General features: G+C 72.4%; 56 protein-coding genes, 1 tRNA gene and 1 other RNA gene. 32 read left to right on the top strand and 26 right to left on the bottom strand.

The annotated features are described in order from the left end of the window. Positions 1–80: 80 nt before the first annotated feature. A complete protein-coding gene (locus Aru02nite_RS24075) occupies positions 81–1,157 on the bottom strand; it encodes a Glu/Leu/Phe/Val family dehydrogenase (protein WP_203661490.1) in 1,077 nt (358 codons plus the stop codon). A gap of 192 nt (positions 1,158–1,349) precedes the next feature. On the opposite strand from Aru02nite_RS24075, the gene Aru02nite_RS24070 reads away from it, so the two are divergent. Beyond that, entirely contained in the window at positions 1,350–2,231 is an 882-nt protein-coding gene (locus Aru02nite_RS24070) for a DUF8083 family protein (protein ID WP_203661488.1), read from the top strand. Positions 2,232–2,397: 166 nt separating this feature from the next. Beyond that, on the top strand, positions 2,398–2,607 hold the full coding sequence (locus tag Aru02nite_RS24065; RefSeq protein WP_203661486.1) for a BldC family transcriptional regulator: 210 nt from the start codon (positions 2,398–2,400) through the stop codon (positions 2,605–2,607). Between the two features lie 202 nt (positions 2,608–2,809). Here the strand turns inward: Aru02nite_RS24065 and Aru02nite_RS24060 are convergent, their stop codons facing one another. Beyond that, complete coding sequence (locus Aru02nite_RS24060) at positions 2,810–3,187, bottom strand: PPOX class F420-dependent oxidoreductase (protein WP_203661484.1); 378 nt, start codon at positions 3,185–3,187, stop codon at positions 2,810–2,812. A 141-nt stretch (positions 3,188–3,328) separates the two neighbouring features. After that, positions 3,329–3,922 carry a nitroreductase family protein gene (locus tag Aru02nite_RS24055; protein WP_203661482.1) on the bottom strand — a complete coding sequence of 198 codons (594 nt, stop codon included), beginning with the start codon at positions 3,920–3,922 and terminating at the stop codon, positions 3,329–3,331. 486 nt (positions 3,923–4,408) lie between these two features. On the opposite strand from Aru02nite_RS24055, the gene Aru02nite_RS24050 reads away from it, so the two are divergent. The 6 genes from Aru02nite_RS24050 (at position 4,409) to Aru02nite_RS24025 (ending at position 10,142) form a co-directional block, all read left to right on the top strand. After that, entirely contained in the window at positions 4,409–4,945 is a 537-nt protein-coding gene (locus Aru02nite_RS24050; RefSeq protein WP_203661480.1) for a hypothetical protein, read from the top strand. 19 nt (positions 4,946–4,964) lie between these two features. Further along, a complete protein-coding gene (locus tag Aru02nite_RS24045; protein WP_203661478.1) occupies positions 4,965–6,521 on the top strand; it encodes a PrsW family intramembrane metalloprotease in 1,557 nt (518 codons plus the stop codon). Between the two features lie 117 nt (positions 6,522–6,638). Beyond that, entirely contained in the window at positions 6,639–7,466 is an 828-nt protein-coding gene (locus tag Aru02nite_RS24040; protein WP_203661660.1) for a 3-hydroxyacyl-CoA dehydrogenase family protein, read from the top strand. Between the two features lie 13 nt (positions 7,467–7,479). Next, positions 7,480–8,217, top strand: coding sequence for an enoyl-CoA hydratase/isomerase family protein (locus Aru02nite_RS24035; RefSeq protein ID WP_203661476.1), 738 nt, complete (start codon positions 7,480–7,482; stop codon positions 8,215–8,217). 406 nt (positions 8,218–8,623) lie between these two features. Beyond that, positions 8,624–9,049 (top strand): hotdog fold thioesterase, encoded by a 426-nt coding sequence (locus Aru02nite_RS24030; protein ID WP_203661475.1) that lies wholly within the window; start codon positions 8,624–8,626, stop codon positions 9,047–9,049. A gap of 403 nt (positions 9,050–9,452) precedes the next feature. Beyond that, positions 9,453–10,142, top strand: a complete 690-nt coding sequence (locus Aru02nite_RS24025) for a FadR/GntR family transcriptional regulator (protein WP_203661473.1) — start codon at positions 9,453–9,455, stop codon at positions 10,140–10,142. A gap of 123 nt (positions 10,143–10,265) precedes the next feature. On the opposite strand, the gene Aru02nite_RS24020 is transcribed toward Aru02nite_RS24025, so the two are convergent. After that, positions 10,266–10,733: a Dps family protein gene (locus tag Aru02nite_RS24020; RefSeq protein WP_203661471.1), complete on the bottom strand. Its 468-nt coding sequence runs from the start codon at positions 10,731–10,733 to the stop codon at positions 10,266–10,268. 104 nt (positions 10,734–10,837) lie between these two features. On the opposite strand from Aru02nite_RS24020, the gene Aru02nite_RS24015 reads away from it, so the two are divergent. After that, entirely contained in the window at positions 10,838–12,406 is a 1,569-nt protein-coding gene (locus Aru02nite_RS24015) for a PucR family transcriptional regulator (protein WP_203661469.1), read from the top strand. Between the two features lie 172 nt (positions 12,407–12,578). Beyond that, positions 12,579–13,694, top strand: a complete 1,116-nt coding sequence (gene ald / locus Aru02nite_RS24010) for an alanine dehydrogenase (RefSeq protein ID WP_203661467.1) — start codon at positions 12,579–12,581, stop codon at positions 13,692–13,694. A 212-nt stretch (positions 13,695–13,906) separates the two neighbouring features. Here the strand turns inward: ald and Aru02nite_RS24005 are convergent, their stop codons facing one another. Further along, positions 13,907–14,503, bottom strand: coding sequence for a TetR/AcrR family transcriptional regulator (locus tag Aru02nite_RS24005; RefSeq protein WP_203661464.1), 597 nt, complete (start codon positions 14,501–14,503; stop codon positions 13,907–13,909). A gap of 111 nt (positions 14,504–14,614) precedes the next feature. Here Aru02nite_RS24005 and Aru02nite_RS24000 point away from each other — a divergent pair, with 111 nt between their 5' ends. Both Aru02nite_RS24000 and Aru02nite_RS23995 read left to right on the top strand, forming a co-directional pair. After that, positions 14,615–16,168, top strand: a complete 1,554-nt coding sequence (locus Aru02nite_RS24000) for a carboxylesterase/lipase family protein (protein WP_203661462.1) — start codon at positions 14,615–14,617, stop codon at positions 16,166–16,168. Positions 16,169–16,254: 86 nt separating this feature from the next. Continuing rightward, entirely contained in the window at positions 16,255–16,986 is a 732-nt protein-coding gene (locus tag Aru02nite_RS23995; protein WP_203661460.1) for a ZIP family metal transporter, read from the top strand. An 82-nt stretch (positions 16,987–17,068) separates the two neighbouring features. Here the strand turns inward: Aru02nite_RS23995 and Aru02nite_RS23990 are convergent, their stop codons facing one another. Next, positions 17,069–17,896 (bottom strand): maleylpyruvate isomerase family mycothiol-dependent enzyme, encoded by an 828-nt coding sequence (locus tag Aru02nite_RS23990; protein ID WP_203661458.1) that lies wholly within the window; start codon positions 17,894–17,896, stop codon positions 17,069–17,071. Between the two features lie 248 nt (positions 17,897–18,144). Between Aru02nite_RS23990 and Aru02nite_RS23985 the strand changes: the two genes are divergently transcribed. The 4 genes from Aru02nite_RS23985 (at position 18,145) to Aru02nite_RS23970 (ending at position 20,940) form a co-directional block, all read left to right on the top strand. Then, positions 18,145–18,354, top strand: a complete 210-nt coding sequence (locus Aru02nite_RS23985; RefSeq protein ID WP_203661457.1) for a hypothetical protein — start codon at positions 18,145–18,147, stop codon at positions 18,352–18,354. A 129-nt stretch (positions 18,355–18,483) separates the two neighbouring features. Then, entirely contained in the window at positions 18,484–18,840 is a 357-nt protein-coding gene (locus Aru02nite_RS23980) for a VOC family protein (protein WP_203661455.1), read from the top strand. A 261-nt stretch (positions 18,841–19,101) separates the two neighbouring features. Next, positions 19,102–19,872 carry a PIG-L deacetylase family protein gene (locus tag Aru02nite_RS23975; RefSeq protein WP_203661453.1) on the top strand — a complete coding sequence of 257 codons (771 nt, stop codon included), beginning with the start codon at positions 19,102–19,104 and terminating at the stop codon, positions 19,870–19,872. A gap of 60 nt (positions 19,873–19,932) precedes the next feature. Beyond that, positions 19,933–20,940 (top strand): LLM class flavin-dependent oxidoreductase, encoded by a 1,008-nt coding sequence (locus Aru02nite_RS23970; protein ID WP_308446275.1) that lies wholly within the window; start codon positions 19,933–19,935, stop codon positions 20,938–20,940. Between the two features lie 277 nt (positions 20,941–21,217). On the opposite strand, the gene Aru02nite_RS23965 is transcribed toward Aru02nite_RS23970, so the two are convergent. Then, positions 21,218–21,538 (bottom strand): nuclear transport factor 2 family protein, encoded by a 321-nt coding sequence (locus Aru02nite_RS23965; protein ID WP_203661451.1) that lies wholly within the window; start codon positions 21,536–21,538, stop codon positions 21,218–21,220. A 540-nt stretch (positions 21,539–22,078) separates the two neighbouring features. Continuing rightward, positions 22,079–23,101 (bottom strand): DNA polymerase IV, encoded by a 1,023-nt coding sequence (locus Aru02nite_RS23960; protein ID WP_203661449.1) that lies wholly within the window; start codon positions 23,099–23,101, stop codon positions 22,079–22,081. A 50-nt stretch (positions 23,102–23,151) separates the two neighbouring features. On the opposite strand from Aru02nite_RS23960, the gene Aru02nite_RS23955 reads away from it, so the two are divergent. Beyond that, entirely contained in the window at positions 23,152–23,511 is a 360-nt protein-coding gene (locus Aru02nite_RS23955; protein ID WP_203661447.1) for an MmcQ/YjbR family DNA-binding protein, read from the top strand. A gap of 160 nt (positions 23,512–23,671) precedes the next feature. Here the strand turns inward: Aru02nite_RS23955 and Aru02nite_RS23950 are convergent. Next, a tRNA-Ser gene (locus Aru02nite_RS23950) sits at positions 23,672–23,756 on the bottom strand. 100 nt (positions 23,757–23,856) lie between these two features. On the opposite strand from Aru02nite_RS23950, the gene ffs reads away from it, so the two are divergent. The 5 genes from ffs to Aru02nite_RS23925 all read left to right on the top strand — a co-directional run bounded on the left by ffs (position 23,857) and on the right by Aru02nite_RS23925 (position 28,403). Continuing rightward, an RNA gene (ffs, locus tag Aru02nite_RS23945) (signal recognition particle sRNA small type) lies at positions 23,857–23,951 on the top strand. Between the two features lie 131 nt (positions 23,952–24,082). After that, positions 24,083–26,272 carry a DNA polymerase III subunit gamma and tau gene (locus Aru02nite_RS23940; RefSeq protein ID WP_203661445.1) on the top strand — a complete coding sequence of 730 codons (2,190 nt, stop codon included), beginning with the start codon at positions 24,083–24,085 and terminating at the stop codon, positions 26,270–26,272. 113 nt (positions 26,273–26,385) lie between these two features. Further along, positions 26,386–26,730 carry a YbaB/EbfC family nucleoid-associated protein gene (locus Aru02nite_RS23935; protein ID WP_203661443.1) on the top strand — a complete coding sequence of 115 codons (345 nt, stop codon included), beginning with the start codon at positions 26,386–26,388 and terminating at the stop codon, positions 26,728–26,730. A gap of 10 nt (positions 26,731–26,740) precedes the next feature. Next, entirely contained in the window at positions 26,741–27,340 is a 600-nt protein-coding gene (gene recR, locus Aru02nite_RS23930; protein ID WP_203661440.1) for a recombination mediator RecR, read from the top strand. Positions 27,341–27,398: 58 nt separating this feature from the next. Then, positions 27,399–28,403: an NADP-dependent oxidoreductase gene (locus Aru02nite_RS23925; RefSeq protein ID WP_203661438.1), complete on the top strand. Its 1,005-nt coding sequence runs from the start codon at positions 27,399–27,401 to the stop codon at positions 28,401–28,403. 151 nt (positions 28,404–28,554) lie between these two features. On the opposite strand, the gene Aru02nite_RS23920 is transcribed toward Aru02nite_RS23925, so the two are convergent. From Aru02nite_RS23920 to Aru02nite_RS23905, 4 genes are all read right to left on the bottom strand, one after another. Then, complete coding sequence (locus Aru02nite_RS23920; RefSeq protein WP_239076910.1) at positions 28,555–29,226, bottom strand: flavin reductase family protein; 672 nt, start codon at positions 29,224–29,226, stop codon at positions 28,555–28,557. Between the two features lie 67 nt (positions 29,227–29,293). Further along, positions 29,294–30,178, bottom strand: coding sequence for a sugar phosphate isomerase/epimerase family protein (locus tag Aru02nite_RS23915; RefSeq protein ID WP_239076909.1), 885 nt, complete (start codon positions 30,176–30,178; stop codon positions 29,294–29,296). 5 nt (positions 30,179–30,183) lie between these two features. Beyond that, complete coding sequence (locus Aru02nite_RS23910) at positions 30,184–31,332, bottom strand: dihydrodipicolinate synthase family protein (RefSeq protein ID WP_373324967.1); 1,149 nt, start codon at positions 31,330–31,332, stop codon at positions 30,184–30,186. An 8-nt stretch (positions 31,333–31,340) separates the two neighbouring features. Next, positions 31,341–32,465 carry a Gfo/Idh/MocA family protein gene (locus tag Aru02nite_RS23905; RefSeq protein WP_373324969.1) on the bottom strand — a complete coding sequence of 375 codons (1,125 nt, stop codon included), beginning with the start codon at positions 32,463–32,465 and terminating at the stop codon, positions 31,341–31,343. Positions 32,466–32,754: 289 nt separating this feature from the next. Between Aru02nite_RS23905 and Aru02nite_RS23900 the strand changes: the two genes are divergently transcribed. Both Aru02nite_RS23900 and Aru02nite_RS23895 read left to right on the top strand, forming a co-directional pair. After that, positions 32,755–33,783 (top strand): LacI family DNA-binding transcriptional regulator, encoded by a 1,029-nt coding sequence (locus Aru02nite_RS23900; RefSeq protein WP_203661433.1) that lies wholly within the window; start codon positions 32,755–32,757, stop codon positions 33,781–33,783. Then, positions 33,780–34,580 (top strand): sugar phosphate isomerase/epimerase family protein, encoded by an 801-nt coding sequence (locus tag Aru02nite_RS23895; RefSeq protein WP_203661431.1) that lies wholly within the window; start codon positions 33,780–33,782, stop codon positions 34,578–34,580. Before Aru02nite_RS23900 ends, Aru02nite_RS23895 begins: the two co-directional genes overlap by 4 nt. Positions 34,581–34,628: 48 nt before the next feature. On the opposite strand, the gene Aru02nite_RS23890 is transcribed toward Aru02nite_RS23895, so the two are convergent. Further along, complete coding sequence (locus tag Aru02nite_RS23890) at positions 34,629–35,087, bottom strand: hypothetical protein (protein WP_203661429.1); 459 nt, start codon at positions 35,085–35,087, stop codon at positions 34,629–34,631. Between the two features lie 86 nt (positions 35,088–35,173). Here Aru02nite_RS23890 and Aru02nite_RS23885 point away from each other — a divergent pair, with 86 nt between their 5' ends. After that, a complete protein-coding gene (locus Aru02nite_RS23885) occupies positions 35,174–35,749 on the top strand; it encodes an ArsR/SmtB family transcription factor (RefSeq protein WP_203661427.1) in 576 nt (191 codons plus the stop codon). On the opposite strand, the gene Aru02nite_RS23880 is transcribed toward Aru02nite_RS23885, so the two are convergent. From Aru02nite_RS23880 to Aru02nite_RS23870, 3 genes are read right to left on the bottom strand one after another with little or no spacing between them, the layout of a single operon-like run. Beyond that, positions 35,750–36,604, bottom strand: a complete 855-nt coding sequence (locus tag Aru02nite_RS23880; protein WP_203661425.1) for an amino acid ABC transporter permease — start codon at positions 36,602–36,604, stop codon at positions 35,750–35,752. A 7-nt stretch (positions 36,605–36,611) separates the two neighbouring features. Next, positions 36,612–37,253, bottom strand: a complete 642-nt coding sequence (locus Aru02nite_RS23875; RefSeq protein WP_203661422.1) for an amino acid ABC transporter permease — start codon at positions 37,251–37,253, stop codon at positions 36,612–36,614. 1 nt (position 37,254) lies between these two features. Continuing rightward, positions 37,255–38,199, bottom strand: coding sequence for a glutamate ABC transporter substrate-binding protein (locus tag Aru02nite_RS23870; protein ID WP_203661420.1), 945 nt, complete (start codon positions 38,197–38,199; stop codon positions 37,255–37,257). Between the two features lie 216 nt (positions 38,200–38,415). Between Aru02nite_RS23870 and Aru02nite_RS23865 the strand changes: the two genes are divergently transcribed. Both Aru02nite_RS23865 and Aru02nite_RS23860 read left to right on the top strand, forming a co-directional pair. Then, positions 38,416–39,930 (top strand): DHA2 family efflux MFS transporter permease subunit, encoded by a 1,515-nt coding sequence (locus tag Aru02nite_RS23865; protein ID WP_239076908.1) that lies wholly within the window; start codon positions 38,416–38,418, stop codon positions 39,928–39,930. A 41-nt stretch (positions 39,931–39,971) separates the two neighbouring features. Continuing rightward, positions 39,972–40,607, top strand: coding sequence for a class II aldolase/adducin family protein (locus Aru02nite_RS23860; protein WP_203661418.1), 636 nt, complete (start codon positions 39,972–39,974; stop codon positions 40,605–40,607). A 402-nt stretch (positions 40,608–41,009) separates the two neighbouring features. On the opposite strand, the gene Aru02nite_RS23855 is transcribed toward Aru02nite_RS23860, so the two are convergent. Both Aru02nite_RS23855 and Aru02nite_RS23850 read right to left on the bottom strand, forming a co-directional pair. Then, entirely contained in the window at positions 41,010–41,273 is a 264-nt protein-coding gene (locus Aru02nite_RS23855) for a hypothetical protein (RefSeq protein WP_239076907.1), read from the bottom strand. A 205-nt stretch (positions 41,274–41,478) separates the two neighbouring features. After that, positions 41,479–42,114, bottom strand: a complete 636-nt coding sequence (locus tag Aru02nite_RS23850) for an HNH endonuclease family protein (RefSeq protein WP_203661414.1) — start codon at positions 42,112–42,114, stop codon at positions 41,479–41,481. A gap of 126 nt (positions 42,115–42,240) precedes the next feature. Between Aru02nite_RS23850 and Aru02nite_RS23845 the strand changes: the two genes are divergently transcribed. Next, a complete protein-coding gene (locus tag Aru02nite_RS23845) occupies positions 42,241–42,441 on the top strand; it encodes a hypothetical protein (RefSeq protein ID WP_203661412.1) in 201 nt (66 codons plus the stop codon). Positions 42,442–42,484: 43 nt separating this feature from the next. Here the strand turns inward: Aru02nite_RS23845 and Aru02nite_RS23840 are convergent, their stop codons facing one another. Beyond that, positions 42,485–43,141 carry an HNH endonuclease family protein gene (locus Aru02nite_RS23840; protein WP_203661410.1) on the bottom strand — a complete coding sequence of 219 codons (657 nt, stop codon included), beginning with the start codon at positions 43,139–43,141 and terminating at the stop codon, positions 42,485–42,487. A 143-nt stretch (positions 43,142–43,284) separates the two neighbouring features. On the opposite strand from Aru02nite_RS23840, the gene Aru02nite_RS23835 reads away from it, so the two are divergent. Further along, a complete protein-coding gene (locus tag Aru02nite_RS23835) occupies positions 43,285–43,980 on the top strand; it encodes an alpha/beta fold hydrolase (RefSeq protein WP_203661408.1) in 696 nt (231 codons plus the stop codon). 15 nt (positions 43,981–43,995) lie between these two features. Here Aru02nite_RS23835 and Aru02nite_RS23830 read toward each other — a convergent pair whose 3' ends face one another. The 4 genes from Aru02nite_RS23830 to leuA form a co-directional block, all read right to left on the bottom strand. Further along, positions 43,996–44,616, bottom strand: coding sequence for a response regulator (locus Aru02nite_RS23830; protein ID WP_203661406.1), 621 nt, complete (start codon positions 44,614–44,616; stop codon positions 43,996–43,998). Further along, positions 44,613–45,722 (bottom strand): sensor histidine kinase, encoded by a 1,110-nt coding sequence (locus Aru02nite_RS23825; RefSeq protein ID WP_203661404.1) that lies wholly within the window; start codon positions 45,720–45,722, stop codon positions 44,613–44,615. Before Aru02nite_RS23825 ends, Aru02nite_RS23830 begins: the two co-directional genes overlap by 4 nt. Positions 45,723–45,802: 80 nt before the next feature. Next, positions 45,803–46,276: a hypothetical protein gene (locus Aru02nite_RS23820; RefSeq protein ID WP_203661402.1), complete on the bottom strand. Its 474-nt coding sequence runs from the start codon at positions 46,274–46,276 to the stop codon at positions 45,803–45,805. Positions 46,277–47,117: 841 nt separating this feature from the next. Then, positions 47,118–48,857 carry a 2-isopropylmalate synthase gene (gene leuA, locus Aru02nite_RS23815; protein WP_203661400.1) on the bottom strand — a complete coding sequence of 580 codons (1,740 nt, stop codon included), beginning with the start codon at positions 48,855–48,857 and terminating at the stop codon, positions 47,118–47,120. Positions 48,858–49,326: 469 nt separating this feature from the next. Here leuA and Aru02nite_RS23810 point away from each other — a divergent pair, with 469 nt between their 5' ends. After that, on the top strand, positions 49,327–50,103 hold the full coding sequence (locus tag Aru02nite_RS23810) for an alpha/beta fold hydrolase (RefSeq protein ID WP_203661398.1): 777 nt from the start codon (positions 49,327–49,329) through the stop codon (positions 50,101–50,103). Between the two features lie 9 nt (positions 50,104–50,112). Here the strand turns inward: Aru02nite_RS23810 and Aru02nite_RS23805 are convergent, their stop codons facing one another. Further along, positions 50,113–51,063, bottom strand: coding sequence for a DUF6528 family protein (locus tag Aru02nite_RS23805; protein WP_203661396.1), 951 nt, complete (start codon positions 51,061–51,063; stop codon positions 50,113–50,115). A 102-nt stretch (positions 51,064–51,165) separates the two neighbouring features. After that, positions 51,166–51,978, bottom strand: a complete 813-nt coding sequence (locus tag Aru02nite_RS23800; protein ID WP_203661394.1) for a helix-turn-helix domain-containing protein — start codon at positions 51,976–51,978, stop codon at positions 51,166–51,168. A gap of 105 nt (positions 51,979–52,083) precedes the next feature. On the opposite strand from Aru02nite_RS23800, the gene Aru02nite_RS23795 reads away from it, so the two are divergent. Further along, on the top strand, positions 52,084–53,037 hold the full coding sequence (locus tag Aru02nite_RS23795) for an aldo/keto reductase (protein WP_239076906.1): 954 nt from the start codon (positions 52,084–52,086) through the stop codon (positions 53,035–53,037). 670 nt (positions 53,038–53,707) lie between these two features. Then, positions 53,708–54,346 (top strand): hypothetical protein, encoded by a 639-nt coding sequence (locus Aru02nite_RS23790; RefSeq protein ID WP_203661392.1) that lies wholly within the window; start codon positions 53,708–53,710, stop codon positions 54,344–54,346. The last annotated feature ends 239 nt before the right edge of the window (positions 54,347–54,585 follow it).

The following is a 54,585-nucleotide window of genomic DNA, read 5'->3' as shown; positions in this document are numbered from 1 at the left end:
ATCGTGCGGCGGCCGTGGCCGAGCACACAGCGGCCCCGGCACGGGCCGGGGCCGTAACGGGTGCGGAGCGTTACCGGGAGCTACCGGCGGCCCGGCACCAGGATGCTGCGCAGCCGGCCGCACTCGGCCATCCGCCGCTCGGCGAGCCGGTCCGCCGCCACCGCCGGCGGTACGCCCTCGGTGTCGGACAGCGCGAGGATCTGCTTCGTCGTGTCGTAGATCCGGCTGGCGCGCGACTTGGCCCGGTCGAAGCTGAAGCCGTCGATCTCGTCGGCCACCTGGATCACGCCGCCGGAGTTCACCACGTAGTCCGGCGCGTACAGCACGCCGCGGTCGGCGAGCAGCTTCTCCACACCCGGGTGGGCGAGCTGGTTGTTCGCCGCACCACAGACGATCTTGGCCCGGAGTACGTCGACGGTGGCGTCGTCGAGGGCGCCGCCCAGCGCGCACGGCGCGTACACGTCGATGTCGCTGGCGACCAGGGCCGGCGTGTCGCCCACGAGGTCGACCTGCGGGTACGTGGCGCGGACCCAGGTCAGCGCGGCGTCGTTGACGTCCGTCACGACGACGTGCGCGCCGTCCGCGGTGAGGTGCTCGATGAGGTGCCGGCCGACCTTGCCGATGCCCGCCACGCCGACGCGCCTGCCGCGCAGCGTCGGCTCGCCCCACATGTGCTCGGCCGCGGCGCGCATGCCTTGGAACACGCCGTACGCGGTGAGGATGGAGGAGTCGCCGGCGCCGCCGTGTTCGACCGACCGGCCGACCACGTGCGTCGTCTCCTTGGCGATGACGTCCATGTCCGCCACGTACGTGCCGACGTCGCAGGCGGTGATGTAGCGGCCGCCGAGCGACTCGACGAACCGCCCGTACGCCCGGAGCAGGGCCTCACCCTTGTCGACGGCCGGGTCGCCCCAGATCACCGCCTTGCCGCCGCCGAGGTCCAGCCCGGCCAGCGCGTTCTTGTACGCCATGCCGCGGGACAGGTCGAGCGCGTCGTGGATCGCGTCGGCCTCCGTGGCGTACGGGTAGAAGCGGGTGCCGCCGAGGGACGGACCGAGCGCGGTCGAGTAGATCGCGACGATCGCCTTCAGCCCGGACTGCTTGTCCTGGCAGAAGACCACCTGTTCGTGTCCGGTGTCGGCGGTGAATACGCCCATGGTCGCTCCTGAGGTTGTGGCCCCGCCCTTGTGGGGCGGCGGCACTCCGCCGGCTGGTCTGCCGGTAAGCCCGAGCGTAGTGCGCATGCCCGCCCGTGAAGGGGCATCGGGTGTCGATCTTCTCAGCCCGCGGAAGCCGCCACGCGGGCACCGGCCGGGACCGGGTCCGGCGCGGCGTGGGACGATCGCCGCGTGCCGCCCTTCGCCTCGTACCTCCGGGTGTACGAACCGCTCGTCGCGTTCGAGCGCGCCCGTCAACAGCACTGGCGCCGCTACCTCACTGCCGGCCGCGCGGTGCCACAGGCGGTCGGCCCGTTCCGCCAGCGCCGGACCGTACTGGAGGCGTTGGGTGCCGGCTGGACGCGGCTGCCCGAACTGCCCGACGAGGCGTACGCGCTGGCCGACGGCGACATGACCCTCGTCTGCCCCTGGGACCTGCGGGTACAGGTGGCGCAGGCGGCGCTGTCCGCGCGCGAGGGCGTACCGGAGGCGATCGCGGACGCGTTCGTCCCGCCGGCGTTGACGGCGACGGCGGAGCGCGTGGTGTCCGACTGGCGCACCGCGGCCGACCCGCTCGGCGACCAGGTACGCCCGGGCCGGCACGCGAGCGGCTCCGCGCTCGGGCACGACCAGTTGCTGCACGAGCTGGTGTCCGGCTGGTCGGTGCCGGCCCGCTGGTTCGCCTTCGTCGAGTACGACGAGCGCCGGGTCGCGCTGTCCGCCGGTGAGCGGCACCTGCGGTACCGGACGTCGATGGCGCGGGCGCGCAGGCGGGCGCACCGGGCGCTGGCCGTACTGAAGCGGGTGATGGGTGCGACGGCGCCGATCACGGTCTCCATGGAGACGGACGCGCGGTGGCTGGAGGAGTTCCATCCACGGTCCGTGGTCGAGCTGGACTACGGCGGCCTGGTGTACCTGCTGGGCGACCGGGAGCTGCTCGACGATGACTCTCCGCAGGTGGTCGCCGATACGCTCGCAGCACTCGCGCGCGATGATGCGCAGGCAGCCGGTGAGTTGTACTCGGGCCTGCTCGAACGGTGGCGGAAAGTACAGTTGCGCGAGCGACGCAATTAGCCGCACGCCAGTAAACCCGGATAAATCAGACTTACATCGTCCTGTCGGTGAGCCGAGTTCATCCGTTCGGCCCATGTCGGACATCGTGGACAGGACGGACCATGGGAAGTGCATCGGCCGGCGGGACCCCGGTCGATGGCTGTGAGTAACCATGGAGGAGTAACCGATGGCATCGCGTACGCACGAATCCGAGCCGCTGCTCACCCCGGCCGAGGTCGCCTCGATGTTCCGGGTCGACCCGAAGACCGTCACCCGGTGGGCGAAGGCCGGCAAGCTGAGCGCCATCCGGACGCTCGGTGGCCACCGTCGCTACCGCGAGTCTGAGGTACGCGCCCTGCTTCAGGGCCAGATTCCGCAGCAGCGTCAGGGCGAGTGATGATGCGTCCGCGTTCGGCGCGGACCTCATGACTCCCGGGAGCGTGGCGCCGACGGCGTCCCGCCTCGGTGCGGTATGTCCGGACCACGGGTGACGCGGACCTGGCGGGGAACGCGTACCGGAGTTGCGGTCCGGGGGAGACAAGTTGCGGGGACGTGCCCTCCACCCTGGGGCACGTCCCTTTGCTGTGCCCGTACGCGCGTCAGGCGGCCGTGAAGCGGATGCCGACCGTACCCCTGGTCCCGCGGCGCAACCGGCTGCCCAGCATCGTCAGCCGCCCCACCATCCCGTACTCCCGGGCGATCAGCGTGCGCGCCCGGTCGGAGCCCGCCGCGTCCATGATCTCGGCACGGGCGGCGACGGCCGGGCCGGTCGGCGTACCGCGGAGGGTGCAGGGGGCGAGGTCGGCGCGCGGGTCGTTGCGCAGCCGCTTCACCTTGCCGGCGTCGGCCGGCGTCCAGATCACCAGCCCGTCACCGTCCGGCGCGCACCACACGGGTGTCGGCACCGCCCGCCCGTCCCGGCGGTACGTCGTGACCAGTACGTACTGGCCGCGGGCCAGTTCACCGAGGGATGTCATGCGGGAACGGTAGAGCCTCCGGCCCGCCCGTGCGGTCGACGGCGCGGGACGTGAACGGCAACGGCGCGGACGGCTCGGCCAGTGCGGTCGACAGCGCGGGACCTCGACGGCAACGGCGCCGAGCGGCGTGCGCCGCCGACGTCACCACTGTCCGAAGTGGACGACGTCGGTCATCGGGCGGTGGCCCCGGGCCAGCGACGGCGAGACCGCGTCGTCCGCCCGGTACCCCACCGTGACCGCACCGATCGGCGTGTACGCCGCCGGCACGCCGAACTCCTCGCGGAACCGGTCCGTACGTGTGGGCGGGATGCCGAAGAAGCACGCGCCGAGGCGCTCGTCGACCGCGGTGAGCAGCATCAACAGCGCCGCGAACCCGGTGTCGATGTGCCAGTACGGCACCGGCCACCGCGCCTCGTCGCGGTCCGTCCACCCCTTGTCTGGCTCGGCGTACCGGTCCAGGTAGGCGTCCCGGTGCGACAGCGGCACGATGATCAGCGGCGCGGTCGACATCCGGTCCAGCCAGGACGTCGTCGTGGTCGGCGCGGTCGCCGCCCAGAACCGCGCCCGGTCCACCGGACTCTCCAGTACGAGAAACGCCCAGCCCTGGGAGAAACCGGCCGACGGGGCGCGGAGGGCGTGTCGCAGGATCCGGTCCCGCACCTCCGCCGGTACCGGACGGTCGGGGTCGTACGCGCGCACCATGCGGCGGCGCCGGAGGACTTCGGCGAACTCCATGCGCCGACGCTAGATCATCACGCGGTACCCGCGGTACCCGTGCGTGCGGCGCCCGGTCACCGATGCGGCACCGGGTTGCGGATCGTGGTGGTGGTGGTCCGTGCGGGCGGCACGCCGGGATCGTGGGGTGCGCGGGCAGGATCGTGGGGCGGCGGGATCGTGGGGTGCGCGGGCAGGATCGTGGGGCGGCGGGATCGCGGGGCGCGCGGGCGGGGTGGCGGGATCGCGGGGGCCGGTGATTGTTCAACAGTTGGACAATCGGCGGGCGCCGGGGACGCACGATGGTGGAGTTGCTTCGCCGTACTCCTTGATCAACAGTGCTCGGGGACGCAGGATGTGGGTGCTGCCGTACGCAACATGCGGTGGCCGAGGTGGGACTGTCGGCAGCCAGACGGTCACTCAGCGCGGCTTCATATCGCGCGAATAGGCGCGATGAGCTACATTTTGGCTGGTCACCACCGACTCAGAGTGAAGGTGGGGATCGCGGTGTTCCGACCCAACCTGTACGCCAGTCTTGCCGTGCTGGGCGTCGTCGGCGCCATCGCGATCGGGTTGCCCGCGATCAACAACGCGCTGCCCGCCGGCCGGTCCGTCGCCGCCGGTCAGCGGCTCACCGTCGGCCGTGGCGTCACCGTCGCCGCGCCGCCCGACGCGGTACTCGACGTGACGAAGACGCAGCCCAACCTGAACCGCCTGGTCATGTCCGTGCACAGCGTCCGCGTGGTGATCGAGGCCGACAAGTACGACGGGAAGCTGCCGGGGTTGAGCGCCAAGCTGCGCCGCAAGATCCAGAGCAATCCCGGGTACCAGGCGTCGCAGCGTGACCATCCGACGAGTACGAGCGCGGGCGTGCCGGGGTTGCAGGGGAGCTACTCGACACCGGGCCGGATCGGCACGTACGCGGTGTTCACGCGCGGCGGGGTGGGCGTCGAGGTGAGCATGGCCGGCGCCGGCACGGACGTACGGCGGGACAACGACACGCTGCTCGACCTGGTGCGCAGCGTACGGTTCGGTGCGCAGTGAGCGCCCCAGAGGTCGCGGCATGACGAGTGGGGCGCTGCCCGACGACGGTGCGCCGGGCAAGCAGCACCGGCGGCTCGGTGGCAGGTCGACACCGTCGCCGCGGGACGGGAGGCACCGCGCGGCGTACGCCGAACGCCCGCCGGTCGCGCCTCCCCCCGCCGCGGCCGGCCGTACGCTCTCCGTCCGGACGCCGGCGTTCTGGATGGTGCTGGTCCTGCTCGGGTTGGGCGCGTGGCGGATCGGCCTGATCTTCGCCGACGCCGCCCGCCTGTACCCGCAGGCGTCGGTGACCGCGTTCATCCTCTTCGCGCTGTACGCGGTGCCGTTCATCCTGCTCGTCCGCGAGGTCGACTACCTCGAACGGGAACCGTTCGTCCTGCTGGCGACGGCGTTCGCGTGGGGCGGGGTGGTCGCGACCGCGATGGCGAACGTGGGCAACACCGCCGCGGTGGAGATCCTGGCGAAGGAGTTCTCGCCGGACTTCGCGGCGCGGTGGGGGCCGGCGCTGGTCGGCCCGACGATTGAGGAGACGCTGAAGGCGCTCGGCGTGGTGGCGATCGTGCTGCTCGCCCGGCGCCACGTGAACAGCGTCGTCGACGGCTTCGTGTACGGCGGGCTCGTCGGCCTCGGCTTCCAGGTCGTCGAGGACTTCATCTACTCCATCAACGCCGTCGTACTCGCCGGGGACGGTGACTCGATCCCGCCGGTCGTGGCGACCTTCCTGGTACGGGGGTTCTTGGGCGGGTTGTGGAGCCACACCCTGTTCACCGCGCTCGTCGGCGCCGGAGTCGGGTACGCGGTGGTGCGCGAGGAACGGCCGCTGCGGGTCCGCGTCGGCGTCGCCGTGCTGGCGTACCTGGGGGCGTGGACGCTGCACTTCGTGTGGAACTCGCCGCTGCTCGGCGACGGGTTCGGGATCGGCGTGGCGGGGCTGATCGGCGCGCTGCTGCTCAAGGGCATCCCCGGCTTCGTCGCGGTACTCCTGCTGCTGCACGTGGCGCGCCGGCACGAGGCCGGGTACTACCTGGGCCGGCTCAACGGCATCGAACCGGTACTGGTCGCGCCGGAGGAGATGGACGCGCTGGTCACCGCGCGCGGGCGTACGGCGGCGCGCAAGCAGGCGGCGGCGCAGGCCGGGCTGCGCGCCGACCGCGCCGTACGGAAGCTGCAACGGGCGCAGTCCCGGCTGGCGGTGGAGATCAGCCGGTGCGGCGAGTCGTCGTACTACGAGGCGGTGCGCAACCCGAACCCGCGATCGGCCGCCCTCGAACGGTGCGTCCGGGACATCCTGTCCGCGCGGGCGAAGCTCGTGTCGCTCGGCGTGCCCGTCGCCGCCCGGTACGGCCGGGAGCAGCACACCCCGCTCGGCATGTGGTCGGTGGTGCTCGCCGTCCTGGGCCTCGTCGTACCGGGGTTGTCGGTGGTGGCGCTGGCGCTCGCCGGCCTCGGTACGCTGCACGCCCGCCGGCAGCGGCTCAGCCCGGACAACCGGCTCGGCATCGCCGGTTCCGTCGGCGTACTCGCCACCGCGCTGTGGATCGTCGTGTACCTGCTGCACGGCTTCAACGGCGGCTGACCGCCGGCTGGTGCTCCGCGCGTCGCCGGCGGCTAGGCTCGGCGCCGGCACCGACAACGACGTCGTGGAGGTACGGCTGTGGCCGCGGAACGGTTGGTCGTGGTGGGTGGCGGCACGATGGGCGCGGGCATCGCGTACGTCGCGGCCGGCGCCGGCTACGCCGTCGAACTGGTCGAGGTCGACCCGGCGCGCGCCGGGGCGGCCGTGGAGACGCTGCGCGCCCGCTGGGACAAGGCGGTCGGCCAGGGGCGTACCACCGCCGACGACGCGGCCGCCGCACTGGGCCGGCTGCGTACCGTCGGGTCGTTGGGTGAGGTGGCTGCGGCGCCCGCGGTCGTCGTCGAGGCCGTACCGGAACGGCTGGAGCTGAAGCGTTCCGTCCTGCGCGAGGCCGAGTCGCTGCGACCCGGCCTGCTCGCGAGCAACACGTCCAGCATCTCGATCGGCGCGCTCGGCGCGGTGCTGACCGCGCCCGACCGGTTCTGCGGGCTGCACTTCTTCAACCCGGTGTGGGCGATGGCGCTGCTGGAGATCGTGCTCGGCCCGGACACGTCCGAGTCCACCCGCGCCACCGCCCTCGACCTCGCCGTACGCCTGGGCAAGGACCCGGTGGTCGTCAACGACGCGCCCGGCTTCGCCTCGTCCCGGCTCGGCGTGACGCTCGGCCTGGAGGCGATCCGGATGGTCGAGGACGGGGTCGCCGCGCCGGCCGACATCGACAAGGCGATGACCCTCGGGTACCGGCACCCGATGGGTCCGCTGGAACTCACCGACGTGGTCGGCCTGGACGTCCGGCTGGCGGTGGCGGAGACGCTGCGCGAGGCGTACGGCGACCGGTTCGCGCCGCCGGACCTGCTGGTACGGATGGTCGCGGAGGGCCGGCTCGGCCGGAAGACCGGCCAGGGCTTCTACCGGTGGGTCGACGGCCGCCGGGCCGACGCATGAGGACGGTGACCGCATGAGCACGTACCGGACGCTGCGGGTCGAGGAGCGCGCCGACCGCGTCGTCGTCACCCTCGACCGGCCCGACAAGCGCAACGCGATCGGCGCCGAGACGGTCGACGAGCTGCACCAGGTGTGCGACCGGCTCGAACGGGAGCCCAGGCTGCTGCTCGTCACCGGCGGCGCGGACGGCATCTTCGCGGCCGGCGCGGACATCGCCGAACTCCGCGACCGCGACCGGTACGACGCGCTCGCCGGCATCAACCACACCGTCTTCGCCCGGATCCGGGCACTGCCGATGCCGAGCGTCGCGGCGGTCGACGGGCCGGCGCTGGGCGGCGGCGCCGAGCTGGCGTACGCCTGCGACATCCGGATCTGCACCGACCGCGCCTTCTTCGGCCAGCCCGAGGTACGCCTCGGCATCGTCGCCGGCGCCGGCGCGCTCCACCGGCTGCCGCAACTCGTCGGCGAGTCCCTGGCCAAGGAGCTGCTGTACACCGGGCGCCGGCTCACCGCGACCGACGCCCTCGCCGTACGGCTGGTGTCGGCGGTGGTGCCGCCCGCCGACCTGCTCGCCACGGCGCACGACACCCTCGACCGCATCGCCCGTAACTCCCCCCTCGCGGTACGCCTGACCAAGCTCGCGGTGGACTCGCCCGCCGACGCCCATCCCCAGCTGGAACGCCTGGCCCAGGCCGTGCTCTTCGAGGACGCCGAGAAGTACCGCCGGATGGACGACTTCCTCGCCCGCTGACGTCTCAACGTCCATTGTGGACGGTGCGGGTCGGGGTTCGACCCGACCCGCACCGCTGCGCGCGTCGGGATGGCATCCGCATCAGCGATCCACCCACAGGCCACAGTGGACAGTGGCACCTCCGCAGCGCCCCCGAGTACGAGTGGCCACAGTGGACAGTCGTACCCGTGGGCGACGTCGCGCCACTGTGGACGGTTCCGCGCGCCGCCGGACCGACCACTGTGGACAGTGTCGGGATTCCTTTCCGCGTACCGCGATGTGACCGTTGCGGGTCGGTGGACACGGGCGCTCGGAGGGCCGGATTGCTTGTGCCGCAAGGATATGCAGGAGTACGCGGATCGGTTATGATGCCTCGGGTGGGGCGGCGGTGGTCGCTCGACGGGGCTGCGGCGGTAGTCTCGACCGCATGACGGACGCGGTGGACGACGCGGCGCTCGCGGCGCTGCGGGAGCGGTTCGGCGGGGCGGGCGCGCTCGCCGAGCGGATGGGCATCGAGCTGGTCGAGGCGAGCGCCGAGCGGGTGGTCGCCAGGATGCCGGTCGAGGGCAACACCCAGCCGTTCGGGCTGCTGCACGGCGGCGCCTCGTGCGTACTGGCGGAGACGGTCGGGTCGATCGGCGCGGGCCTGCACGCCGGGGCCGCGGGGCGGGCGGTCGGCATCGAGATCAACGCGACGCACCACCGGGCCGCGACGGCCGGCACCGTGACGGGGACGGCCACTCCGCTGCGGCTCGGGCGGACGGTCGCGACGTACCAGATCGAGGTGGTGGACGACGCGGGGCGCCGGGTGTGTACGGCCCGGCTGACGTGTCTGATCCAGGCGGCCGGCTAACTCAAGATCCACAAACTGGGACGTTCCACCAGTTGGTTGACCCGAAAAACTACTGCCGGTAATTTCACCGCAACTCTTGACAACCGCCAGCGGTGATACCAACCTTGTAGGTGGTCGTACCGATCGACGGGAATGAATCGGATGACCGGAGTGCCTTGCGGTCGGCGCAACTGGGGGGTGGCTCCGACCAGGGGGGCAAGGCACGCAGCCGGGCGGGTTGCACGATGGCGGAGACGTCAGGGTTTCCGGGGTCGTGGGCTCGCCCGGGTTTGCGTCACGGGTCCGCCGCGCACGTCGCGGCGGACCCGTCGTCGCCCCAGTCCACAGGTCTTACGTCACATTTGGGACGTCAGGTGCCATGCGGGTCACCATTGCAGAACCACAACCGGAACAATGCGAACGCATGAGCTACGGGTACACACGTGACGAGCCGCTGATGGACCCGCCGGACGCGTTGGCCGACCCGCTGGCGATGCGGCTCGCCGAGATCATCCAGGGGGTACGGCCGGGCGGGCGGCTGCCGTCCGAGCGCACCCTGGCCACCGACCTCGGCGTGAGCCGTACGGCGCTGCGGGACCGGTTGCGGTTCCTCGAATCGGCCGGCATCCTGCGCCGCCGCAGCGGCTCCGGCACGTACGTCGAGGCGCTCAACCCGCACGCCCTCACCCGTACGCTCGGGGTCGCCGTCACGTTCTCCGGGCTGCCGGCCGACTCGCTGTTCGCGGCGCTCGACGCGCTCGACCGGCAGATCACCCGGGAGGCCGCCGGCAACGCCGACCGCGGCCAGCTCGCCCACCTGCTCCAGGCGCTGAACGGGATGCGCGAGATCGGCCAGCCGGGGCGGGCGCTCGCCGCGCACCAGCGGTTCCACGACGCGATGGCCGACGCCGCGGCGAACCCCGCGCTCAGCTTCCTGCGCGCCGGCGTACTCGGGGCGCTGCGCAACGCGCGCCTGGTGTGGCCGGACCGCCCCGACTCCGCCGACGTCGACGTACCGCCGGGCATGTACGAGCGGCACCGCCGGATCTACCAGGCGATCGCGGGGCACGACCCGATCGGCGCCACGGCCGCGTTCGACGCCGAACACGCCTGAGAGGTCCTGACAGAAAGGACTGTCGGCGCCTGGCGGGCTCAGGACGACGCTGCCGACAACGTTGGCGGCCCCGCCCTGAGCCTCGCCAGCCATCCGACGCCTTTCTGTCAGGACCTCTGAGGTTCACCGCTGTGCCTGGAACATCCAGTGCTGCTGCTCGATGTCCTGCGCCGCCGCGATGAGCAGGTCCTGGGAGACCGGATCCGGCTCGTCGGTGTCCGCCACCCGCTGCCGGAACCGGTGGCCCACCTCGGCGAGCAGCCCGGTGAACGCCTGCACCACGTCCGTGTCCGACACGTACCCGTCGGGAAGCTGGTCGGTGTGCGCCGACGTGGCCACGGTCGAGGCCCGGCCGTCGGGGTTGACGCCGATCGCGACGGCGCGCTCGGCGACCACGTCCATGTGCCGGCGGGCGATGTCGACGACCTCGTCGAGCTGCAGGTGCAGGGAACGGAAGTGCCGGCCGGTCAGGTTCCAGTGCGCCTGTTTCGCCTGGAGGGACAGGTCGATCAGATCCACCAGGGCGCCCTGGAGCGCGTCACCGGTGACCTTCCGCGCGTCGTCGGACAGTGGGCTCGATACGGCAGCCATCGTCGCCTCCTCGTCAGTCGTCCTCCACCACCTGGCGTACCCGCTCCGGCCGGGTCTACCCGTGTCGTCGTGCGGTCGGTGCCGCCGGGGTGTTCGATGGGGGCGTGATCGGGTTGCGGTGGGTGCTGGACGCGCTCGGGTCGGGGCTGCTGGAGCCCGTCGCGGTGGACACCGACCCCGGCGTACGGGACGTGGTCGTCGCCGAGCCGGGCGGCTCCGACGCCGACACCGTGCACCGCGGCGACCTGGTACTCGGCATCGGAGTACGGGAGGTGGACGCGGCGGTCGAGCTGGCCCGCCGGTGTGCGGCCGACAGTGCCGCGGCGCTGCTGCTGCGCGAACCCGTCGCGCACACCGAGCAGGTACGCAAGATCGCGGTGGACGGCGAGCTGCCGCTGGTGGCCGTACGCGGGCAGGTGTCGTGGGCACAGCTCGTGTGGTTGCTGCGCAGCCTGGTCGACACCGGCACGGTCGGGCTGACGGCGCGCGGATCGTCGGAGCCGCCGGCGTTCCAGGACCTGTTCACGCTGGCGGACGCGGCGGCCGGGGTGATCGACGCGCCGGTCACGATCGAGGACGAGTACTCGCGGGTGCTGGCGTACTCGCGGCGGCAGGAGCAGGCGGACGCGGCGCGGCTGTCCACGATCGTCGGCCGCCGGGTGCCCGCGGACGTACTGCGCCAGTTCCGGTCCCGGGGCGTGTTCCGGAAGCTGGGCGCGGGCAGCGAGCCGATCTTCGTACCGGGGCAGCCGGACGGGACGATGCCGCGGCTCATCGTCCCGGTACGGCTCGGTGGCGGGCAGTTGCTCGGTTCGATCTGGGCACTCGTACCGGAACGGCCGCCGGAGGAGCGGGTGCACGCGTTCGCCGACACGGCTGGCGTCGTCGCGTTGCACCTCCTGCGGGTACGGGCCGCAGCGGACGTCGCGCGCCGCGTCGCCGCCGACCGCCTCACCGCCGTACTCGCCGGCACCGGTCCGACCGACCCGCGGGACGCCGGGCTGCCCGCCGGGCCGTACCGGGCGGTGGCGTTGGACCTGGCGGACGGCGCCGACGGGCACGCCGACCGGCTGCTGGTGCTGTGGGAGTCGATCACGCGGAGCCGGGGCTGGCGCCGCCCCGCGGTCACCGAGTACGACGGGCTGCTGTACGCGGTGGTCACCGAGGAGGGGGACACCGGGTCGTGGCCGTGGCTGCGCCGGCTCGCGGCCGAACTGGTCCGCGGCGAGCCCGGCATACGCGTGGCCGCGGGCGGGTCGGCGCCGACGCTGGCCGACCTGCCCCGGTCGGCGGCGCAGGCGGCGGCGCTGCTGCGGCTGCTGTCCCGGGGCATCGTCGCCGGCCCGGTCGCCAGTCACGAGGAGTCGTGGGCCGCCGCCGTACTCGACCGGGTCACGGGCGCCGTACCGCTCGACGAACTGACCGGTATCGGCCCGCTCGCCGACCTGCTCGATCACGACGGGTCACGGGGCGGCTGGTACGCGGAGACGTTGCGGGCGTACCTGGAGCATCCGGCGGACCCGGCGGCGGCAAGCCGGCAGCTGCACGTTCACCCGAACACCTTCCGCTACCGGATGCGCCGGCTGCGCGGTGCGCTCCGTGCCGACCTCGACTCACCAGACGTACGTTTGGCACTACTGATCCAGCTCAACGCGCGGCGGCTGCACGGCTGAGTTGTGCTCAGGCGACAAGACGGGGGTCACACGTCGTCTCCGGAAAACGATGACCGGCAGTGAGTCCGAGCCGCACCATGAGCCTGTACCGAGCGCCTTCGGGCGACTCGTCCCTACACGCGTCAGTGCCCGACGGGGCAACGGTGCCCCGGAACCGGAAGGACAGTCCGTCATGAAGGTCGGCGTTCCACGCGAGGTCAAGAACCACGAGTACCGGGTGGCGATCACGCCCGCCGGAGTACACGAACTCGTCACACACAGGCACGACGTGTACGTCGAGCGATCCGCCGGCCTCGGCTCGTCCATTCCGGACGACGAGTACCTGCACGCCGGGGCCAAGGTCCTCGACTCCGCCGACGCGGTGTGGGCCGAGGCGGACATGATCCTCAAGGTCAAGGAGCCGGTTCCGGAGGAGTACCACCGGATGCGGTCCGGGCAGGTGCTGTTCACGTACCTGCACCTGGCGGCGTCCCGGGAGTGCACCGACGCGCTGCTGTCCCGCGGCGTCACCGCCGTCGCGTACGAGACGGTGCAGCTGGCGGACCGGTCGCTGCCGCTGCTGGCGCCGATGAGCGAGGTCGCCGGGCGGCTGGCACCGCAGGTCGGCGCGTACCACCTGATGCGGTTCGCCGGTGGCCGTGGCGTACTCCCGGGCGGGGTGCCGGGTGTGACGCCGGCGAAGGTCGTCGTCCTCGGTGCCGGGGTGGCCGGCGCGAACGCGGTGGAGATCGCGGTCGGGCTGCGCGCCGACGTCACCGTCCTCGACCTGAACGTGGCGCGGCTGCGCGAACTCGACCACCTGTACGCGGGCCGGGTGCACACCGTCTCGTCCAACACGTACCAGCTGGAGCGGGCGGTGATGGACGCGGACCTGGTGGTCGGCGCGGTCCTGGTGCCGGGCGCGAAGGCGCCGAAGCTGGTCAGCAACGAGCTGGTGTCCCGGATGCGGCCGGGCAGCGTGCTGGTGGACATCTCGATCGACCAGGGCGGCTGCTTCGAGGACTCGCGGCCGACCACGCACGCGGACCCGACCTACCGGGTGCACGACAGCATCTTCTACTGCGTGGCGAACATGCCCGGCGCGGTGCCGAACACGTCCACGTTCGCCCTCACCAACGTGACCCTGCCGTACGCGGTTGCCTTGGCGGACAAGGGATGGCGGGACGCGCTGGCCGCCGACCCGGCGCTCGCGGCCGGCCTCAACACGCACGCCGGTGTCGTCACCAACGAGCCGGTCGCCGCCGCGCACGACCTCGCGTACCGGCCGGTCGCCGACGTGCTCGCCTGACGGTTTCCGTCTCCAAGAGGTCCTGACAGAAAGGCGTCGGATGGCTGGCGAGGCTCAGGGCGGGGCTGCCAAGGCGGAGGTGCAGTCGCATACCGGTGTTGTATGCGACTGTGCCGACAACGACGGCAGCGTCGTCCCGAGTCCGCCAGGCGCCGACAGTCCTTTCTGTCAGGACCTCTGAGGCCCGCCGCCCGCCGGGTGGCGGGCCGTCGTCACGTACCGAGGCCGGCGAGGGCGCGGATGCCGGCGAGCACCTCGGCGCCGGTCGGCGCGTGCTCCGGATCGGCGAGCGCCTGGACGACCACACCGCTCAACAGAGCCATCTGCACCATGCCGAGCGTGCGCGCCGCCTCGTCGCTCACCTCGTCCTCGGGGATGCTGAGCATCGTCGCCGCCGTGCCGCTGCGGCCCTGCCGCATCCCGTCCGCGAGCTGCGGCAGCAGGTCGGGCTGCCGCCGCGCCTGCATGAACAGCTCCAGCGATGCCAGGAACATGTCCGGGTGTTCGAGGGCCTGCGCGATCTGCTCGTCCCAGCGCCGCACGTACCGCGCGACGGGGTCGGCGCCGGGCTCGTCGGCGGGTACCAGCGCCCGGCCGGACTTCTCGCCCCACTCGTCGAGCACCGCGAACAGCGCCTGGAACATCAGCTTCTCGCGGGAGCCGTAGTGGTAGCCGATGGCGGCCGTGGACACCCCGGCCGTGGTGGCGATGTCGCGCACCGAGGTGCGGTCGAAACCCTTCTCCAGCAGGCACGTCTTCGCGGCGGCGAGCAGTGCCTCCTTGTTGCCCTTGTTGTTGCCACGACTCATGGCCAGCAGCCTAGCAGAGTACTTGTGCGATCGAGTTGAACGATTGAGTTGCGCGATCGTTCAAGTCCTTGCTACGGTCCTCCGCATGCACCGAACCCCCCGGAGGACGACATGACCATCCGCAGCCGACTCGCCGCGGCGGGCGCCCTCGGCGCCGCGCTCGCCGGCCTGCTCGCGGTGCCCGCCGCCGCCACCGCAGGCCCCACCGGTACCGCCGGCGACCCCGCCGTCGTCACCACCGACCGCGGTGCCGTCCGCGGCACCGTGACCGCGGATTCCCGTTCGTACCAAGGGATTCCGTACGCGGCGGCGCCGGTGGGTGAGCTGCGCTGGCGCTCGCCCCGGCCCGCCGCGGCGTGGACCGGCGTACGCGACGCGACCAGGCCCGGGAACGCCTGCGCCCAGCCCACCGGACTCCCCGTCGGCGTGCCGTCCGAGCACGAGGACTGCCTGTACCTGAACGTCACCGCGCCGGCGCGCGCCACCGGCAGTACCCCGGTGATCGTGTGGATCCACGGCGGCAGCCTCATGTACGGCACCGGCGACATGTACGGCCCGGCCCGGCTCTCCCGCGACGCCGTCGTCGTGTCGATGAACTACCGGCTGGGCGTGATGGGCTTCCTGACCGACGACGCGCTCGACGGCGGCTCGGTGAACGGATCCGGCTCGCTCGGCATCGAGGACCAGCAGGCCGCGCTGCGCTGGGTGCGCCGCAACATCGCGAACTTCGGCGGCGACCCGCGCAACGTCACGATCATGGGCCAGTCCGGCGGCGGGTACAGCGTCTGCGACCAGCTCGCGTCGCCGACCGCGGCCGGGCTGTTCGACCGGGCGATCGTACAGAGCGCGCCGTGCACCGGGGACGCGAGCCGTACCCGGAAGGCGGCCGAGGACGAGGGCACCGCGCTGGCCGGGAAGGTCGGCTGCGCCGACGATCCCGACCGTGCCGCCTGCCTGCGGGCCGTCCCGGCGTCGAGGCTGCTCGCCGCGTACGGCACGGAGGTGGAGCCGCGGCCGGTCGCCGGCACCCCGCTGCTGCCGCGTACGCCGGGGGCCGCGTTCGCGGCGGGCCGGTTCAACCGGGTGCCGGTCCTGCTGACCGTCAACCACGACGAGGATCGCGGCCGGGTCGCCGGCCAGGAACTCACCACCGGCACACCCCTGACCGCCGCCGGGTACGAGAAGGCCGTACGGGGCCGGTTCGGCGCGGACGCCGACGCCGTACTGGCCGAGTACCCGCTGGGGTCGGGTGACTCGCCGGGCGCCAAGCTCGGCGACGTGCTCACCGACGCGGACTGGTCGACGCCGACCGTGGACACCGCGGCCGCGCTGGCCCGCTGGACGCCGACCCGGGTCGCCGAGTTCGCCGAGCAGGACACCCCCTGGTACGCGGGGACGCCGCGGGTCAGCTTCACCGTCGGCGCGCAGCACATGTCCGAACTGGCGTACCTGTTCGACCTGTCGCTGTTCGAGAAGCTGACGCCGGCGCAGGTGACACTCGCCGACCGGATGGCCGACACCTGGACCCGCTTCGCCGCCACCGGGCGTACCGCGTGGCCCGCGTACACCGGGACGAACCGGTACGTGGCGTCGATCGCGTCCGGGCCGTGGCGCCGTACGGACCTCGCGGCCGCGCACGGCTACCGGTTCTGGTCGCAGCTCTGAACGACCGGGCGCCGCCGGCCCGTCCGGCGGCGCCGTCGGTGGGACGGGAAGCGAAAGGAAAATCGTTCTCTCTTATGCTGGCGGGCATGGCGGTCCTCGTCACGCTGGTATCCCTGGTGGCCACCCTGATGGGTGGCCTCGTCGCGCTGCGGGCCCGCGACAAGCTGCACCTGATCCTCGGCCTCGCCGCCGGCGTACTGCTCGGCGTCGTGGCGTTCGACCTCATCCCCGAGATGTTCGAGCAGAACGCGTACCACGTGCTCGGGGTGCCGGCGGTGATGGTCACGTTCGCCGCGGGCTTCCTGACGCTGCACGTGATCGAACGCGGCACCGCGCTGCACCGCGGCCACGAGCACGAGTACGACTCGCACGGCCACCACTACCCGACCGTCGGCATCCTCGCCGCGTCGGCGCTCGTCGCGCACAGCTTCATGGACGGGCTCGGCATCGGACTCGGCTTCCAGGCCAACACCGCCGTCGGCATCACCGTCGCCCTCGCCGTCGTCGCGCACGACTTCGCCGACGGCTTCAACACCTTCACCATCACCTCCCTGTACGGCAACGCCCGGCGGCGCGCGCTGACCCTGCTCACGCTCGACGCGGTGGCGCCGGTGGTGGGTGCCGCGGTGACGCTGTTCATCCACGTACCGGAATCGGTGCTGGGGTTGTACCTCGGGTTCTTCGCCGGGTTCCTGCTCTACATCGCGACCAGCGACATCCTGCCCGAGGCGCACGCCCGGCACCCCAGCCGGCTCACGCTCGGGATGACCGTGGTGGGCATGGCCTTCATGTTCGTCGTGGTGGCCGTCGCCGGCTGACCCCGCGGGGGTGGTGGTCGCGGGCCGAGCCCGCGGGGTGGCGGTCGCGGGCTGGGGCCGCGGGGTGGTGGTCGCGGGCCCGTCAGCTCCAGGTGACGTGCGCCTCGGCGCGCCAACGGCGCAGCACCCCCGCATCCCCGCGTACGTCGAGACCGGAGGTGTCGCGGCGGTTCCAGAGCAGCAGGTACAGCTCGGCGGCGGGGGCGGTGACCGCGCAGTCGGCGTCACCCGGACCGGCGCCGACCCGTACGCCGTCGGGTCCGACGCGGACGAGCCAGTCGCGGCCGACGTCCGGCGCGCGCAGGGACAGGGTGGCCGGTTCGGCCCAACGGAGCCGTTTCGGCCGTCCGAAGAACCCGGTCAACAGCTCGTCCACGCCGTCGGCGGCGAGCCCCGCCGGCACCGGACCCACCGCGCCCGCGGCGTACGCGGTCGGGTCCGCGTCACCCGCGGCGTACGCGGCACTCCCGGCCGGTACCGGATCCGCCGTGGTGGCGGCGCGTTGGGCGTCGATGCGGTGCACGGTCGTCTCGTGCGCCTGCCGCCGCGCCCAGAACGCCCGGGCGGACGGCGCCGGCAGGAACGTGAAGCACGTCAGGTCGTCCGGTGCCGCGTGCAGCGCGTCGAGCAGCGCGGCGTGCCCCGCGCGGAACCAGGCCAGCAGGTCGTCGTCCGCGACCGGGCTCGTCATCAGCTCGGCTTCCTCGTCCGCCGTGGTCGGCCGCGTCCGCCCGGTACGCACGAACCCGGCCGCCCAGCGGTGCACGCCGCCGGTGTGCCGGACGAGATCCCGGACGTGCCAACCGGGACAGTCCGGTACCGGAGTGTCGAAGGGGACGCGCGCCGCGGCCGAGGCCAGCGCGTCACCGGCCCGCCGCAGGGCCACCAGGTGCTCGTCGATGGTCGGCATGTGCCGGACATTAGCCCCGAGGTACGACATCGGCCGGGTGGACGGGCCTCCCACCGCGCGGCCTGGGGAGGCAGCCACCGGAACGTGACGCGCGGCGGGAGTCACAGCCGACGCTACGCCGAACGGACGGGGCCGCCATCGGCCGAAGGGTCACCGGTGTGGCGGGCGCAACGCGCAGACCGTTTCCTCCGTTACACCGGGCGCCGTTTTCCAGGCCATACCAAGGAAGTCGGCTTACCGTCGTGAACATGTACCGCAGCAGGGACGGTCGGTGGACCGTCGAACACGTCACCGGGAGCTGGCCCGACGGCCACACCGGCGACCTGCTGCGCGTCAGCCACCGCGGGTACCCGGTGGCCGTCTGCACCTCCGTGGACGAGGTCGCCGAGCTGCTCAACCTGGCCGACCTCGAACTCGTCGAGGACACACCCGGCCGCCGGCACGTGCCGGCCGCCTGACGCGCACGCTCGCCCGGCCACCAGGTCGTGCCGCTGGTTCGCGCGCTCTTTCCGTTGTGGCTCAAGCGATCCGGCCGCCACCTCGGATTTGTCCAAGACCCCGGGCCCGGTGCCGGGCACGCTGGGGGCATGGAGACCACGCTGATCCCGACCCTGGCCGTACGCGACGCGCCCGCCGCGATCGACTTCTACGCCCGCGCCGTCGGCGCGACCGAAGTGTCCCGGCACGTCGTCGACGGCACGATCGTGCACGCCGAACTGGCCGTCGACGGTGCGCGGTTCGCGGTGAAGGAGGCGGATCCGACCGACCCGCAGACCCCGGCGCTGCTCACCCTCCAGGTGCCCGACGCCGACACCCGGTGGGACCGGGTACGCGCGGCCGGCGCCACCGTCGTCTTCCCGCTCGCCGACCACGACTACGGCTACCGCCAGGGCCGCGTCGCCGACCCGTACGGGCACCGGTGGATCGTGTCGCAGCCGCTGTGACCCGCGCCGGGTCGCGTGCGTACCGCGACGGGGGCGTGGCAGAATCGTCGACCATGACGTACCCGCGAAGCATCGTGACCGGCCCCGCGCCGATCGTCGCTGCCGCGTGTGCGTGTTGTTGTCGCTGACGACCGTTCGCCGTTCCGGCGAGCCGTCCCCGCCGCGGGCGTCGCCGCCACCCATCGCGTAGGCCGACGCCCGGGTCCTGTCCGGATCCGCCCCGGCCGAGCGTCCGGGTGCCGTCGAGTCAGCGAGCACACCATGAGCACCGTCCGTACCGACCTGCGCGGTCGCGCCGTCGTCGTCCTGCACGCGCACCCCGACGACGAGGCGATCTTCACCGCCGCCACCATGCGCCGCCTCGCCGACCGTGGCGCGCGCGTCGTCCTCGTCATGGCCACCGGCGGCGAACTGGGCGAGCAGTACGCCGCGCTGCGGCCCGGCGAGACCGTACACCGGCGCCGCCTCGCCGAACTCGAAGCCGCCGCCGACCGGCTCGGCGTGGCGCGGCTGGTTCTGTTGGGGCGCAGGGATTCCGGCATGGTCGGCTGGCCGTCCGCGCGGCACCCGCGCGCGCTCGCCCGCGGCCGCGCCGACCGGCTCGCGCGCCGGCTCGCCGACGTCGCCGAGCAGGAGTCCGCCGACACCGTCGTGCACTACGACGACCGCGGCATCTACGGCCATCCCGACCACGTCGCCGTACACCGGATCGGGTCGCTGGCCGCGCGGTTGTCCGGCGCCACCGCGTACGAGGCGACGGTGGACCGGGACCACCTGCGCACCCGCGGCGGTACCCACCTGGTCGACGCCGCCAGCGGGCACACCGGCGAGTACGGGCGGCCCGCCGCGGACATCCGGGTACGCGTCTCGGCCAGTACCACCGAACTCGCCGCGAAACGCGACGCGATGGCCGCGCACGCCAGCCAGATCCGGCCCACCGAGGTCGACGTACCGGGCTTCGCCGACACGTACCGGCACGAGTGGTACCTGACGTCCGCGCGGACCGGCATGCTGCACGCCCTCGCGAACTGACGACCGTGACGTGACCGTCCCGCGGGAAGATCGCCGCTAACCGGAGTGTTGCTCCACTACGTGACTCTGCCTGACGTGAAGCTGTCCGTACTCGACCTGGCGCCCGTCGCGGACGGGTCGACACCCGCCGAGGCCCTGCGCAACAGCGTCGACCTCATCACCCGCGCCGAACGCCTCGGCTACCACCGCTACTGGGTCGCCGAACACCACAACATGCCCGGCATCGCCAGCTCCTCCCCGCCCGTACTGATCGCCCACCTCGCCGCCGCCACCGAACGCATCCGCGTCGGCTCCGGCGGCGTCATGCTCCCCAACCACGCGCCGCTCGTCGTCGCCGAACAGTTCGGGATGCTGACCGCGCTGCACCCCGACCGCATCGACCTCGGCCTCGGCCGCGCCCCCGGCACCGACCAGGTCACCGCACACGCCCTGCGCCGCGACGCGTCCCCCGCCGCCGACGAGTTCCCCCGCCAACTCGGCGAACTCATCGGCTTCCTCGACGGCGAATTCCCCGACGGCCACCCGTACGCCGCCGTCAGCGCCGTACCCGGACGCGGCTTCCGGCCGCCCATCTGGCTCCTCGGCTCCAGCGGGTACTCCGCGCAACTCGCCGGCGCCCTCGGCATGCCGTTCTCCTTCGCACACCACTTCGCCGGCGACAACACGCTGCCCGCCCTCGCCGCGTACCGCGAATCGTTCCGGGCCTCCGACGACCTCGCCGAGCCGTACGCCATGATCGGTGTCGCCGTCTACTGCGCCGACACCGACGCCGAAGCCCGCCGCATGGCCTCCTCGCAGACCCTGTCGTTCCTGCGGCTGCGCTCCGGCCGGCCCGGGCCGCTGCCCAGCCCCGACGAAGCCGAGAACCACCCGTACACCGAACTCGACCGGCTGTTCATCGAAGACCGCGCCCGGCACACCATCGTCGGCGACCCGGCCTCCGTCGCCGACCAGCTCACCGACCTCGCCACACGCACCGGCAGCCAGGAACTGATGATCACCACGCTCGCGTACGACCATGCGGCGCGGGTGCGGTCGTACGAGCTGGTGGCCGAGGCGCTGGGGTAGTTGGGCGGTCGCGGACGCTGGGGTGGTTGGGCGGCCGCGGACGCTGGGGTGGTTGGGCGGTCCGCGCCGAGTTGATCTTGGAGCACATTGTTCAATTGTTCAACTGTCCAATTGTTGACTTGTTGAACAATTGAACAATGTGGCCAGCGCCGCAAGTCATGCGTGCGGTCAACCATGGCCACACGCATTGACCCCCCGTACTCCGAGCCCGACCGCCCAGCCCCGCAACAGCGGCCCCCGCCGAACGCCGAACCCGCCCCGCCAAGCAGGCGCGCGGTCACGCCTGCCCGGTGTCGAAGCGGCTGATCAGCCCGCCCGCCACGGTGAACCGCCAGGTCGTACGCATCTCGCCCCACGTGTCGTTGCGGTACCGGGCGATGAGCGTCAGCCCGTCGTCGGTCTCGGATTCGACGTCCAGGTGTCCGTGGCTGGCGAAGATCTCCCGTTCGGCCCAGGGCATGAGGTCGCGCTGGGTGCCGTCGTCGGTCATGGTGGCGTCGGCGGTGAGGGCTTCGCTGAACGCGAGGCGGTCGCCGGCGTTGATGGCTTTGACCAGCGCCTGTACCTCGGGGTTGGTGAGTTGCTCGACGTCGATCATGGCGCCCCCTCCGTCGTCCTCACCGTAGGCCGGTGCGCCCCGGCGGTGGCGCTGTTCGCCCGCATCGGCCCCACCATCCGGTATGCCGCGGTCACTCGGCGGTGTCCCGGAAGTCCGTGACCGCCTCGCGTAGGTCGGCGTCGGGGTCCGTGGCGAGCTGGTCGACACCGGCGCCGGGTGTGGACCAGCGGGCGACGGACACAACCCTTCGCGTACGCGGGGATCGGGGTGGTCGTCAGGTGTGCCGGCGCGTGGACGGGCCCGCGCCGGCGCTGTCCGAACCACCGGAGCGTCCGGTTCGCCGGTACGGATCCGTTGCGGCAGTTCGGAAACCGGCGGTCCGATCGGGTGCGGCCGACCCGTACCCGCCGCGTATCCGGCAGCCGCCGCAGCTGCGGGGCCGCGTGCCGTGCGGCGGTGCCGCCGGCTGGCGACCCAGCGCACGGCGCGGACCGCCCGGCGTACACCTCGGGTGTCGGGTGTACAACAGCGCCACTCCCGGAACCTGCCGCGATCCCTTGGTACGACGCACCTTGCGGGCTACGGGTCGGGGGCGAACTCGGCGCGTACGCCGAGCAGGCGTACCGGACGGTCGGGGGTGAAGCCGTCGAGCGCGTCGAGTGCCGCGTCGGCGACGAGGTCCGGTGCGGTGGTGGGGGTGGCGAGCTGCCGCCCTTGCGTACGGGTGAGGAACGGCGCGTAGCGCACCTTGACGACGACCCGGTCGACGGGCCGCCCGTCGGTGTCGGCCGCGACGAGCCGCGCCAGCCGTACGATCTCGCGCCGCACGGCGTCCCAGTCCGCGATGTCCTGCTGGTACGTGGTTTCCCGGCTACGCGACCGCGGCACGTACGGTTCGCCGGTGACCGCGCCGTCGTCGCGACCCTGCGCGAGGCGTACCAGCCAGGGTCCGGTGGCGGGGCCGAACCGCGCGGCGAGCGTCTCGGGATCGGCGGCGGCCAGTTCCGCGACGGTACGCAGGCCGAGCGCGGCGAGCTTGCGCGCGGTCTTGGCGCCGATGCCCCACAGCGCGTCGGTCGGCCGGTCGCCGAGCACCGCGTACCAGGTGGTGTCGGTGAGGCGGAAGACGCCGGCCGGCTTGCCGAACCCGGTGGCGAGCTTGGCCTGCAACCGGTTCGTGCCGATGCCGACGGTGCAGTCGAGGTCGGTGGCGGCGCGCACCCGGCGCCGGATCTCCCCCGCGTACTCCTCCGGGTCGTCGGCGTCGACGCCGAGGAACGCCTCGTCCCAGCCGAGTACCTGCACGACGGCGTCGAACCCGCGCAGCACGGCGAACACCCGCTCCGACGCCGCCTCGTACGCCGCGCGGTCGACGGGCAGGAACACCGCGTCCGGGCACAACCGCGCCGCCGTACGCAGCGGTTGCCCCGAGTGCACCCCGAACTCGCGCGCCTCGTACGAGGCGGTGCTGACGACGCCGCGTTTCGTCGGGTCGCCGTCCCCGCCGACCACGACGGGCCGCCCGCGCAGCTCCGGCCGGCGCAGAACCTCCACCGCCGCCACGAACTGGTCGAGATCGACGTGCAGCACCCAGCGGGCCACCCCGCCATTCTCCCGCGGAACTGTCGGGGGGCAGGTGTAGACCGGACCGCATGGTGACCGTCGACCAGGTGCGCGCCTGGGCCCTGTCCCTGCCCCGCACCACCGAGGCCCTCGTGTACGACCGCGTCAAGTTCCGGGTGGGTCGGCTCGTGTTCGTCGCGTTCTCCCGGGACGAGACGATCATGGGCTTCGGGTACCCGAAGGAGGAACGTGCCGCTTTCGTCGCCGCCGACCCGGACAGGTTCCTGATGCCCGTTCCGTCCGACGAGCGGTACAACTGGGTGCGGGTGCGACTCGATGCACTCGACGAGGTCGAGATGCGGGAACTGGTCCTCGACGCCTGGCGCATGTGCGTACCGAAGAAGCTCGCCGGCAGCCACCCGCCGCTGCACTCCCACACCCGCTCCTGACCGGGGCGGTCCGGCGAAACGGTCATGCGTGGCACCGCCCCGGCGACCGGCCCGAACACGGCACCGGCCCGAGTGCCCGCCTGACGGGAGAACTGAGACCGGATGCAACACCGCCCCGGACCGTAGCTGGTCCGGGGCGGTGTTTTGCCTGTTCAGGCGGCGGAGGATACGAGATTCGAACTCGTGAGGGGTTGCCCCCAACACGCTTTCCAAGCGTGCGCCCTAGGCCACTAGGCGAATCCTCCGCCGGACACGATACCGGACGGGTGGCGGCGCTCCGACGGGGCGTCGGGTGGGGCGGCCCACGCCGGTGGGAGGGGCCTCGGAGGACACGGTACAGTGGTGCCAGCCCCTCGTGCGGCGCTCATCTCGTCAACTCCCCCAGGGCCGGAAGGCAGCAAGGGTACGCGAGCTCTGGCGGGTGCACGGGGGGCCCTTTCGTACCCGTCGGGCCGGTCGTACGGCGCGTCGTGGGTCGGTGTCCGCGTCGGGCGGGGAGTGTCCCACCGCTGGCCTAGACTTCCCCTCCGGGGCTCGTCCGCAGGTGTCCCGGAGAAGGGGGCGAGACGCGGTGGCGAACATCGCGCTGTACCGCAAGTACCGGTCGCGCACCTTCGCCGAGGTGATCGGCCAGGAGCACGTGACCGAGCCGCTGATCGCGGCGCTGCGCAACGGCAAGCTGAACCATGCGTACCTGTTCAGCGGGCCGCGCGGGTGCGGCAAGACGTCGAGCGCGCGCATCCTGGCCCGTTCGGTGAACTGCGCGAAGGGGCCGACGCCGGAGCCGTGCGGCGAGTGCGAGTCGTGCCGCGCGCTCGCGCCGAACGGGCCGGGCTCGATCGACGTGATCGAGATCGACGCGGCCAGCCACGGCGGCGTGGACGACGCCCGCGAGCTGCGCGAGAAGGCGTTCTTCGCCCCCGTCAACTCCCGCTTCAAGGTGTACGTGATCGACGAGGCGCACATGGTCTCGTCGGCCGGCTTCAACGCGCTGCTCAAGCTCGTCGAGGAGCCGCCGGAGTACGTGATGTTCATCTTCGCGACGACGGAGCCGGACAAGGTCCTCGGCACGATCAAGTCGCGGACCCACCACTACCCCTTCCGTCTCGTACCGCCGGGGACGATGCGCGCGCATCTGGAGCGGGTGTGCGGACTGGAGGGAGTACAGGTCGATCCGGCGGTGTACCCGCTGGTCGTACGGGCGGGCGGCGGTTCGGTCCGCGACTCGATGTCGATCATGGACCAACTGCTCGCCGGCGCCGGCGACGAGGGCGTCACGTACCAGCGGGCGGTGGGGCTGCTCGGGGTCACCGACGCCGACCTGCTCGACCAGGCGGTCGACGCGCTCGCCGGCGCGGACGGCGCGGCCCTGTTCGCCGCGGTCGACCGGGTCGTCGAGGCCGGGCACGACCCGCGCCGGTTCGCCTCCGACCTGCTGGAACGGCTGCGCGACCTGATCGTGCTGAACCAGGTGCCCGACGCCGTCGGCAAGGGCCTCATCGCCGTACCGCCGGACGAGCAGGAGCGGCTGGCCGCCCAGGCGTCCCGGCTCGGCCCGGCCAGCCTGTCCCGGATGGCGGACATCCTGCACGACGGGCTGACCGACATGCGCGGCGCCACCTCCCCCCGTCTCGTACTCGAAGTGCTGTGCGCCCGGATGCTGCTGCCCGGCGGCGACTCGACCACGGATCTGTTGCAGCGACTGGAGATGCTGGAGCGGCGCGTCGCCACCGGCGCCCCGCTCCCGCCCGCCGCGGCACCCCCGTCGGCACCGCCCGCCGCGCCAGCTCCCGCCCCGGCGCCGGCAGCGGCACCGAGTCAGTCCGCGCCGACTTCGACAGCGCCGACTCCGACAGCAGCGACTTCGACAGCGCCGACACAGGCGGCGCCCACCCCGGCCGGACCGACTCAGGTGGGGCCGACCCAGGCCGCGCCGACTCCAGCCGCGCGGGTGGCGGAGCCGGACACGCCGACCGCGTCGACCCCGCCGGCAGCGGCCGCGCCGGCGCCGGCGGCAGCCGTGGTTCCGGCCGGCGGTACGGACATCCAGGCGGTGACCCGGTCGTGGGACGCGATCGTCGAGCACACGAAGCGCCGCCGCGTGGTGTGGAGCCTCCTGCAGAACGCCGCGCCGTACGCGCTGGACGGCGACACGCTGGTACTCAAGGCGCGTAACGCCGGGATCGCGGGGCGGTTCAACGACGACACCGTCGTCGGCGTACTGCAGGACGCGTTGCAGGCGGTCCTCGGTACCAAGTGGCGGATCCGGTGCCAGGCGAACCCGAGTCCGCCGGCCCAGCAGCAGCGTCCGGCGGCCGCTCCGCCGGCGCCGGCCCCCCCCCGCCCGCAGGCGCCGGCGCAGCCGCCGGCGCCGGAGTCGGAGTCGGGTGGCTGGCCGGAGACGGCGCGGCCGGGTGGTGTCGCGGCGCCGGCGCCGGAGCCGCCGCGGCAGTCGCCGGGCGGTGGGGCGGGTGCGACCGCGACGGCGGTGGCCGAGCCGCGTGCCGCGGTGGCGACGAAGGAACGTCCGGCGGGCGCCGAGCCGGAGTGGCAGGTACCGGACGGCCCGACGGACTTCTCGCCGGACGATCCGGTGCCGGCGAACCTCAACGGGTACGACGGGTTCGCGCCGGGCGACGAGCCGACCGACGAGCCGCTCGACCCGGCGAAGGCGCTGCCGTCGCCGATCGCCACGGCCGAGGAGCAGGCGCTGTCCCTGCTGGTGGAGACGCTGGGCGCGGAGAGGATCGACGAAGCCTGACGGTGGTCGGCGGCCGGTGGCGCTGTCCGTACCCGCTGGCGGTCGGGTGGGGTGGCCGGCGGTTAGGCTTCTTGACGAGAACGGGTACCGACGAGCGTCGAGGAGTCGCCGTGATGCCGGGTGGCGGACAGCCGAACCTTCAGCAACTGCTCAAGCAGGCACAGAAGATGCAGGAGCAGCTCGCGTCGGCGCAGGAGGAGTTGGCGGAGACCGAGGTCAAGGGGAGCGCCGGCGGCGGCCTCGTGACGGCGACCGTGACCGGCAGCGCCGAGCTGCGGTCCATCGAGATCGATCCGAAGGTCGTCGACCCGGACGACATCGAGACCCTGCAGGACCTGGTGGTGGCCGCGGTGCGCAGCGCGACCGAGGAGGCCCGGAAGGTGCAGCAGGAGAAGATGGGCCCGATCGCCGGTGGCCTCGGCGGCATGGCCGGCGGCCTGCCCGGCCTGGGCATGTAGGACCACCCCGGTGTACGAGGGTGCCATCCAGGACCTGATCGACGAGCTGGGGCGGCTGCCCGGGGTCGGCCCGAAGAGTGCGCAGCGGATCGCGTTCCACATCCTGTCGGCGGAGCAGGCGGACGTGACGCGGTTGGCGACGGCGCTGCGCCGGGTGAAGGAACAGGTCCGGTTCTGCCGGATCTGCTTCAACGTGGCGGAGGCCGACGAGTGCCGGATCTGCCGTGACGCGCGGCGTACCGACGAGGTGCTGTGCGTGGTGGAGGAGCCGAAGGACGTCGTCGCGATCGAGCGGACCGGCGAGTTCCGCGGTCGGTACCACGTGCTCGGCGGGGCGATCAACCCGCTGGAGGGCGTCGGGCCGGACAACCTGCGGATCCGGGAACTGATGACGCGGCTGTCCGGCGGCGCGGTGAAGGAGCTGATCCTCGCCACCGACCCGAACACCGAGGGCGAGGCGACCGCGACGTACCTGGCGCTGTTGGTGAAGCCGATGGGTATCGCGGTGACCCGGTTGGCGTCGGGGCTGCCGGTCGGCGGCGACCTGGAGTACGCGGACGAGATCACGCTGGGCCGCGCGTTCGAGGGGCGGCGCGCGCTGGACGTGTGACCCGGCGGGCCTGGCCGGACGGCGGGCGGGGCGCCGGGCGGGCCTCTAAGCTCGGGGAATGGTGGCGAGCCGGGAGATCAGGTTGGCGTCGCGTCCGCGCGGCTGGCCGACGGCGGAGAACTTCGACCTGGTGACCGCGGAGGTGCCCGCGCCGGCCGACGGCCAGGTCCTCGTACGCAACACGCTGATGTCGGTGGACCCGTACATGCGGGGTCGGATGAACGACGTCGAGTCGTACGTGGCGCCGTTCCAGGTGGGTGCGCCGTTGGAGGGTGGCGCGGTCGGCGAGGTCGTCGAGTCGCGCAGCCCCGACCTGTCGCCCGGTGACCTGGTCCTGCACGGTTCCGGCTGGCGGGAGTACGCGGTGCTCGACGCCGGGCACGCGGTGCGGGTGGATCCGGCCGTGGCGCCGGCGTCGGCGTACCTGGGGATCCTGGGCATGACGGGCCTGACCGCGTACGCGGGGCTGGTGGCGGTGGCGGCGCTGCAACCGGGCGACGTGGTGTTCGTGTCGGGCGCCGCGGGTGCGGTGGGCAGCGCGGCGGGGCAGTTCGCGCGGCTGCTCGGCGCGGGCCGGGTGGTCGGCAGCGCGGGGTCGGCGGCGAAGGTCGCGCACGTGACCGGTGAGCTGGGCTTCGACGCGGCGTTCGACTACCACGACGGGCCGGTGGCGGAGCAGCTGCGCGCGGCGGCGCCGGACGGCATCGACGTGTACTTCGACAACGTGGGCGGCGATCACCTGGAGGCCGCGGTCGGGCAGCTGCGGGTGCACGGGCGGGCGGCGCTGTGCGGGGCGATCTCCGCGTACAACGAGACGTCGGCGCCGCCGGGGCCGCGGAACCTGGCGCGGATGATCGGCTGGCGGTTGACGCTGCGCGGCTTCCTGGTACGCGACCACGCGGACCTGCGGCCGGAGTTCGTGTCGCGGGTGGGCGGCTGGCTGCGGGACGGGTCGCTGGTGTACCGGGAGACGTTCGTGGACGGGCTGGCGCAGGCACCGGACGCGTTCCTCGGCGTACTGCGCGGCGACAACCTGGGGAAGATGCTCGTTCGCCTGCCCTGACGGGGTTTCCCGCCCCGACAGTCCTGTTCGGACGGAGCGGACTCGGCTGTCGCGTGGCTGTCCTGACCGTCCTGTTCGGACAGTTTCGTCGATATCTTCGGCCTGCCCGACCGTCCTGTTCGGACGGTCCGAACAGGACGGTCGCGGGGGATCAGGCGAGGGCGGCGCGGTCCACGTCGGAGCTGCGGTACAGGTGCTCGGGGATGCGGGCGAGCGTTGACTCGCGTACCCGGGGGCCGAGCCCGTACAGCTGCTGGAAGCTCATGATGAGCGGGCGCCACGCGTCCGGGTCGATGTGGTTCTCCTTGCCGCGCAAGCGAATCCCGTCGTGTACGTGCACGCGCAGGATCCGTACCTCGAACGCGAGGATGCCGCCGCGCAGGTCGTCGGCCTCGTCGGCGACCGGGTGCGCGGCCTCGACGACCGCCTCCATCGTCACCGGGCACTCGGCGACGCGCGGCGGGCGTACCGTCTCGGCGGGTTCGGGGGTGAGCCCGGCGCGACCGAACTTGTCCGGCTCGTACCGGTAGCCGCGCTCCAGCTTCGTCGGCGGCACCGGGTACGTGCCGGTCGTGAGCGCCAGCCGGTCGACCGCGTCCGCCATCGCGTCGGACGGCAGGTTCAGCACGCATTCCCTGGTACGAGCCATGTTCCGGGCGGTCTGCGAGCGCGCGCCGAGGCCGAGCATCGCGCGCCAACCCAGCCAGAACGCCGACGACATCGGCGCGAGGTTCGGCGTGCCGTCCTCGTTGCGCGTGGAGATGAGCACCACCGGGGTGCCGAAGTACAGGATGGAGGGTTCGATCGGGGCGTGTCGGCTCACGCGGTCCAGTCTGTGTCGCCGGAACGCCGACGGCTGGCGGCTTTCGGTCGTCGCGCTGGCGCCGCGCTCAGTCGAGCACCTCGGTCACGTACCGCCGGGCGACGGTCGCGGCGACGGCGTCGGGATCGGCGGCCCAGACGTCGGCGTTGAAGATCTCCACCTCGATGTCCCCGTCGTACCCGGCGGCGTCGACGGCGCGGCGGAAGCTCCGGAAGTCGATGGTCCCGTCGCCCATCATGCCGCGCCCCAGCAGGGTGTCCGCGGGCAGCGGCACCACCCAGTCGCACACCTGGAACGACGCGATCCGGCCCGCCGCGCGCGCGATCTGTTGGTACGCCGCCGGATCCCACCACACGTGGTACGTGTCGACCACGACGCCGACCTGCGACGCCGGGTACGGTGCGGCCACCGCGAGCGACTGCTCCATTGTGGACAGTACGCCGCGGTCGGCGCAGAACATCGGGTGCATCGGTTCCAGCGCGAGGCGCACGCCGGCGTCGGCGGCCACCGGCACCAGGACTGCGAGCGCGTCGGCGACCCGCTGCCGCGCTCCGGCCAGGTCCCGCGAACCGGCCGGCAGCCCGCCGACCACGAGTACCAGGGTGTCGGTGCCGAGCGCGGCCGCCTCGTCGATCGCGCGCCGGTTGTCGTCGAGCGCCGCGGTACGCCCGGCCTCGTCGGCGGCGGTGAGGAAACCGCCGCGGCACAGCGACGAGACGCGCAACCCGGCGTCCCGTACCAGCCGGGCGGCACGCGCGGTACCGATCTCGGCGACCGGCTCGCGCCACAGCCCGATCGCGCCGAACCCGTGGCGTACGCAGAGATCGGTGGCCTCGGCGACGCCGAGCCGGTTCACCGTCTTCTGGTTCAGCGACAGCCGCGCGAGCCGCGGATCACCCGGCTGCGGCGTCGGCACCGCCGCGGGCGTACCGGTGGGGACGTCGAGGTCCACGCCGCTCACCCCTCGATCCCGTGCAGCGCAAGGACTTTCCGCATCCGCGCGACCGCCAGGTACGGGTCGGGCAGCAGCCCGGCGGCGTCGGCCAGCCGGAACGTCTCGGCCAGGTGCGGCAGGCTGCGCGCGCTCTGCATCCCGCCGACCATCGTGAACGCCGGCTGGTGGCCGGCAAGCCAGGCCAGGAACACGATCCCGGTCTTGTAGTGGTACGTCGGCGCGCCGAACACGTGCCGCGACAACGGTACGGTCGGGTCGAGGACCGCGCGGTACCGGTCGGTGTCGCCGGCCGCGAGCGCGCCGAGCGCGACCGACGCGGCGGGCGCGATCGCGTCGAAGATGCCCAGCAGCGCATGGGATCCGGACTCGATCAGCGACGGATAGTTGAAGTCGTCCCCGGTGTAGAGCCGTACGCCCGCCGGCAGCGCGGCGCGCAGCGCCACCTCGTGCCCGGCGTCCAGCAGCGACACCTTCACACCGTCCACAGTGGACGAATGCGCCCGGATGATGTCCAGGAACGTCGCGGTCGCCGCGGCGACGTCCGTCGACCCCCAGTACCCGGCGAGGGCCGGATCGAACATCTCGCCCAGCCAGTGCAGGATCACCGGCCGCCGCACCTGCCCCAACAGCCGCCCGTACACCTCGGCGTAGTCCTCGGGGCCGCGGGCGATCCGGGCGAGCTGCCGGCTGGCCATCAGGATCACCGTCGCGCCGGCGTCCTCCACCACCCCGACCTGCTGCTCGTACGCCGCGACCACCTCATCCACAGTGGACAGACTGGCCGGCGCGTGGTCGGTGCCGGCGCCACAGCCGAGCAGCGCACCCGGCGTCGCCTTCGCCTCCGCCGCCGACCGCCGGATCAGCTCCCGGGTCGCCGCCCAGTCCAGCCCCATCCCGCGCTGCGCCGTGTCCATCGCGTCCGCCACGCCCAGCCCGTACGACCACAGATGCCGCCGGTACGCCAGCGTCGCGTCCCAGTCCACCACCGCCGGCGCGCCAGGAACGTTGTCCCCCAACGGATCCGCCACCACATGCGCCGCCGCGTACGCGACCCGGGCGCTCGCCGTACCGTCCGGCCTCGGCCACGACACGGTGTCCCGCAGCGTGTACGGTGCCAGCGAACCGTCCACAGTGGGCAGTGAGATCTGCACGGAACCCCTCACAGCTCGATCTCGGGCACGGCCATCCGCCGCCCGTCCCGCGAACTCGCGTACCCCAGCTCGGCCAGCTGCACACCCCGCGCCGCCGCCGCGAAGTCGTACGGGAACGGCGAACCCGTCACCACGTGCCGCAGGTACTCCTCCCACTGCACCTTGAACCCGTTGTCGAACTCCGTGTTGTCCGGGACCTCCTGCCACTGCTCCCGGAACGGCTCCGGCGTCGCCAGATCCGGATTCCACACCGGCTTCGGCGTCGTCGCCCGGTGCTGGACACGGCACCGGCGCAACCCCGCCACCGCCGACCCCTCCGTACCGTCGACCTGGAACTCGACCAGCTCGTCCCGGTTCACCCGCACGCACCACGACGAGTTCACCTGCGCGACGATCCCGCCCGCCAGCTCGAAGATCCCGTACGCCGCGTCGTCCGCATCCGCCGCGTACGCCGCGCCGTGCTCGTCCACCCGCTCCGGAATGTGCGTCACCGCCCGCGCCGTCACCGCCTCCACCCGGCCGAACAGCGTCTCCAGCACGTAGTTCCAGTGCGCGAACATGTCCAGCACGATGCCGCCGCCGTCCGCCGCCCGGTAGTTCCACGACGGGCGCTGCGCCTCCTGCCAGTCACCCTCGAACACCCAGTAGCCGAACTCCCCGCGTACCGACAGGATCCGGCCGAAGAACCCGCCCTCGATCAGCCGCCGCAGCTTCCGCAGACCCGGCAGGAACAGCTTGTCCATCACCACGCCGTCCCGGATCCCCGCGTCCCGCGCCGCCCGCGCCAACGCGACCGCGCCCGACACCGTCTCCGCCACCGGCTTCTCCGTGTACACGTGCTTGCCCGCCGCGATCGCCGCCAGGATCGCCTTCTCCCGCGCCGACGTCACCTGCGCGTCGAAGTACACCTCGACCGTCGGGTCCGCCAGCACCGCGCCCAGATCCGTGCCGTACCTGGAGATGCCGTGCCGCTCCGCGATGCCGCGCACCTTCTCCTCGTTGCGGCCCACCAGGATCGGCACCGGCACGATCCGCGTACCGTCCGGCAGCTCGACGCCGCCCTGCTCGCGGATCGCGAGGATCGACCGCACCAGATGCTGCCGGTACCCCATCCGGCCGGTGACACCGTTCATCGCGATGCCGATCTCGCGTACTGGCACGAGGTCCTCCCGTCGAAACAGCCCAAAAACGACATTGTCCAATTGTTCAACTGTGTCATTGTCCAACTGTTGAACAGTTGGACAATGTCCGCTTTGGTCGATTACGACACACGGAAAGCGTTTGCTTGGAAAGCGCTTGCCGTACCGTAGACTGATCGCCCCGGCGGGTCAAGCACGCCCCACAGCTCCGGCATGTCCGGCGGATGGTAGGGATGTCCCAGGCGACCCGGGGCGGGCGACGTTCTCACAAGGGGGAAGGCACGTGGCGACTCTCGCCGAGGTGGCGCGGCAGGCGGGTGTCTCGCTGGCCACCGCGTCCCGGGTGCTCAACGGGAGTACCCGGGTGGTCCGCGCCGACCTGCGGGAGAAGGTGGTCGCCGCCGCGTCGGAGCTGCGGTACACGCCGAACGCGCACGCGCAGGCGCTGGCCGGCAACCACACGGCGAGCGTCGGCGTGGTCCTGCACGACGTGAGCGATCCGTACTTCGCGGCGATCGCCGGCGGCGCGATGCGGCATGCGGCGGAGAACGACCTGCTGGTGATGATGTCGTGCACGTTCCGGGATCCGGACCGGGAGCTGGCGTACGTGCGGATGCTGCACCAGCAGCGCGCGCAGGCGATCATCCTGGCGGGCTCGGGCTACCACGACCGGGAGCGTACGGAGCTGTTGCGCACGGCGCTGGCGTCGTACCAGGCGGGCGGTGGCCGGGTGGCGGTGGTGAGTCAGCACCGGTTCGAGGTGGACACGGTGTTGCCGGACAACCAGGGTGGTGCGCGTGCGCTGGCCCGCGCGCTGCTGGAGCTGGGGCACCGGGACTTCGCGCTGATCACGGGGCCGGAGCATCTGTTGACGGTGCGGGACCGGTACCTGGGGTTCCGGCACGAGTTGGGTCGGGCGGCGGCGAAGTTGCCGAACCACCGGGTCGCGGACGGCGGTTTCACCCGGGACGGCGGCTACGAGGCGGTCCGCCGGCTGCACGAGTCGGGCGTACTCGACGAGGTGACGTGCGTGGTCGCGCTGTCGGACGTGATGGCGATCGGTGCGTTGGCGGCGCTGCGCGATCTGCACGTCGCGGTGCCGGGCCGGGTGTCGCTGGCCGGTTTCGACGACATCCCGACCGTACGGGATCTTGCGCCGCCGTTGTCGACGGTACGGCTGCCGTTGGAGGAGATGGGCGCGCGCGCCCTCGACCTCGTACTCGATTCGCGCGCGGAGTCGGCCGAGCCGCGGGTGGTCCGCGTCGACGCCGAGGTCGTGCTGCGCGCCAGCACCGCGGAGGTACGCCCGTGATCGCGTTCGCCACGCTCGGTTGTCCCGGCCTGCCGTTGGACGAGGTGATCGGTCTCGCGACCGGGTCGGGCTGCACGGGCGTCGAGTTCCGGTACGCGGACGGTGAGCCGATCCACCCCGGACTGTCCGCGCGACAGCTCGCCGAGACCGGGGATCGGTTGCGGGACAACGGGATCACGCCGCTGGCGCTGGACTCGTACATCCGGGTGGCGGGGGAGGCGGACGACGGCGAGGTGGTCGCCGACCTGCATCGCCACATCGAGGCGGCGGCGACGCTCGGCGCGCGGTACGTGCGGGTCTTTCCGGGTGGCGGGACGCCGTCCCCGGTCGCCGACGACCGCGCGGTACGCCGGCTGGCGGCGGTGGCCGAGGCCGCCCGCGCCGCGAACGTCGGCGTACTGCTGGAGACGCACGACTCGCACCGCCGCGCCGACGATGCCGTACGGGTGGTGGCGGCGGCGGCCGACGCGGCCGGGGTGTCCACTGTGGACGGAGTACCGCTGGGTGTGATCTGGGACGTCATGCACACCTGGCTCGGTGGCGAGACGCCGGCCGAGTCCGCGGCGACCGTCGCGCCGTGGCTGGCGTACGTGCAGCTCAAGGACATTCCGTCGGCGGACGAGAAGGCGCCGGTCGCGCCCGGTACGGGGGTGTTGCCGCTCGGCGAGGTGCTGGGCGAGCTGCGGTCCCGCGGGTACGCGGGCTGGCTCTCGCTGGAGTGGGAGCGCGCCTGGCATCCGGAGGCCGCACCCCTGGCCGAGGTACTCCCGGGTTTCGTGGCGCTGGTGAAGTCCTGACGTCACGGCCGGAATCGCTTGCCGTGCAAGGGTTTCCGGCGCTGCCGGTCAGCGGCGGCGGGCGAGCAGGCCGACGGTGAGGCAGGCGGCGGCGACCGGGAGTTCGCAGCAGGTGGCGAGCAGCAGCGCCTGGGTGAGGTCGGCGCCGGGCGCCGAGGTGATGACGTCGAACCAGGCGTCGACGACGAGCAGGGTGCCGGTGGCGGTCGCGGCGACGACGAGTCCGCTGTGCCGGCGCCAGGCGAGGAACCCGGTGGCGGCGAGCCCGATCGCGAGGACGGCGTCGAAGCCGATCCACGCCAGCGACCAGTGCCGCGCCCGCGTACTTTCCGGCAGGGTGCGGGACAGCATCAGCATCCACGGCACCATCACGACCGCCGCGACGCCGAACGCGGTGCCCACCAGCCGCCGACCCGGACCGCCGGGTACGCGAGCGGATCCGTTGCGGTGCAACAGGTGTACGTGATGCTGGTGCCCGGTCGGCGCCGGTCTCCGGTCCGTACTCATGCGTCCTCCTCGGTGTCCACGCCCACCGTAGCAAGACCGCAGAGGAATCTCTGCAAACAGATGTCTGTAGATGTACCCTAGGGGCCATGCCGGAGCACGTACGCCGCGTCGCCGACCCCGAGACGCTCAAGGCGCTGACGCATCCGTTGCGCCGCCGGATCATGCGCGAGCTGGACCGGGCGGGCACGGTCAACTCCTCGACGCTCGCCACCCGGCTCGGCCAGAACACCGGCACCCTCAGCTACCACCTCCGCCAGCTGGAGCGGTACGGGTACATCGAGGACGTGCCGGAGCGCGGCAACCACCGCGAACGCTGGTGGCGGCGCACCAACACCAGTTGGGAGACGCCCGACCCGACCGGCATGGACCCCGCCGACCGGGCCGTCATCGAGCAGGTCACCCGGCGCAAGCTGGCGTCCGACGCGCGCGACATCGCCGGCATCGTCGACAACCTCGCCGCGAACTGGGACCGCGACCACCCCTGGACCACCTGGTCCCGCGGCGGCACCCACCTCACGCCGGAGGAGTTCGCCGAGTTCCACGCCGAGTACCAGAAGCTGCTGTTCCGGTACGGGCACCGGATCGACGAGGCGCCGCCCGGGGCCCGCGCCATGCGGATCCGCTTCTACCTCTACCCGGAGCCCGGCGAGGACGACGACTGATCACTCCGCCGCGGCCGGCACCGTCCCCGCCACCCGCCGCATCCGGAACCGCGGCACCCGGCCCTGCCGGCGCTCCACCCGGTGCGCCAGCCGCGTGATCAGCCAGTTCACGATCATGTACAGCGCGGCGACCACCAGGTACGTCTGGATCGGCGCGTGCACGAACTCCGCCAGGCTCTTCCCCGAGTACAGCAGCTCCGCGTACGTCACGACGTAGCCGAGGGTGGAGTCCTTCAGCAGGTTGATCAGCTGTACCAGCAGCAGCGGCAGCAACGGCCGGATCACCTGCGGCAGCACGATCAGCCGCATGGTCTGCCAGTACCGCAGGCCGATCGCGCTGGCCGCCTCGGTCTGGCCGCGCTCCAACGCGAGCACGCCGGCGCGGAACACCTCGGCGATCGTCGCCGACCCGGTCAGGCAGATCGGCACCACCAGGCACCAGAACGTCGGCACGCTGGTGCCCATCGCCGGCAGCCCGAGCAGGAACACGAAGATCAGCAGCAGCGTCGGCAGCGACCGGAACAGCTCCACGAACACCGCCGCCGGCCACCGCACGTACGCCCGGGGCGACAGCCGGCCGAGCGCCAGCACCGCACCGGCCGGCATCGCGATCACCGCGCACAGCAGCGTCACGAGCAGGCTGTACACCAGCCCCATCAACAGGAAGCGCAGGATCGGCCACTGCGTGAACGGCTGCCACTTGTCCGCGGCGAGCTGCCCGTTGACCGCGAACTGGCGGACCGCCAGCGCCGCCAGCCCGGCCAGTGCCAGCGCGGCCACGACCGTCGCGACGGCGATGCGGCGCCGCCCGCGCGGTCCCGGCCGGTCGAACAGGACCGGCTCGACACCCCTCATGCCCACCTCACCGTTGGAACCTCACGCGCCGCTCGATCCGCCCGAAGACGTACCCGCTGCCGAGCGTGACCGCGATGTACAGCACCGCGGCCAGCCCGAACGTGACGAGCGGGTTCGCACCCTGGATGTCCAGCACCTTCGTCGCGTACGTCAGCTCCTGCGCGCCGACCGCCGCGCACAGCGACGTGCCGAGCACCACGCCGATGAACACGTTCCCGAACGGCTGCACCATCACCCGGAACGCCTGCGGCAGCACCACGTGCCGCAGCGACTGCCCGAACGTGAAGCCCAACGCGCGCGCCGCCTCCACCTGGCCGAGCGGCACCCCGCGTACGCCGGAGCGCAACGTCTCGCAGACGATGGCCCCCGCGTACAGCGCGATGCCGAGCACGACCGAGGCGAACGGCGACAGCGTCAGCCCGATCCACGGCAGCCCGAACACGCACAGCACCAGCAGCACCAGCAGCGGCACCGCGCGGAACGCCTCCACGTACAGCCAGCCGAAGGCGCGCAGCGGCAGCACCGGACTGATCCGGCACACCGCGATCAGCGTGCCGACCAGCAGCGCGCCGACGAAGCTCAGCGCGACGATCTCGACAGTACTGACGAAGCCGTGCAGCAGGTCGCCGGCGAGTGCGGGGAATCCCACGTCAGGAGCCCTGGACCGAACCGATCTCCGGCGGCTTCGGCGCGTCGCCGGAGACCACGGTGCCGACCGTCGCCTTCCACAGCTTCGCCCAGGTGCCGTCCTTCATGATCTGCGCCAGCCAGTCGTTCACGAACTTCTTCATCGCCGGGTCGTCCTTCGGCAGGCCGATCCCGTACGGCTCCGCGGTGAACGGCTGGCCGACCACCTTGACGTCCGAGTTCGTACTCGCGTCGCCGACGAGGATCCCCTGGTCCAGCACGTACGCGTCGACGCGGCCCTGCTGTACGGCCTGGAGGCAGTCGTTGTTCTCCTCGAACAGCTGCACCTTCGCCTTCGGCGCGTACTTCTTCAGGTCGGCCGCGGCGGTGGAACTGGACTCGGTCGCGACCTTCTTGCCGTTCAGGTCCGCGACCGTCTTGATCGAGGTGTTGTCCTTCTTCACCAGGATCGCGTCACCGGACGAGTAGTACGGACCGGCGAAGGCGATCTTCTGCGCCCGCTCCGGCGTGATCGTGTACGTCGCGAACACCGCGTTCACCGAATGGTTCTGCAGCAACGCCTCGCGCGTCTCGACCTGCACCTGCTTCATGTCCGTCGTCGGCTTGCCCGTCACGTACTTCGCGAGCAGCTTCGCCAGGTCGGCGTCGAAGCCGGTCAGCGTGTTGGTCGTCGGATCCTTCAGCGAGAACAGCGGCGCGCTCGCGGTCCCCCCGTACACCAGCTTGCCGTCGGACTTGATCTTCTTCAGGGTGGGGCTGTCCGGCAGGCTCTTCGCCACCGGAGCCGACGCGATGATCGAGTCGACCGAACCGGCCGCGCCGCTCGCCTTCGCGCCGCTCCCGCCGCCGGGAGCCGCGGAGTTGCCGCCGCACCCGGTCGCCGCGGCCGCCACGCCGGCCAGGGCCACCGCGACCAGCGCCACCCGGCGACTGCTGCTGAGCCTCATCTACAAACCTCCACCGCTGGTCACGACGCCGGCCGCGGCCGGTCGACGGGAATCAACCCGATATCGGAGAAAGCCATTCTTACACCGTGCAGAGCGGCAACCGGACCGTGATAGTGCGATAGGCCGCCGAACACCCGAACCACTCTGCCACGACCCCCGGACGGTTTCCGGCCCGTCCCGTACCGGAGGGGCGCGGGCGGTGGCATCGTTGGCGGCGTGGCTCCCACCCCGGGTTCGATCCGACTTCGCAGCGCCACCGGTCGGGGCGTCCTCGTGGCCACCGTGCTCGGGTCCGGGCTGGCGATGCTCGACTCGACCGTGGTCAACGTCGCGCTCCCGCACATCGGTCACGACCTGTCCGCCGACCTCGCCGGACTCCAGTGGACGAGCACCGGGTACACGCTGACGCTCGCCGCGCTCATCCTGCTCGGCGGCTCCCTCGGCGACCGGTACGGCCGGCGCAAGGTGTTCCTCATCGGCGTCGTGTGGTTCGCGGTCGCGTCCGCGCTGTGCGGCGTCGCCCCGAGCATGCCCGTACTGATCGCCGCTCGGCTGTTGCAGGGCGTCGGCGGCGCGCTGCTCACCCCCGGCTCGCTCGCGCTCATCCAGTCGACGTACCACCCGGACGACCGGGCGCGCGCGATCGGCGCCTGGTCCGGGCTCGGCGGCGTCGCCACGGCGATCGGCCCGTTCGTCGGCGGCTGGCTCGTCGACGCCGCCAGCTGGCGTTTCGTCTTCTACCTCAACCTGCCGCTCGCCGCCGCCGTCGTCATCGTCGCCCTCCGGTACGTGCCGGAGAGCCGCGACACCACCGCCCAGGGCTTCGACATCCCCGGCGCGGTACTCGGCGCACTCGGCCTCGCCGGCATCACGTACGCGCTGGTCGAAGCGCCCGAGAAGGGCGGCTCACCGGTCGTGCTCGGCGCCGCGGTCGCCGGCGTCCTCGCGCTCGTCGCGTTCGTCCTCGTCGAGCGGCGCAGCCGGCACCCGATGATGCCGCCCGACCTGTTCCGCTCCACCACGTTCAGCGCGGTCAACGCCGTCACCTTCATGGTGTACGCCGCGCTCGGTGGCATGATCTTCTTCCTCGTCCTGCAACTCCAGACCGTGTCCGGATTCAGCGCGCTCGCCGCCGGGATCGCGCTGCTGCCGTTCACCGTGCTTATGTTGCTGCTGTCCGCGACGTCCGGCAGCATCGCGCAGAAGATCGGGCCGCGCCCGCAGCTCATCATCGGACCGCTCGTCGCCGCCGTCGGCGCGCTCCTGCTGCTCCGCGTCGGCCCGGACGCGAACTACTGGACCGACGTCCTCCCCGGCGTACTCCTCGTCGGGCTCGGCATGACCACGCTCGTCGCGCCGCTCACCTCCACCGTGCTCGCCGCCGTCGCCACCCGGCACGCCGGCGTCGCCAGCGGCGTCAACAACGCCGTCGCCCGCGCCGCCAGCCTCCTCGCCGTCGCCGCCCTCCCGCTCGTCGCCGGCCTCTCCGGCGCCGCGTACAAGCAGCCCACCGCCTTCTCCCACGGGTACCGGATCGCGATGGTGGTGTGTGCCGGACTGTTCCTGCTGGGTACGGTGCTGTCGGCGCTGCTGGTCCGTCGCCCCGCCGAGGTACCGACGGAACGGGTGCCCGAGCGGCACGTGTGCTGCGAGGTCAGCGGCCCGCCCATCGAGGTGGGCCGGCCGGCGGGGACGGCGCGGTCCGAGCCGGCGGGAACATCGGCCGACTGACGCCCGCCGGGCCGTCGGCCCGACGGTCACGAGGAGACTGCATGTTACTGGCGGCGGAACGGGCCGAGATCGTCGACGTGTGCCGGCGGCTGGTGGCCGACAAACTGGTCGTCGGCACCGCGGGCAACGTCAGCGTACGGGTGGACGACCTGGTCGCCGTCACCCCCACCGGCGTCGACTACCACACGCTCACACCCGAACAGGTCGGCGTGCACCGCCTCGACGGTACGCCCGTCGACGCGCCGCTCAAGCCCACCAGCGAGGCGCCCATGCACCTCGCCTGCTACGCCGCCCGCCAGCCCGGCGCCGTCGTCCACACCCACTCCACCGCCGCCACCGCACTGTCCTGCCTCGTCGACGAGGTACCCCCGGTGCACTACTACCTCGCCATGTTCGGCGGTCGCGTCCGCGTCGCGCAGTATGCCACCTACGGCACGCCCGAACTCGCCGAACACATGCTCGCCGCACTCGGCGGCGGCACCGGCTGCCTCCTCGGCAACCACGGCGCCGTCACCACCGGCGACACCCTGACCGCCGCGTACGACCGCGCCGTCTACCTGGAGTACGTCTGCGACGTGGCACTGCGCGTCCTCGGCTCCGGCTGCCCGCCCCGGCTGCTCGACGACGCCGAACTCACCCGCGTCACCCAACGCATCGCCGGGTACGGCCAGCGCTGACCCGCGCGGCCGTCCGGCGTGCCGCCCCGGCCGCGCCGATGTCCCTCGTGCCGCTCCGGCCGCGCCGGTGTCCGGCCTTCCCGGACCGTGTCCGTACGGAACCGTTGCTACGCAAGCGGTTCAGGTCGCGGTCCGGTACGGCCCGCGCCTGTCGCCGTGACTGTGCGATCGTGGCTTGTCGCCGTGACCGTGGGACCGCGACTCGGCGCTGCGTCCCGCGAGGGCGCGGCGCGGCCCCTTGGCGCGGCTTGGCGCCCTGATCGTGCGACCGTGGCTTGGCACCGCGACTCGCGGGTGACCGTGGCGCGGCTCTGTCGCCGTGACCGTGCGATCGTGGCTTGGCGCTGCGACCCGCGAGGGTACTGACCGTGCCGCGGCTCTGCCGGCGGGACGGGGGTACGGCTAGGAGTCGCCTTCGCCGCCGCGGGCCAGCACGGCCAGTACCAGGTCGTGCACGGGTTTCGCGTCGGCCGCATCGTGCAGCGTGCAGCGGCCGCCCGTCACCGTGTACCACTCGTCGGCGTCCTTGTACTGCACGCGGACGACGACCTTCCCGTCGTCGTCGACGCGCGTCTCCAATGTCACCCGGCCCGTGATCACCCCGACCTCGTCGGTGAACACGCCGCCCTGCCCAGTCGTGAAGTCACCCGAGTACGTGTCGCCCATGGCCGCCATGGTGCCGAGTACGGGGGCGCGGCACCACGTGTTCGTCGGAAGTACGGCTGCGGCGGGGTGGGGTGGGGATGGAACGGTGCGCCGGTCGCGGATGACCGGCGCACCTTCTTGTTCCATTGTTGAACAAAACGATCTTGTTCAACTGTTCAACTGTTCAACAATGAGACAAGTCAACAATTGAACAATCTGCCCAAGATCAACTTGAGCACTTGCCCAGCATGTCCGACAGCGCCGTCTTCTCGTCGCTGGTGATGGTCAGCTTCCAGACGTACTTGACCTGGATCCAGTTGCGGGCGTAGTAGCACCACTCGCCGGTGTTCGGCGGCTTCCACTGGGAGGGGTCCTGGTCGCCCTTGGACTCGTTGCTGGACGCGGAGACGGCGATGAGCTGCGGGTCGGTGAGGTCGTTGGCGAACGCCTGGCGCTGGTCGGTGGTCCAGTCGGCGGCGCCGGAACGCCACGCGTCGGCGAGCGGCACGATGTGGTCGATCTGCACCTTGCTCGGGTCGGTGGTGGTCGTCTGGTCGTACGCGCTGTACCAGGAGCCGGCGGTGGGGTAGCAGTCGCTGCCGACGGTGACGCCGGTGCCGTCGCGCTTGAGTACGACCTCGCGGGTGTTGCAGTTGTCGCCCTGGTTGATCCAGTGCGGGAACTTGTCGCGGCTGTACCCGTCCATGGAGCCGGGGGCGGCGACGGTGAGGGTGGCGAGGTGTGCGGCGGAGTCGCTGGCGGACGGCGGATCCGGCGGGTACGCGTTGGCGGGCCCGGCCAGCCCGATGGTGGCGAGGGCGCTGGCGGTCATGGCGACGCCGAGCACCGTTCTGATACGCATCTGTCCACCTCCGTCACGAAACTTCATATCTTGGAGGCATCATGCACGTTTTCGTCGTCGGGGTCGAGGGGACAACTACCCACACGGCCCCTGGTGTCGGTGTCGGAAACGGCGCAGGCTGGTCACATGGCCAGGCACTGGCACAGCGGCATCGTCGCGGTGGTACGTGACGTCCAGCGGGCGCAGCAGCTCCTGTACGACGAGGTCATCCGGCTGGACCGGGTCGCCGACCCGGCGGATCTGCCGCACGAACCGCTGCGCTGGGTGCGCACCGTGACCGGCCGGTACAAGCTGGTGGGGACGGTGCTGGGCGACCGTTCCCGGTGACTGCCGGGCAGGTCCCGGCTCGGACGGCCGGGACCTGCGGCGGTCAGCAGTGCCCGAGCATGTCGCCGAGCGCGGCCTTCTCGGCGCTGGTGACGTGCAGCTTCCACCTGTACTTGACGGCGATCCAGTCGGACGCGTACTCGCACCAGTAGCTCTGGGACGGCGGCTTCCAGGTGGACGGGTCTTGGTCGCCCTTGGAACGGTTGCTCTTCGCGGACACCGCCACGAGCTGCGGGTCCTTCAGGTCGTTGGCGAACCGTTCGCGCTGGTCGGTGGTCCACTGCCACGCCCCGGTACGCCACGCGTTCGCGAGCGGTACGACGTGGTCGATGTCGAGCTTGCCGCCGTCGGTGACGGTGACGCCGTCGTACCGGCTGGTCCAGGTGCCGGCGGTGGCGTGGCAGGAGCTGTCGACCTCCACGCCCTTGCCGTCGCGCTTGAGTACGGCCTCGCGGGTGTCGCAGTGGTCGCCCTGGTCGATCCAGTGCGGGAACTTCTCCCGGCTGTACCCGGCCATCGAGTGCGGTTCGGCGACGGTGAGCGCGGCGAGGTCCTTGCGGGCCTGCGCGGCGCCGGGGGTACCGGGTTGGGGCTTGTCGGCGGAGGCGCCGCTGCCGTGCTGGCGTACCAGCCAGGCGGCGCCGAGCGCGACCACGAGGACGAGGAGCAGGGGAAGGTAGCGGCGTTTTGTGCCCGCCATGGGTACCTCGTTCGCTGGTGGGGGAGGTGGTGGGAACGATTCTCGCGGGGCCGCGCGGGCGCGGCAATCGGGGCCGGACCTTTGACATGTGCGTACCGGGTCGGCGATGATCATTCGAAACTTGTCGAACAAAGGGAACGACGATGACGCTGCACGTCACCGAATGGGGTACCGGGGACCGGGTCGCGGTCCTCGTCCACGGCATCACCAGCGACGCGGCCGGCTGGTCCGGCATCGGCCCCGCGCTCGCCGACCGCGGCTACCGGGTACTCGCGCCCGACCTGCCCGGGCACGGGCACAGCCCCCGCGCCGCGACGTACTCCCTGGTCGACATGGCGGACGAGCTCGCCGCGGCGGTGCCCGACACGCCGGCGCTGGTGATCGGCCACTCGCTCGGCGGCCTGCTCGTGTCCATGGTCGAGGACCGCATCCGCGCCGCACACACCGTGTACGAGGACCCGGCGTGGCTGCCGGCGGCGACGCCCGAGTTCATGGCGGCGTTCCGGGCGCAGAAGGACTGGACGGTCGACGACCTGCGCGCCGCGAACCCCGGCTGGCCCGAGGCGCGCTACCACGAGAAGATCGGCAGCCTCGGCCGCTGGGATCCGGCCGTCGCCGACTCGCTCACCGGCATGGGCTTCGAACCCGACAAGCCCGGCGGCCCCACCCTCGTCCTCACCGTCGAACGCAACGGACTCATCGACCCCGACCACGAGGAATCCTTGCGCGCCAAGGGATTCACCGTACTCCGGCTCGCCGGTGTCGGGCACTCCGCGCACCGCGACGACGCCGGCACGTTCCTCGCCGCGCTCGACGGCTGGCTCGCCACGACACCCTGACCCGACCCACGCCGGTCAGTACGGCGGGAGGATGCCGCGCTGCAACGCCGCGGTGACCGCCGCCGTACGGTCCGACACGCCCAACTTCTCGAACGTACGCAGCAGGTGCGTCTTCACGGTCGCCTCGCTGACGAACAGCTCCCGGCCGATCTCCGCGTTCGTCCGGCCGGCACCGACCAGGCGCAACACCTCGATCTCGCGCGGGGTCAGGCCCACCGGCGACCGCATCCGCGACACCAGCCGCGCCGCGACCGCCGGCGCCAGCACCGTCTCCCCGCGCGCCGCCGCCCGGATCGCCCCCGCCAGCTCCGCCCGCCCCGCGTCCTTCAACAGGTATCCGGTGGCGCCGGCCTCCACCGCCCGCAGGATGTCCGCGTCGTTCTCGTACGTGGTGAGGACGACGACCCGGCACTCCGGATCCCGCGCCAGCAGGTCGCGCGTGGCCTGCACACCGTCGCCGTCCGGCATCCGCAGATCCATCAGCACCACGTCCGGCGCGTACGCCCGGGCCACGGCGACCGCCTCCGTCGCCGACCCCGCCTCGCCGACCACGTCGATGCCGTCCTCCGTACCGAGAATGCCGCGCAGGCCCTCCCGTACGACCGGGTGGTCGTCGACGAGCAGCACCCGGATCATGCCGGCACCTCCACCGTCACCGTCGTCCCCGAGCCCGGCGTACTCGAAATGGCCAGGTGGCCGCCCGCCTGCGCGACCCGCTCCCGCATCCCCGCCAGGCCGAAACCCGCCGCCGCGCCCGGATCGAAGCCCGCGCCGTCGTCCGTCACGTCCAACCGCACCCCACCCGCCAGGTACCGCAGGCTCAGCGCGGCGCTCGCCGCACGCGCATGCCGCCGCACGTTCGTCAACGCCTCCTGGGCGCACCGCAACACCACCACCTCGGTACCGGCCGGCAGCCGTCGCGGCTCACCCGCCAGGTCCCACGCGGTCGCCACGCCCGTCTCCTCCCCGAGCCGACCCACCAGCCGGCGCAGCGCGTCCGGCAGCGACGAACCCGCCAACTCCGTCGGCGGCTGGGCCGCGACCAGGGCGCGCGCCTCCGCCAGGTTCTCCCGGGCGGCGCGCGCCGCCCGCTCCCGATGCGACCGGGCCCGCTCCGGCGGCGCCGAATCGGCCGCCTCCAACAACATCAGGATGCTGGTGAAGCCCTGCGCCAGCGTGTCGTGGATCTCCATCGCCAGCCGCTGCCGCTCCGCCAACATCCCGGCCTGCCGTTCCGACTCGGCCAACTCCGCGCGGGCCGCCGCCAACTGCGCGATCAGGTCGGCACGCTCCCGGCTCTGCTGGATGATCCGCTGGATCCACCAACTGAACTGCGCCGCGAACGCCACGCACAACGCCAGCGCCCCCGCCACCCCCACGACCCGGAAACTCGGCGCGCTCACCGCCTCCACCACCGGTACGACATTGAACAGGGTCAACGCCAACAGCGCCCACCCCACCGGCAGCAACATGAACGCCTGCGGGATCAGCGCGAACAACACCACCGAACTCGTCAACGTCGCCACCTGCGCCGTCACCAGCAGCGCCAACACCCCGAGCTGGTAACAGACCGTCCACACCGGCACCGGCCTCCCCCGGTACGCCCGGCGGCCGACCAGCCAGTACCACGGGACGAGGGCGCACAGCGCGACGACCGACACCGTACGGCCCGGGCCGCCGCCGGTGACCCACACCGCGGCGACCGAGCCGGCCAGCACCACCCCGTAGTACGCGTCGCGCATGACCGCCCCCCGCGTCCAGGCATGCACGTCCGACGCGCGAGGCAAGGTCTCCGGCACGCAGACAAGCATGCGGTACGAGATCAACCCGCGCGAGACTCCCGGTACGCCGCCGCCAGCAGATGCGCCGCCCCCCGGCCCTCGATCTCGATCTTCTCCCCGCCCACCAGCACGATCGTCACCTGCTGCCAGCTCCGGCCCGGCGTCACCGTCAGATCCGTGATCCGGTCCAACGCGACCTGACCCACATGCTCACCCACCCGGTTCAACATCGGATCCGCCCGCCACACGTGCAACGCATCCGCCGTGACACCCAGGATCATCGCCGCATCCAACGGCACATCCGTACGCTCCGTGATCCGGTGCGCCGCCGCCCTTGCCGCCGGCCGCGCAATCAGATAGTTCCCCAGCGGGGACAGCATCCGCGCCGGCCCGAGCACCGTGTCCACCCGCGCGTACGCCGCCGCGCGCAGCTCCTCGCCCAGCTCCGCCGACAGCGCGGGAACCAGTTCGTCGTCCTTCAGATGTCTCATGCCGCACAGCATCCGCCGCGCCACGGCCCACCACCGTCGACCGGGCAGCGACAGCCTTGTCCACCGAACGACGGACAACGCCTTGGGTACTGGTTGCCCTGGCGGTGTCGGGAACGGTTGGGGCGCAACGGAAGCGACGGGGTGTCGCTGCGGAGTCGGTGGTACGTGCACGGGCGGTGGCGGGGAGGCGAGCGGGCACGCCGCCCGTGCGGCGTGTGGGTCGTGGAGTGGGTCGGCGTGCGGTACCTGGAGCGTGGCCCGGACACTCGGGCGGTAAGTCGGTCGTGGCGCGGACATGCGGGCGGTGCGGGGAGCGTGGCGCGGACATGCGGGCGGTGCGGGGAGCGTGGCGCGGACATGCGGGAGGTGTGGGGAGCGTGGCGCGGACGTTCAGGGGTACGTGGATCGCGAGTGAACACCCGATCGGTACGTGGATCGCCGAGTGGACAGCAAACGTGTACGTGATCGCGAGGTGAACAGACGGGCCGCTCAGCCGGTTCGCAAAACGCCGCGTGAGCAGGCCCCGCCCTCCCAGAGGGGGGCACCCCGGCGACAAGTCTAGTCGCGTTGGATCCCTTGCTGCACAAGGCTGTGGACGACGAACGACGCCTGTGGACAACGGACCCGCGTCAGCGCATCGGCGTGATACCGGCGCGGTCCCGATCGCACCGCCACGACCGCACCGCCACGACCGCCCGCCGCGACCGTCAACCGCGACTCCCCGCCACGACCGCACCGCCACGACCGCCCACCGCGCCCGTCCACCGCGACTCCCGCTGCGACCGCCCCCCACGACCCCCACCAGGGCCGACCGCCGCCCGGACCGGCCACGACCGGCCGGCCCGGGTACGGCGGCGTGCAGCGATCAGCCGGCGCGGTTGACGGCGCTGGTGACGGCGCGGAGCGACGCGGTCGTGATGTTGGCGTCGACGCCGACGCCCCAGTACGTCCTGCCGCCGATCTCGCACTCGACGTACGCGGCGGCCACGGCGTCGCCGCCGGCGGTGAGGGCGTGTTCGGCGTAGTCCCGGACGGTCACCTGTACGTCCACATCGGACAGCGCGCGGACGAACGCGTCGATGGGGCCGTTGCCGCGGGCGACGGCGGACTTGTCGGCGTGGTCGACGGTGAAGTCGATGGACAGTTCGAGCTGGTCGTCGGGTACGGACCGGGTCACGTACTCGCGGACGGCGACGCGCGGCGACGGCTGCTTGTCGACGGAGTACTCGTGCTGGAAGATCTCCCACATGCGGGCGGCGGACACCTCGCCGCCTTCGCTGTCGGTGTGCCGCTGGACGACGCCGGAGAACTCGATCTGCAGGCGTCGCGGCAGGTCGAGCCCGTACTCGGACTTGAGCAGGTAGGCGACGCCGCCCTTGCCGGACTGCGAGTTGACGCGGATGACGGCCTCGTAGCTGCGGCCGACGTCGTGCGGGTCGATCGGCAGGTACGGGATCTCCCACGGCACCTCGTCGACCGGCGTACCGGTGGATGCGGCGACGGCCTCGCGCGCCTCGAAGCCCTTCTTGATGGCGTCCTGGTGGGAGCCGGAGAACGCCGTGTACACCAGGTCCCCGGCGTACGGGTGGCGTTCGTGCACGCCGATCTGGTTGCAGTACTCGACGGTCCGGCGGATGCCGTCGATGTCGGAGAAGTCGATCTGCGGGTCGATGCCCTGGGAGTACAGGTTCATGCCCAGGGTGACGAGGTCGACGTTGCCGGTGCGCTCGCCGTTGCCGAACAGGCAGCCTTCGATGCGGTCGGCGCCGGCCAGGACGGCCAGTTCGGCGTCGGCGACGGCGCAGCCCCGGTCGTTGTGCGTGTGTACGGACAGGCACACGTGCTCGCGCCGGGACAGGTTGCGGCTCATCCACTCGATCTGGTCGGCGTACACGTTGGGGGTGGAACGCTCGACGGTGCACGGGAAGTTGAGGATGATCTCGCGGTCGGCGCCGGGCTGCCACACGTCCATGACCGCTTCGCTGATGTCCAGCGCGAAGTCCAGCTCGGTGTCCATGAAGATCTCCGGCGAGTACTCGAAGCCGAAGTCCGTGCCGCCCAGGTACTGCTCCGCGTACTTGACCACCGCCTGGGTGCCCTCGGTGGCGATGGCCCGGGTCTGCGCGCGCCCGTCGCCGTCGAAGCCGAACACGGTACGGCGGAACACCGGCGCCGCCGCGTTGTACATGTGGACGGTGGCGCGGTGCGCCCCGGCCAGGCTCTGCACGGTGCGCTCGATGAGGTGCTCGCGCGCCTGGGTCAGTACCGAGATCGTGACGTCGTCGGGGATGCGGTCGGATTCGATCAGCTCGCGGATGAAGTCGAACTCGGTCTGGCTCGCCGCCGGGAAACCGACCTCGATCTCCTTGTACCCCATGCGTACCAGCAGGTCGAACATGCGACGCTTGCGGTCCGGGCTCATCGGGTCGACCAGCGCCTGGTTGCCGTCCCGCAGGTCGGTGGTGAGCCAGCGCGGCGCCCGCTCGATCCGCTTCCCCGGCCACGTCCGGTCCGGCAGCTCGACCTTGTTGTACGTGTGGAACGCCTGGTAGCGGTGGAACGGCATCGGGCCCGGCTGCTGCCGGTTGTTTCGGTCGCCGGACATGTCGGCGTGCTCCTTCGTCGCTGTCAACGTCGTACGCGGATGGTCGCGACGGGCCGCCGTACGGGTGGCGGCGTGCCGGCCACCGGGCGTGGTACGCGACCGGCGACACGGGTGTACCCGTTGCGAAAGCTCTGGGGTGCGATCCTCGGGGCGGCGACATCGGGTGGTGACGTCGTCCAAAGGCCCGGTGGGTGGGTGACCCGACTAGATCGACCGGCGCGCGGCAACTCCGCGACGGGGTGCCAGCCTCAACGGGCCCCGTCGCGGCAGCGAAGGAGCAGGCCGCGGTACATGATGGCGCCACGTTACGTCATCGGCGGTGGATCACGAAGCCGCCGTCCGCAGGGTGAGACGACTTTCACGCCGACCGTGGCGGCGCGCTTTTCGACCCGGTTCGCCCGCCGGGCCGAAAGGCGCCGTCTGTCCGGTCGACGCCCGCCCGACGGTACGGCGCACTAGCCTGCGGCGCATGGGACTGCACGTACACGAGTTCGGGCCGGCCGACGGCAGACCGGTACTCGCCCTGCACGGCCTGACCGGCCACGGCCGCCGGTACGCGGACCTGGCCGGGCGCCTCGGCGCGCGGTACCGGGTGCTGGCGCCGGACCTGCGCGGGCACGGCGCCTCCCCGGTACTCCCGCCGTGGGACCTGGACGCGCTCGTCGCCGACGTCGTCGAGGTCCTCGACCGGTACGCGACCGGCCCGGTGCCCGTGCTGGGGCACTCGCTGGGCGGGGTGGTGGCGCTGCGGCTGGCCGGCGCCGTACCGGAGCGGGTGTCGGGGTTGGCGCTGCTCGACCCCGGCACCGGGATGCTGCCGGAGAAGGCGCTGCGCAACGCCGACCGGATGCTCGCCGACGAGTCGTACGCCGACGTGGCGGAGGCCCGCGCGGACCGGGTACTCAACGGCTGGTCCGGCTTCCCCGACTCCACTGTGGACACCGAGGTCGCCGACCATCTCGCCCGGCGCGCCGACGGCCGCTGGACCTGGCGGTACCACCGGCCGGCAATGGTGGCGCTGATGAGCGCGCTGACCCGACCCGTACCGCTGCCGCCGGCGGGGCTGCCGACGCTGCTGGTGATCGGCGCGAAGTCCGGCGTCGTCCGTGACGGGTGGCGGGACGCCTGCCGCGCCGCGCTCAGCGACCGGCTGACCGTCGTCACCCTGCCCTGCGGCCATCTCGTCCAGCAGGAGGAGCCGGCGGCGACCGCCACCGCCGTCGCCGACCACCTCGCCGCCCTCTGACGCCCGCCCTCACTCGTACCGGGCGGACCAGATCCGTACCTTGTAGAACTCGGCGCCGGAACGGGTGCGGTCCGGCGACTTCGACAGCCGTACCGTCGGGCTGCCCCAGGTGCGGGCGCCCTTGTTGTCGGCGCGCACCGACACGGTCTCCCCGGACGAGTGCCGGCAGAGCGCCTTCACCCGCGTCTCCGACGACGCCTTCCGCACCGACACCTTGCCGCCCGCCGTACTGATCTCGTACGTGCCGTGCGTCGCCGTGCACAGCATCCGGTTCCGGTTGCTGTAGTCGGGTTGCAGGTCGTGGCCGAGGTTGTCGCTGCCGAGGTTCACGTGCTTCCCCGAGTACGCCAGCCGGGTCGAACGGTGCGAGCCGTGCACCGTGTACCCCTTGACGACGCCCTTGCCGATCGCCCATAGCAGCTTCGTCGTCGGATCCCACAGCACGCCGTGCGCGCCCGGCAGGCCGACCGTCTGCACCTTCGCCAGGCTGCCGAGCCGGCTCACCGAACTCGGCGCGTACACGGTGAGGTGGCCGGCCGAACTCGCCACCACGACCGACCCGTTGGTCGGGATGCGCTCGATCGCGTGCGGGTTGCCGCCCGGCGCCGCGGTCCACGACAGGTCACCGGTGCCGGTGTGCTTCTTGCCGGTCACGTTGACGATGCCGACCCGGCCGCCGGACGCGGTCATCAGCGCGATCCAGCCCTGCGCCGACGTCTCCCGGAACTTCACGTCGGACAGGTTCGACCACGATCCGCCGCCCGCGGCGAAACTCCAGTGCACGTTCGCGTTGCTGAACGCCTTGCTCTTGTCGAACACCAGGATCCTGTTCGACACCTGCTCGGCGGTCGCCACGTAGTAGCTGCCCGCGGCGCGCGCCGCGGCGGTGCCGAGCAGCGTCGCCGCCGGTGCCGCCACCGCGCCGACCGCCAGGCCGCGCAACAGAGTCCGTCGTTCCATCCGGTACCTCCAGGGGTGAGGCCCGACCGGACCGCGTGCCAGCAGTACGGTCGGCGCCTCGGTGAACGGGCGCCCAGTGTGGCAGGAGCCCGCCACCCGGGATCACCGGTCGACGAGTGCCGCGATCCGTGGCAGATCAACGGATTCCGGATGGAACGTCACGAGTTTCTGCTCCGGCGCGTCGGCCACGGTGAGCACCACGTGCCGCAACCGCAGCTCACCGAGTACGGGATGGTGCAGGAGCTTGCTGCCCGACGACAGCGGGGCGACGTCGTGCCGGGGCCACCACTCGCGCATCTCCGGACTGGCGGCGCGCAGCCGGTCGACCAGCTCCGCGAACGACGGGTCGTCCCGGTGCCGGGCCGCCGCCGCGCGGAACCGGGCCAGCTGCGCCGACGCCTCCCGCTCCCACTCCACGAACACGTCGCGGGCGGCCGGCGCGGTCAGCATCCACCACACCATGTTGCGGTCCGCGGGCGGCAGCGCCCACCAGTCCGTCCACAGTAGACACGCGGCGCGGTTGGCGGCGAGCACGTCCCACCGCCGCCCCGTCACGTACGCCGGGGCGGGGTCCAGGCGGTCGACCAGCTCCGCCACCCCCGGCACCAGCACCTCCTCGGCCGGCTCCGCCGGAGGCGCACCGTACGCCAGCTCGTGCAGGTGCCCGCGCTCCGCCGCCGACAGCCGCAGCGCCGTGGCCAACGCGTCCAGTACCTGCCGGGACGGGTTCAGGTCGCGGCCCTGCTCCAGGAACGCGTAGTACGTCGGGGAGATCGCCGCCAGCGCCGCGACCTCCTCCCGCCGCAACCCCCGGGTACGCCGGCGGATCCCCGGCGGCAGCCCCACGTCCGCCGGCGTCAGCCGCTCCCGCCGCGACCGCAGCAGATCGCCCAGCTCGCGGTGGTTCCCCGACATCCCGACACTCCGTCACCCCGACATCCGCACCGCCAACCAGACACTGCCAGTACCAGTAAGAGCGGTGGTCGGGTACCACTCTAGGGGGCGGTTAGCGTCGGGCCCATGGAGAAGCGCACACTCGGCGACGGCCTGACCGTCGCGGCCCTCGGACTCGGCTGCATGGGCCTGTCCCAGGGGTACGGACCGGCGGACGACGCCACGTCGGTCGCCCTGCTGCACACCGCGATCGACCACGGCGTCACGTTCCTCGACACCGCGCAGAGCTACGGCGCCGGGCACAACGAACGGCTCCTCGCCCGCGTCCTCGCCGACCGGCGCGACGAGGTCACCGTCGCCACCAAGTTCGGCATCGTGCGCGGGGACGACGGCGTGCGGCTCGACGCCCACCCCGACCGGATCCCCGCGTACTGCGACGCGTCGCTCGCCCGGCTCGGCACCGACGTCATCGACCTGTACTACCTGCACCGCGTCGACCCCGACGTCCCCGTCGAGGAGTCCGTCGGCGCGATGGCCGCCCTCGTCACCGCCGGCAAGGTACGCCACCTCGGCGTGTCCGAAGTCGACCCCGACCAGCTCGCCCGCGCCGTCGCCGTCCACCCCATCGCCGCCGTACAGAGCGAATGGTCGCTGTTCTGGCGCGAGATCGAAGACGACGTCGTACCGGCCGCGCGGCGCCTCGGCGTCGGCATCGTGCCGTACTCCCCGCTCGGCCGCGGGCTGCTCGCCGGCTCCACCGGACCCGCCGCGTTCCGCGACAACGACCCCCGGTTCGCCGGACCCGCCCGCGACGCGAACCTGGCCCTGTTGAGCGACATCCGCGCGCTGGCCGACGAGTACCGGGTGACGAGCGCGCAGCTCGCGCTCGCCTGGCTGCTCGCCCGCGGAACCGACGTCGTACCCCTCCCCGGCACCCGCAACCCGGCCCGGCTCGCCGAGAACATCGCCGCCACCGCCGTACCGGCCGAGGCCGTCGACCGGCTCGACGCCGTCGCCCCGCGTACCGCCTGGTCCGGGGACCGCGCCTCGTTCGCCGCGTACGGCTCCGCCCGCACCTGACGACGCGGCCTCCCCGACGCCCGGATCCGGTCCGGCGGCCGCGTAGGGCCGGTCCGGTGGCCGCGTGGAGTCGTACGGGGCGTGCTGGTGTGGGCTGGTTTCTGGTGGCCGCGTGGCAAGCGGGGTAGCGCCGGGGCGGGCCGGGCTCCGGTGGGCGCGTCGTGTTGGTGGGAGAGCGCCGGAGCGGACCGGTTCGGGCGCATGGCATTGGTGGCGGAGTGCCGGTGTGGGCTGGTGCGTGTGGGGCGCGTCGGATAGCAGGGGAATGCCGGCGCCGGCTGGCAAGGTGACGCGGTACGCCTGCGGTCTGTGGGGATGATGATCGCGTGGCCGACACGTCCGTGGCCCCGGTCCGGAAGCGTGTGGTGCCGTGCGGGGAACGTCGGAGCCGGTTGGTTCGGCGGGCGCGTGGCGTTGCTGGGGAACCTCGACGCCAGCTGGGCTCGGTGACGCGAGAGACCGCCATGACGACACGTCCGCCGTACCGGCTCGGTGGGCGCGTGGTGCGGCGCGGGGAACGCCGGTGCCGTAGGGCGAGGCGGTGCGGGAGGCCGCATTGACGACACGTCCGCCGTACCGGTTTGGCGGGCGCTTGGTGTTGCGGGGGAACGTCGGGGTTGGTCGGGCGAGGCGGCGCGGGAGGCCGGCGGTCGGCAGGGATGATGACCGCATGGACGACACGTCCGCCGAACTGCGCGCGGTCCGCGACACCCCGTACGGTGCCGGCGCCACCGGCGACCCGCGCCGCCCCGCCGTGCTCCTCGCCGTACTCGGCATCGCCGGAGTGGCGCTGCTGTGGCCGGTCCTCGCACCGTTCCCGGGAACGGTCGCCGACCACCGCGGCCCCGGCGGCTGGCCCCAGGTCGCCGGCGGACTCGCCCTCGCCGGCGCCGGAATTGCTGTCGCCGTCGTCGTCACCCGACTCACCCGCATCGCCCAGAGCGTCGCCGGCGGCGACTACGGCGCCGTCGCCCGCGCCGCCGCCACCGCCTGCGCCGCCCTCATCGGCGCCGCCGCCGCAGCCCTCGCCGAACCCGCCGTCACCCACGTACTCGGCGGCCCACCCGACACCGACCCCGCCCTCCTGCCCCGCCTCGGGTACGTCCTGCTCACCCTGCCCGGCATGGTCGCCGCCGCCCTCGCCGTACTCGGCACCGCCTTCGCCGTGTGGCGCGCCGGCCGCATCTCCACCATCCTCGCCGTACTCGGGTTCGCCAGCGCCATCGCGCTCCTCGCCGGGATCTTCGCCGTACCGGTCGTGGTACTGCCGGGGTGGCTGGTCGCGGCGGCGTTCACGATCCGGCGGTGAGGTGGCAGCTGGCATCTTTCCACTGTGGACAGACGGTGGTTGTCTGGCGCTGCTGATGGGGATACGGCTGTGGTGGTTGGTGCTCTCGACCGGTGTTCGAGCGGGCGTGGTGAACGAACGTAGTGGCCGGGCGCGGTGGCCGGGCGCGGTGAACGAACGCGGTGAACGAACGCAGTGAACGAACGCAGTGAACGAACGCAGTGAACGAACGCAGTGAACGAACGCAGTGAACGAACCCC

The organism is Actinocatenispora rupis (assembly GCF_016861975.1).
In the GTDB taxonomy this organism is placed as follows: domain Bacteria; phylum Actinomycetota; class Actinomycetes; order Mycobacteriales; family Micromonosporaceae; genus Actinocatenispora; species Actinocatenispora rupis.
This window is presented reverse-complemented; position numbering and strand designations above follow the sequence as displayed.

Excerpts from the sequence above, each read along its gene's own strand:
- Aru02nite_RS24075 (WP_203661490.1), bottom strand. The coding sequence starts at position 1,157 with ATGGGCGTATTCACCGCCGACACCGGACACGAACAGGTGGTCTTCTGC.
- Aru02nite_RS24065 (WP_203661486.1), top strand. The coding sequence starts at position 2,398 with ATGGCATCGCGTACGCACGAATCCGAGCCGCTGCTCACCCCGGCCGAG.
- Aru02nite_RS24060 (WP_203661484.1), bottom strand. The coding sequence starts at position 3,187 with ATGACATCCCTCGGTGAACTGGCCCGCGGCCAGTACGTACTGGTCACG.
- Aru02nite_RS24055 (WP_203661482.1), bottom strand. The coding sequence starts at position 3,922 with ATGGAGTTCGCCGAAGTCCTCCGGCGCCGCCGCATGGTGCGCGCGTAC.
- Aru02nite_RS24045 (WP_203661478.1), top strand. The coding sequence starts at position 4,965 with ATGACGAGTGGGGCGCTGCCCGACGACGGTGCGCCGGGCAAGCAGCAC.
- Aru02nite_RS24040 (WP_203661660.1), top strand. The coding sequence starts at position 6,639 with ATGGGCGCGGGCATCGCGTACGTCGCGGCCGGCGCCGGCTACGCCGTC.
- Aru02nite_RS24035 (WP_203661476.1), top strand. The coding sequence starts at position 7,480 with ATGAGCACGTACCGGACGCTGCGGGTCGAGGAGCGCGCCGACCGCGTC.
- Aru02nite_RS24030 (WP_203661475.1), top strand. The coding sequence starts at position 8,624 with ATGACGGACGCGGTGGACGACGCGGCGCTCGCGGCGCTGCGGGAGCGG.
- Aru02nite_RS24025 (WP_203661473.1), top strand. The coding sequence starts at position 9,453 with ATGAGCTACGGGTACACACGTGACGAGCCGCTGATGGACCCGCCGGAC.
- Aru02nite_RS24020 (WP_203661471.1), bottom strand. The coding sequence starts at position 10,733 with ATGGCTGCCGTATCGAGCCCACTGTCCGACGACGCGCGGAAGGTCACC.
- ald (WP_203661467.1), top strand. The coding sequence starts at position 12,579 with ATGAAGGTCGGCGTTCCACGCGAGGTCAAGAACCACGAGTACCGGGTG.
- Aru02nite_RS24005 (WP_203661464.1), bottom strand. The coding sequence starts at position 14,503 with ATGAGTCGTGGCAACAACAAGGGCAACAAGGAGGCACTGCTCGCCGCC.
- Aru02nite_RS24000 (WP_203661462.1), top strand. The coding sequence starts at position 14,615 with ATGACCATCCGCAGCCGACTCGCCGCGGCGGGCGCCCTCGGCGCCGCG.
- Aru02nite_RS23995 (WP_203661460.1), top strand. The coding sequence starts at position 16,255 with ATGGCGGTCCTCGTCACGCTGGTATCCCTGGTGGCCACCCTGATGGGT.
- Aru02nite_RS23990 (WP_203661458.1), bottom strand. The coding sequence starts at position 17,896 with ATGCCGACCATCGACGAGCACCTGGTGGCCCTGCGGCGGGCCGGTGAC.
- Aru02nite_RS23985 (WP_203661457.1), top strand. The coding sequence starts at position 18,145 with ATGTACCGCAGCAGGGACGGTCGGTGGACCGTCGAACACGTCACCGGG.
- Aru02nite_RS23980 (WP_203661455.1), top strand. The coding sequence starts at position 18,484 with ATGGAGACCACGCTGATCCCGACCCTGGCCGTACGCGACGCGCCCGCC.
- Aru02nite_RS23975 (WP_203661453.1), top strand. The coding sequence starts at position 19,102 with ATGAGCACCGTCCGTACCGACCTGCGCGGTCGCGCCGTCGTCGTCCTG.
- Aru02nite_RS23965 (WP_203661451.1), bottom strand. The coding sequence starts at position 21,538 with ATGATCGACGTCGAGCAACTCACCAACCCCGAGGTACAGGCGCTGGTC.
- Aru02nite_RS23955 (WP_203661447.1), top strand. The coding sequence starts at position 23,152 with ATGGTGACCGTCGACCAGGTGCGCGCCTGGGCCCTGTCCCTGCCCCGC.
- Aru02nite_RS23935 (WP_203661443.1), top strand. The coding sequence starts at position 26,386 with ATGCCGGGTGGCGGACAGCCGAACCTTCAGCAACTGCTCAAGCAGGCA.
- Aru02nite_RS23925 (WP_203661438.1), top strand. The coding sequence starts at position 27,399 with ATGGTGGCGAGCCGGGAGATCAGGTTGGCGTCGCGTCCGCGCGGCTGG.
- Aru02nite_RS23905 (WP_373324969.1), bottom strand. The coding sequence starts at position 32,465 with ATGAACGGTGTCACCGGCCGGATGGGGTACCGGCAGCATCTGGTGCGG.
- Aru02nite_RS23890 (WP_203661429.1), bottom strand. The coding sequence starts at position 35,087 with ATGAGTACGGACCGGAGACCGGCGCCGACCGGGCACCAGCATCACGTA.
- Aru02nite_RS23885 (WP_203661427.1), top strand. The coding sequence starts at position 35,174 with ATGCCGGAGCACGTACGCCGCGTCGCCGACCCCGAGACGCTCAAGGCG.
- Aru02nite_RS23880 (WP_203661425.1), bottom strand. The coding sequence starts at position 36,604 with ATGAGGGGTGTCGAGCCGGTCCTGTTCGACCGGCCGGGACCGCGCGGG.
- Aru02nite_RS23870 (WP_203661420.1), bottom strand. The coding sequence starts at position 38,199 with ATGAGGCTCAGCAGCAGTCGCCGGGTGGCGCTGGTCGCGGTGGCCCTG.
- Aru02nite_RS23860 (WP_203661418.1), top strand. The coding sequence starts at position 39,972 with ATGTTACTGGCGGCGGAACGGGCCGAGATCGTCGACGTGTGCCGGCGG.
- Aru02nite_RS23855 (WP_239076907.1), bottom strand. The coding sequence starts at position 41,273 with ATGGGCGACACGTACTCGGGTGACTTCACGACTGGGCAGGGCGGCGTG.
- Aru02nite_RS23850 (WP_203661414.1), bottom strand. The coding sequence starts at position 42,114 with ATGCGTATCAGAACGGTGCTCGGCGTCGCCATGACCGCCAGCGCCCTC.
- Aru02nite_RS23845 (WP_203661412.1), top strand. The coding sequence starts at position 42,241 with ATGGCCAGGCACTGGCACAGCGGCATCGTCGCGGTGGTACGTGACGTC.
- Aru02nite_RS23840 (WP_203661410.1), bottom strand. The coding sequence starts at position 43,141 with ATGGCGGGCACAAAACGCCGCTACCTTCCCCTGCTCCTCGTCCTCGTG.
- Aru02nite_RS23835 (WP_203661408.1), top strand. The coding sequence starts at position 43,285 with ATGACGCTGCACGTCACCGAATGGGGTACCGGGGACCGGGTCGCGGTC.
- Aru02nite_RS23830 (WP_203661406.1), bottom strand. The coding sequence starts at position 44,616 with ATGATCCGGGTGCTGCTCGTCGACGACCACCCGGTCGTACGGGAGGGC.
- Aru02nite_RS23825 (WP_203661404.1), bottom strand. The coding sequence starts at position 45,722 with ATGCGCGACGCGTACTACGGGGTGGTGCTGGCCGGCTCGGTCGCCGCG.
- leuA (WP_203661400.1), bottom strand. The coding sequence starts at position 48,857 with ATGTCCGGCGACCGAAACAACCGGCAGCAGCCGGGCCCGATGCCGTTC.
- Aru02nite_RS23810 (WP_203661398.1), top strand. The coding sequence starts at position 49,327 with ATGGGACTGCACGTACACGAGTTCGGGCCGGCCGACGGCAGACCGGTA.
- Aru02nite_RS23805 (WP_203661396.1), bottom strand. The coding sequence starts at position 51,063 with ATGGAACGACGGACTCTGTTGCGCGGCCTGGCGGTCGGCGCGGTGGCG.
- Aru02nite_RS23800 (WP_203661394.1), bottom strand. The coding sequence starts at position 51,978 with ATGTCGGGGAACCACCGCGAGCTGGGCGATCTGCTGCGGTCGCGGCGG.
- Aru02nite_RS23795 (WP_239076906.1), top strand. The coding sequence starts at position 52,084 with ATGGAGAAGCGCACACTCGGCGACGGCCTGACCGTCGCGGCCCTCGGA.
- Aru02nite_RS23790 (WP_203661392.1), top strand. The coding sequence starts at position 53,708 with ATGGACGACACGTCCGCCGAACTGCGCGCGGTCCGCGACACCCCGTAC.